Below are 57,671 nucleotides of genomic sequence, written 5' to 3'. Positions count from 1 at the left end.
CATGAGCGCCGATCCCGGCGTGTTCCTCGACGCCTCCGGAACCTCCCTCGACCCCGAGTCGGATGACGAGGCGAAGGCGGGGTCGTCGACTCCGGTCGAGTCGCCGTCCGCCGAATCCACGTCCACCCCGACGGAAGGCTCCTCAGAGGACGACTCCGACGAGATCTCGGCACCGCCGGAGTCCGCCCAGTGGATCTCCGAGTACGATCTCGTCGCCGACAGCACCTACGAACTCACCGCCACGGCCACGACGCCCGACGGGCAGGAGCACGAGTTCACCTCGGCGGTCAAGGTCACGGACACCGATGCCTCGGCGATGGCGGTGCGCACGGTCCTCTCCGACGATCAGACGGTCGGCGTGGCCGCTCCGATCATCCTCACGTTCGCCTCGACCGTGTCGAAGAAGTACCGCGACGACGTCGAGCGCCGCCTCTCGGTCGAGGTCGCGGACGAGGACGGGAAGGAACGCACGGTCGAGGGCTCGTGGGCGTGGCTGCCCGACGATCCGCAGTCGCGGCTGCACTTCCGCCCCAAGGAGTATTGGCCCGCCCACTCCAAGGTCTCCGTCGACGCTCCACTGAAGAACGTCCCGACGGCCAAGAGCCGGGTCGGCGGGAACGATCTGACGATCGACTTCGAGATCGGCCGCGAGCAGATCGTCGAGGCGAGCGCCAAGACCCATCGCATGGTCGTCACCCGCGAGGGCAAGGAGATCATGAACTTCCCGACCTCGCTCGGCTCGCCCCAGGCACCGTCGTACAACGGCATCCACGTCGTGATGTCGAAGCATCCGAACTACACGATGACCTCGGAGCGCTGGGACTACGAGACCCCGACCCAGTGGGCGGTGCGCATCCACAACAACGGCGAATTCGTCCATGCCGCTCCGTGGTCGACCGGTGCGCAGGGTTCGCGCAACGTCTCCCACGGCTGCATCAACCTGAGCACGGCGCGGGCCAAGGAGTACTACGACACCGCCATCTACGGGGATCCCGTCGTCATCAAGGGCTCCTCGGTGGACCTGTCGACCAAGGCCAGCGACATCTCCGACTGGGTCTACGACTGGGACGAGTGGAAGAAGCTGAGCGCGCTCGACTGAGCGTCGGAGCGCGCTCTGGCCGCTTCTACCCCTTCGCCTTCTTCACGGCCTCGTCGATCATCGGCACGTAGCGCTCGAGTGCCCACGGCACGGTCAGCGGGTTGATGATCGACGATCCGGTGACGAACGCCTGGTCCTCCGGGGCGACGACGGCCCCGGACTTGATGGCCGGGATGTTCGAGTAGACGCTCTGGGACTCGATCTTCTTCCTGCTCGCGGGATCGGAGTAGAAGGTGAAGATGAGGTCCGAGTTCTTCAGCTTGTCGGCGTTCTCCAGCCCGATGAGGGCGGAGTCGGTGCCCGGCGCGTCAAAGTCCTTCTTCAGGGTCTCGATGACCGGGTCCGGTTTCAGGCCGAGTGCGGAGACCATCGCGACACGCTGCTCGTCGGGGTAGAAGACGCCGAGGGTGCCGGGCCCGTTGTTGTAGATGTAGGAGAAGGTCAGGCCCTCGTATTCGGGACGCTTCGCCTCGGCGAACTGCTTCTTGATGTCCTGGACGAGCTCCTCGGATTCGGGCTCCTCGCCCAGCGCCTTCCCGATCGTCGTGATCTGCTGATCCCATTCGATCGTCCACGGCTGCTTGGGGTAGGCGACGGTCGGGGCGATCGCATCGAGCTGCTTGTACTGCTCGGGGGTGATGCCCGACCAGGGAGCGAGGATGACGTCGGGGTCGAGCTCCGCGATCTTCTCGACGTCGAGTTCGGTGGCGCCCTGGAACTGTTCGGGCAGCTTGTCCCCGGCCTTCGTCACGGCCTCGTGGATCCACGGCAGGTAGCCGGTGTCGTCGCTGCCCCACGGGTAGGACTCCATCCCGACCGGCGTCTTGCCCAGTGCGATGGCGGTCTCGGCCGAGCCCTGGCCGAGCGTGACGACCCGCTCGGGCTCCTTCTCGATGACTGCCTTGCCGAATGCGTGCTCGATCGTCACGGGGGTGAAGCCGGAATTCGCGGCCTTCTCGGTTGCGTGTTCGTTCTGACTGCACGCGCTCACGGAGAGGGCCAGCGCAAGGGCCGCGCCTGCTGCCGCGGCTCGGCGGATGAGTTGAACTGTCATTCTTGCCTTTCGTCGATGGGAACCGGGCCCATTCCCGGTTTACATAGGCAAGGCTAACTTAACTTTGCGGAGATGGGGAAACGCGGACGTCATGGTCGTCGCAGAATGACGACGGGATGCCCACTCGCCGAGGTGGGGCTCGGGTCCGTCTGCTCAGAGCAGAAAGCCTCGCCTCGCGGTGCCGCGGACCCTATGCTCGCTTCATGGACGTTCATCAGCCGCCACTGCTGCGCGAAGCACTGGGTCGGGTCCTGCGACTGCGCAGGACCGAGCTGGGCCTGACTCTCGCGCAGGTGTCCGAGCGATCCGGCGTCTCCACGCAGTACCTCTCCGAGGTCGAACGCGGACTCAAGGATCCCTCGTCCGAGGTCATCGAAGCGATCGCGGTCGTCCTCGGCCTCGTCCTCCCGCAGGTTCTCATGCTCGTGGCGGTCGGCATCCAGCGCGGTTCGCTGCAGCTGGAGCTGGCGAATCTCTCGAATCTCTCGTCGACGATGACGCCGACGCCGATGCCCGCCTCCGGCCAGGCCCGGCTGTCGCTCGCGGCGTGAGCGCCTGGAGCACGAAGCACCCGCCGTCTGAAGTCAGAGGACCTGGTCGACGAGGCCGAACTCCTTGGCCGCCCGGGCAGTCAGGACCAGATCACGGTCGAGGTCGGCGTGGATCTGCTCGACGGTTCGTCCGGTGTCGGCGGCGAGCATCTCCTCGACTTCACGTCGCTGCCGCACGATCTCGTCGGCGGCGACGATGAGGTCGGGGATTGTTCCGCGGGCCGCCTCGGCGTGGGGTTGGCGCAGCACCGCCCGAGCGTGTGCGAGCATCGAGCGCTGCCCGGGCTCACCCGCGGCAAGCAGCACCGCCGCATCGGCGGCCGCCTGGCCCACACACGTGGTCGCCACCGGCGCCCGGACGTGCTGCATCGCGTCGTAGACGGCGGTCATGGCCGTCAGGGATCCGCCCGGGGAATTGATGTACATGTGGATGGGCAGCTCCTGGCTCGTCGACTCACAGTGGAGAAGCTGCGCGATGACGGTGTTCGCGACGCCGTCATCGATCGGGACGCCGAGGTAGATGATCCGGTTCCCGAGCAGGTGGGAGTAGACGTCGACGATCTTCTCACTGTTGCCCGAACGGTCGACGACGTGCGGGATCGTGTACTGGCTCATGATGTCGCTCCGTTCGAGGCGGGGCGGATTTTGGTCCCTGTCCCCGGGGATGCGGCAGTGGTCGACGCCGGACCTGGATGGATGCCGCGACCGATCGAGCCGAACAGATCGGCGGGTGAGTTCACGATGCGATCGATGAGTCCATAGTCGAGTGCCTGACTCGCCGAGAACCATTTGTCGCGCAGGGAATCGGCGAAGATGCGGTCGTAGCTCTGCCCCGTCGCCTCGGCGATCCTGCGGAGGACCGAGTCCCGGACTTCGCGCAGGTCGTCACCCTGCAGTTCGATGTCGGCGGCCGCACCGCCGATCCCGGACGACCCCTGATGGAGGAGGATGCGTGCGTGGGGCAGCGCCACCCGCTTGCCAGGCGTTCCCATCGTGAGGACGAACTGCCCCGCCGAGGCGGCCCAACCGAAGGCAATGGTGACGACGTCGTTGGGGAGGGTGTCGATCACATCGGCGATCGCGTGCATCATCGGCACCGACCCGCCGGGTGAGTTGATCCAGAGGAAGATGTCGGCATGCGGGTCCTCGGCGCTGAGCAGGATGAGGCGGGAGACGATCTCCATGCCGTTCTCGTCGCGCAGCTCCCCGTTGAAGACCACGGAGCGGTAGGCGTAGAGCATCCGCTGGGATTCGGGGATGGGCGTCACCGTGGACTTCTCGTCGGTGTCGGTCCATGTCGGGAGGAGCGGCGGGGTGGTCGGTGGGGTTGCGGTCTGCGTATTCATGCCTCCACAGTGACAGTGAAGCCGGGGGCTCAGAAGCCCTTTCTGCCCTCAGCGGTCAGGTTCTGCCCTCAGCAGGATGACCTGGGCCGACCTCCATGATGGTGGACGTCAGCCCTGAGAGGGCCAGCCGTTGGGCTTGCAGCCGCCCAGGCCCTTCGTCTGCTGCTGCATGAGCGGGGCGAGCTCGCCCCGACCGGGGCATGACTTGTGGCCGTGGCCGAGTGCGTGCCCGACCTCGTGGTTGATGAGGTACTGGCGGTACTGCGTGAGGTCGTCGAACTCGTCGGTGGCGCTCACCCAGCGCTTCGCATTGAGGATGACATTGGAGCCGTTGCGGCAGGAGAGTTCGCCCATCGTCCGCAGCGGCAGGCACATGGCGTCGACGGTGTCGGGACTCGCGATGCTGATCATCGCATCCTGGCCCTTGTCCACGAGTTCGATCGAGACGTCGTCGATGTCCTGCCAGCCGCGTTCGTCCTGCAGGGTCTCCATGATGAATGCCGCCGCTTCGTCGGCATCGATGGGAAGGCTGTCCTCGACGCGGACGGCGACGGTGAACGTCCTGCCCTCGTCGCGATTGGGCCCGATCTCTCGCGACGGCCTGTCCCATTCGCCGCTTCCGCCGGTGGGGATGTCGTCCTCGGTCACTTCGACCGGTGCGGCCGTCGGAGTCTCCACCGTGGGAGCGGCGAGCGTCTCGACCGCCACCGGTGTCGGCCGGGTCTCCTGCTTCTGCTCGGCGGCCGGAGCGCATGCGCTCACCGCCACCAGCCCCGCGGCCGCCAGCATTGCAGCAGCGGCCGGTCTCACAGCAGGGCCGGGGAACGTCGAACTAGAAGGTGAAGGCACAGCACGAGTCTAGCGTTTGCGAGGCTCCCGCTCAGAGCTCGAGCTCACCGCCCGGTCCGCGCAGGCGCGCGTGCAGTCGATGCTCGGGACCGTCGACCACCTCGGCGTCACCGGCACCCAGGGTCTCGAGCGCTCGGCGAGTGGCTGCGACGTCCGGGGACTCGACCGAGAACTCGAGGAGTTCGACGCTCGGCAGATCGGCCTCGGCGGGATGGACCGAATCGAGCCAGTCGATGAGGAACGGTTGCGTGCCCTTGTCCGGCAGAGGCGTGCGACTGGTCAGACGCCATTCGAGCAGGATGCCGTCCATGGTCTCCCGCGACATGTCCATCACCTCACCGAAGTCGACGCCGTCGGTGTTGGCCCCGGCCACCTTCGCGGCGAAGGCCGGCGGGTGGATCGCCCACGTCTGCAGGGTCAGACCCTCGGCCAGGTGCGCGTCCAGGGGCAGGGTCCCGTCCTCCGGTCGCTCCTGCGCGGGATCCGGGCCGAGGATCTCGAGGTAGACGCGCGCCCCGGGAGCCCAGCCGACGGGCTTGAGGCCGACGAGGTGGTTCGCCGTCCCTCTGCCCGGGTGGCGACCGCCGGCGACGGCACGGACCCCGGTGCGTCGTTCGAACTCGGCAACGCCCTCCTCGAGCGCGGGCACCGTCACGATCAGATGATCGAGGTGCGCCGGGATGCGCGTCGGCCGCTGCGGGTTCGTGTCGTTCAGATCGTCCATGATCCACCAGGTCCTTTCAGAGTGGCGTGCAGGGACTCGGCGTCGCCGGTCTCCACCTCGATCGTAGCGTTCAGGGAGCTCAGAGCGCTGCGGGTCTCAGTGACGCGTGGCGTCGACGCCCAGAATGCTTCGAGGACCACCGTCGGCATCGTCCGCTCGGCGGGGTGCGGCGAGTCCTTCCAGTCGATGAGGAAGGGCTGAATCCCGCCGAGCGCCAGCGGGGTGCGCCGGGTCAGCCTCCATTCGAGGACTGCGCCGTCGGGAGTGCGCCGGGTCATGTCGTGGACCTCGCCGAGGTCGACGTGCGGTGCCGCCGCACCCGCTTCGGTGCCCGCCGCACGCGCCGCGGCGACCACGTCGTCGAAGTCGTGCGGCCGGATGGCCCATCTCTGCACGGTCGGCTCCGTGATCCCCGCTAGCCTGGCGGCGGCGAGTCGCGGGTCCTGCTTGGGGTCGGGGCCGATGATCTCGAGGTAGATGCGGCGAGGCGCCGAGCCCGGCACACCGCGCTCGCGCTCGAGGGTGAGGCCGAGAAGCGCATTGGCCGTCCCCAGACCCGGGTGGGAGCCGCCCGGGACGGCACGCACCCCGAGGTTCTCCGCGAATTGCTCAACACCTCGACCGAGATCCGGGACGGCGATGACAAGGTGATCGAAGTGCTCGGGTACCAACATGTCTCAATATTAAGCGCGCAGTTGACCGCAGCCCTCGGCGTGCGTTTAACTCAGTGCATGCAGAAGCACACGGGCACACGAATGTGGTGGCGCCGCCTCCACATCGACTTGAAGTTGGTCGCCAGCTCAGATTGTTGAGCTAAATTACCTCCAAGTCAGTCCGTTGAGGTGTGCGCTTCCCCACGCCTCTGACACTTCCGCCAACCGACTTCCCGGGAACACCTGCGTTCCCGCTGCCCCAAAGGACCACTCTCCATGACGGACCTCCGTCCCTCCGCCTCGGCGCGCACGATCGACCGCCGCAGCATTCTCAGTCTCGGACTGGGGCTGGGCACTCTCATCACCTTGAGCGCCTGCACCCCCACCGACGACGCCCCGCTGGCCGAGGGCGCACCGGTCCAGGGCGGGGTGCTCAAGTACTTCGAACCCCAGACCTGGACGCTGCTCTACCCGCCGTCGGTCGGGTTCTACCCCAACGGCGGCATCATGAACAACATCTCCGCCCGGCTGCTGTGGCAGGATCCCACGACGCTGGAGCTCCACCCGTGGCTGGCCACGGAGCTGCCGGAGGTGAATGCGAACGCCACCGAATACACCTTCACGATCCGCGGTGGCGTGACCTATTCCGACGGCTCACCGCTGACTCCTGCGAACGTCGCCAGGAACTTCGACCTCTTCGGCCTAGGCGACGAGGCGCGGACCCTGCCCGTGTCGGAGCAGATCTCGAACTACGAGCGCAGCGAGGTCCTCGACGGTTCGCGGGTCCGCTTCCACTTCAGCGCCCCCTCCCCCGGCTTCGCGCAGGCGACGTCGACGATGAATGCCGGTCTCCTCGCCGATTCGACCCTCGGCCTCGACGCCGAGGGCTTCGGACCCGGCGGCGCAACGGGCATCCACACCTGCGGACCATTCCACATCACCGCTGAGTCGATCGGCACGAAGCTCTCCGTCCGCGCCCGCGACGACTACGACTGGGCCCCGCCGCATCTGGCGCACCAGGGCCGGCCCTATCTCGACGGCATCGACTACCTCGTCAACAACGAGTACTCGGTGCGCATCGGGGCCGTCCTCTCCGGTCAGGCCGACGGCGTGCGCGACGTCCAGGCGCCCGACGAGGCCCGGGTCGAGGAGCAGGGACTGCGTCTCTACGCGAAGCCCACCAACGGCATCAACAACGGCATCAACTTCCGGTTCCGCCACCCCCTGCTCGCCGACATCCGCGTCCGCCGGGCCCTCATCGCAGCGATCGACCGGACCGAGATCGTCGACAAGCTCTTCACCCCCAACTTCCCGCTGGCAACAGGCGTGGTGGCGAAGGGGGCGATGGGCTACAAGGACCAGTCCGGGGCCTGGAAGCACAACCCGACCGAGGCCAACCGTCTCCTCGACGAGGCCGGCTGGGGCCAGCGCAATGCCGAGGGCTACCGGGTCAAGGACGGCCAGGTCCTGGCGCTCGTCGTCAACACCGCCCTGCCGCAGCCGCGCTCGAACGAGGTCCAGACGCTGATCCAGCAGCAGCTGCGCCACGTCGGGGTCCGCCTCTCGATCAACCCCGGTGACCAGAGCAAGCAGACCCTGGACTCGCTCAGCCTCGATGAGATCCAGATCTACCACTCGATGGTCGCCCGCGCCGAGTACGACAACCTCCGCAGCAACTACGCCTCGGTCAACCGTGACGTGTTCCTCAACGGAACCGGACGTGACGATGCCGAGGATTCCACCGTCGACCCCGAGATCGACCGACTCCTCGAGGAGCTCGCCACCGAACCGGTGAGAGCGAAGAGGCAGGAGGCCGCCGAGAGGTTCCAGGACTACCTCGTCGAGAAGGCATACGTGCTGCCGTTCTTCGAGGAGCCGCAGGTCTTCTCCTTCCGCCGCCGGGTCAACGGCTTCGAAACCGAACCGGTGGGCCGCCCGTCCTTCTACAACACATGGTTGGCAGACGAAAATGCTAGTTGACACCAAGTACCTCTTCCTGCGCCTGGGGCAGGCCATCCTGGTCCTGCTCCTCGCGTTCACCGCGGCGTTCGTGCTGCTCAGCCTCATCCCCGGCGACGGCGTCACCGCCCGCTTCGCCGATCCTGCGCTGGGGCTGTCGGCCGACCAGATCGCTGCGATCCGGGAGGAGACCGGCGCCGACTCTCCCGCCCTCAGCCGCTATCTGCTCACTCTCGCAGGATTCCTCGCCGGGAACTTCGGCTTCTCCGTGCAGACGGGCGCGGCGGTGTCGACGATCGTCGCGGCGGCCCTGCCCTCGACCGCGGTGCTGGCCCTGTCCGGGTTCGTCACCGCCCTCGTGCTCGCGGTGATCATCGCCGTGCTCGCCACCTACGGACCGACCTCGGGACCGCTGCGGTGGGTGCGCCGGGCCCTCGACGCGACGCCCAGTCTCTTCATCTCGATCCCCGTGTTCTGGCTGGGCATCCTCCTCATCCAGGTGTTCTCCTTCCAGCTCGGCCTCGTCTCCGTCGTCGAACCCGGATCCGCCGAGGCGCTGGTCCTGCCCACGCTGACCGTGGCTGTCCCGCTGTCCGCCCCGATCGCGCAGGTCCTCATCCGCTCCATCACCGAGGTGAAGACCTCCCCCTTCGTCAAGGTCACCCAGGCCAAGGGCGCCTCCGAACCATGGATCCTCGTCCATGCCGTCGCCCGCAACGCGATCCTGCCCGGACTGACGATCATCGGACTCATCTTCGGCGAGCTCGTCGCCGGCGCAGTCGTCACCGAGACGGTGTTCGGCCGCAACGGCATCGGCCAGATCACGGCCCAGGCGGTGACCCACCGCGACAACCCGATCCTGCTCGCCGTCGTCGTCATCGCCACCTTCGGCTACGTGCTCATCAACCTCATCGTCGACCTGCTCTACCCGGTCATCGATGTGCGACTGCGCGGCAACCGGACGTCCACCCTCGCTCAGGTCGGCACGGCCGAGGACACGGGACCGGCCGAACCGGTCAGCGGCAACTTCGCAGGAGGCAAGGAATCATGAGCACCATACCCGCACTGACGCCGAAGGCCCGTCGGGGCCGCGCCACCCGCGAACTGTTCGGCCCGGCCACGATCGTCTCCGGTCTGGTCATCCTCATCGCGGTCCTGTGGGCGCTCTTCCCCGCCCTGTTCACCCACCACGATCCCAATGACGGCGGGGACACCGCCGCGCTGCTCGCCCCCAGCCTCGAACACTGGTTCGGCACCGACCAGACCGGCCGTGACGTCTTCACCCGCGTCGTCTACGGGGCTTCCCAGTCCCTGCTCGCCGCCCTCGTGGCCGTGGGCGTCGGTCTCGTCGTCGGCTCCGCCATCGGTCTCATCGCGGGCTCCCGCCGCGGGTGGATCGACGATGTGCTCATGCGCTTCATCGACGTGCTGCTCTCGATCCCCGCGATCCTGCTCAGCCTCTCGATCGTCATCGTGCTCGGCTTCGGCACGATCAACGCGGCCATCGCCGTCGGTGTCACTGCGATCGCCCAGTTCGCCCGCCTGTCCCGCGCCGAGGCGGTGAGGATCAACACGAGCGACTTCGTGGCCGCGGCCTATGGCTCAGGCGGCTCATTCTTCTCCGTTCTGTACCGGCATGTGCTGCCGAACTCGATCTCCCCGGTGCTGTCCCTGGCCGTGCTCCAGATCGGCTCCGCGATCCTGCAGATCTCCACCCTCGGATTCCTCGGCTACGGCACCCCGCCACCGACCCCGGAATGGGGACTGATCATCGCCGAAGGCCGCAACTTCGTCGCCACCGCGTGGTGGCTGACGGTCCTGCCCGGCCTCATCGTCATGGCCATCGTCCTGGCCACTCATCAGATCGGCAACACTCTGCGAAAGGCCACGTCATGACCGCTTCCGCTCTGGCGACCTCCCGGTCGACGCAGTCGACCCCAGCGGGTTCCTCCGCATCCGCGCCCCTGCTCGCCGTGCGCGGTCTCCAGGTCGACTACTCCCACGGACGCCGTCACAGAGGGGACGATTCCTCTCCCGCCGTCGACGGGGTCGATCTCGAGGTCCGGCCCGGATCGATGACCGCCGTAGTCGGGGAATCGGGATCGGGCAAGTCGACGACCGCGAACGCGGTCATCGGCCTCCTCCCCGAGTCCGCGCGGGTCACGGCCGGGCGGATCCACCTCGGCGAGGTGTCGCTGACGGACCTGCAGGCCTCCGGGTGGCACGGGATCCGCGGCAGCCAGATCGGCTATGTGCCGCAGGACCCGGGCAACTCGCTCAATCCGCTGCAGACGATCGGGAAGTCCGTCGCCGAGGCGCTGCGCATCCATAAGCGGGCCGACGCGAAGAGCGCCCGCGCCCAGGTCATCGAACTGCTGGCGAAGGTCGGCATCGACCGACCGGAGCTGCGCGCCGACCAGTTCCCGCACGAGCTCTCGGGCGGGATGCGTCAGCGCGTCCTCATCGCCTCCGCGATCGCGCTGCGACCGCGCCTGCTCATCGCCGACGAACCGACTTCGGCGCTTGACGTGACCGTGCAGAAGCAGGTCCTCGACTTGCTCGACGACCTCCGTGCGGAAACCGGGATGGGCATCCTCTTCATCACCCATGACCTCGCCGTCGCCGGCGAGCGCGCCGACGAGGTCGTCGTCATGCAGGCCGGTCGCGTCGTCGAGGCGGGGCCCGCGGCCCAGGTCTTCGGCGCCCCTGCCACCGACTACGCCGCGCGGCTGCTCGCCGACGCACCCGCATTGATGACGAAGTCGCGGCGCACCGCTGTGACCTCCGCCTCGTCGCGGCCGTTCGTCTCCGTCGAGAACCTCACCCAGGTCTATGCGCGCAGCCAGAACCAGGTCATCGGCGTCGAGGAGGTCTCGTTCACCGTCGACCGCGGCACCACGCTGGGGATCGTCGGCGAATCGGGATCGGGCAAGACGACGACGGGCAAGGCCCTGACCGGGTTCCTCACCCCGCAGTCCGGCCACCTGCGCGTCGGCGACTTCGACGCCGCGAACCTCGGACAAGGATGGTCCGCGCGCCGGCACCGTCTCGACTTCCGCCGCACGGTCCAGCTGGTCCACCAGAACCCGTACTCGGCGCTCGATCCGAAGTTCTCCATCCGGCAGACGCTGCTCGAGCCGTTGCGCAACTTCGGCATCGGGTCGCGCGGAAGCCGACCCGAGCTGGTGGCGCAGATCCTCGACCGGGTCGCCCTGCCGAGCTCCTTCCTCGATCGTCGCCCTCGCGAGCTCTCCGGGGGACAGCTGCAGCGAGTCGCGATCGCCAGGGCGCTCATCGCCGGCCCCGAGCTGGTCGTCTTCGACGAGGCCGTCTCCGCCCTCGACGTCACCGTGCAGGCCCAGATCCTCGCGCTCCTCGACGATCTTCAGAAGGAGCTCGGGCTGACGTACGTCTTCATCTCCCACGACCTCGCCGTGGTCCGGCAGATCGCTGATACCGTGGCGGTCATGTCTCAAGGGCACCTGGTGGAGAGCGGACCGACCGAGGAGCTGTTCGCGCGGCCGCAGACCGGTTACACCCGAACGCTGTTGGACGCGATTCCGCGCCCGGTGGTGGGTGCATGACCCTGGTTCCACCGGGCCCCGGGCTCGGCTTCTTCACCCGCTTGCTCGAGGACGTTCCGGCCGACCAGCGCTACCGGTTCGCCGTCGAGCAGATCCAGCAGGCCGAGGCCCATGGCTTCGACTCCGCCTGGGTCGCCCAGCACCATTTCTCCGCCGCTGAAGGCGGCCTGCCCTCCCCGCTCGTCTTCCTCGCCCATGCCGCCGCCCGCACCTCGCGGATCCGCCTGGGCACGGCGATCATCACGTTGCCGATGGAGAATGCCGTGCGCCTGGCCGAGGACATCGCGGTCACCGACGTCCTTGCCGAGCATCGCCTCGAGATCGGCCTCGGATCCGGCGGAAACCCTCACTCGTTTCCGGCTTTCGGGACGAGCTTCGACGACCGCCGCGAGGTCTTCGCCGCCCATCTCTCGACGGTGAGGACCCTGCTCTCCGGCGGTTCCCTGCCGACCGGGCACCAGCTCTATCCGCGACCGTTCGACGGATTGGCCGCGCGCCTGTGGCAGGCCACGTTCTCCGCGGCCGGGGCGGCGGCTGCAGGCGCGGCCGGGGACGGTCTGATGCTCTCGCGAACGCAGCCGCGGCCGGAGGGACGCACCTCGGCGGCTCTCGACGAGGTGCAGCTGCCGATCATCGACGCATACCTGGAGAACCTCCCGGCGGGCGTCGAGCCGCGCATCCTCGCCTCGCGCACCGCGCTCGTCGCCGACGCGGACACCCTTCCGGAGCTGCGCGCCCTCACCGAGCCGGTCCTCCGGGCGGAGGCCGACCGCCTCGTCGGGTACGAGACGAAGGACCTCGCCCTCGACGAGCTCCTCGTCGCCACGGACACCTGCCTCGGCACTCCCGAGCAGGTCGTCGAACGCCTGGCCGCCGACCGGGTCCTCGGCCGGGTCTCCGACGTCAGCTTCCAGGTCCATTCCGTGCCCGCGACGAACTCCCACACGCTGCGCTCCATCGAACTCCTTGCCACCGAGGTGGCACCCGCCCTCGGAATCGCCGTTTCCGGGGCACGCCCGACAACCCAGAAGCAGGTGCACTGACATGACCGACATCATCAACACGCTGGCCGGAATCGCGGCCCAGGACCCACTCGACCTCCTGCGCGATCACCGCGCGCAGGCGAAGGAGAACGCCCAGCTCAGCTTCATCGCGCTGTTGGAACCCGGCGACCCGGGTTCCTTCAGCTACCGCGACCGCTACGCGGTGGCTGCCTTCACGGCCGGGCTGCTGGGGTCCGATGCCGCCGAGGTGTTCTATCGCGACCTCCTCCGTGACGAGGACGAGTCCGCCTCCCTGACGGTCGCGCAGCTCCTCGATCTGGCCCTGACGGAGTCCGCCCCGGCTGCGGGCGTCGCGCGCACCGCCGCCGTCGCGGAGCTCGACGCAGTGCGCGGACCGTACGGGATCCACGAATCCGAGAACCTCGCCGGCGAGAACGTGCCTGGTCCGTGGTTCCACGTCGACGAGAAGTCCGCCGAGGTGCTGGGGCCGCTGACCGCAGCGGGTCTGGAGTTCGCCCACCTGCTGGTCCTCCATCCCCGTGACTCCCGCCCCGATCATGTCGCCCGACTGCTCGCCGCCGGCTGGGACGAGGACGGAATCGTCACCTTGGCCCAGCTGGTGTCCTTCCTCAACTTCCAGATTCGGATCAGCACCGGGCTCGCCGCACTCGCCGGAGCGCCCGTGCCGTCAGCCGCCGACGCATCCGCGCCGGCCGCGGGTGACGCCGGCGCCGTGGCCGGGGGCTCCCCGGCCCTCACCGCTGTGGGCGATCGGATCAGCACCTACCCGAATCTCAACCGGCCGTTGAATTACCAGCAGGCAGGGCTCGGCTGGGTGCCGTGGATCGCGCCCGTCGCCGAAGCCGATCTCAGCGACGTCCAGCGCGACGCCCTGGTTGAGGCCGGTCGCGCGAAGAATGCGTACTTCCGCCTGCTCGCCCGCGATCCGGAGGCCCTGCGGGCCCGCACCCTGACGGACTTCGACATCTTCTTCAACACGAGCGACGGGCTGGGACGGGCCGAACGTGAGATCGCGGCCACCGCGGCCTCCCGGCTCAACGGGTGCCTGTTCTGCGCCTCGGTGCACTCGGATCGCGCCACCCAGGAATCCGGTCGACGCGACACCGTGCAGCAGCTGCTCGACGAAGGCATCGGCACCGACCTCGGGGATCCCGTGTGGAACGCCGTGGTCGAGGCTTCCGTGGCATTGACCCTGACCCCGCAGATCTTCGGTCCCGAGCATGTGTCGAGGCTGCGCGAGGTCGGGCTCGACGACGGCGACATCATCGACGCCCTCAACTGCGCTGCCTTCTTCAACTGGGCGAACCGGCTGATGCTCTCCCTCGGCGAGCCCGAGGTGCTTGCGCCCGGCCGCTAGACTCCCGGCCCGATCATCCGATGTCCATCAGTGTGGAGCGGATGATGAACCGGTTTCCGGTCGGGGATTCGACGCTGAACCCGCTGCCCCGACCGGGGACGACGTCGATGGTCAGGTGCGTGTGCTTCCAGTATTCGAACTGCTCGACCGACATCCAGAAGTCGATTCCCGAGGTGGTAGACTCGCCGCCTCCCTCGCCGCCGTCTCCTTCACCGTTGGCGCCGCCATCCGGCAGGGGCAGCTCGAAATGACCGAGCAGCACGTCGGCGTCCGAGGTGAGGAAGTCACCTTCCGGGAAGCACATCGGCGACGACCCGTCGCAGCAGCCGCCGGACTGGTGGAACATCAGCTGCCCGTGCTTCCTCACGAGCTCGACCAGGAGGTCGGCCGCCGCCTGGGTCATCGCCACCCGCGACTTCGTCTCCCCCGCGATCGTCGAGGCCGACTCGAGGGCCGGCGGCGCCGCGGGGGCAGCCGCCGCTGCGGGGGCTGCCGCCGCTGCGGCCTCACCCGCGGCGATCGACTGGCCCGGAGGCACCGAGCTCTCCGCAGTCTCCGGGTTCGCGGCCTCCGAGTTCACAGTGGTCTCCGAGTTCATGGCAGTTCCCCTCACTCGCGTCGTCTCCGGCACGGCCATCAGCGGCGTCCCACCGCTATGCTGGCCGAAGATGCGGCACCCGATGCTTGGCTTCGTCCCTTCACCATAGGTGGGGATGAGAGCCACGACAATAGGCCCGTGCCGATGCGCAGAGAGGGGAACCAGCCATGACGACACCGAATGACCCACAGGCGGCAGCCATCGACCGGACGCTCACCGACGGGAAGCGGGAGGGCTCACCGACCCGCGTCGCCACGGTCAGCCGCTCGTATCCGACCTCGCCGCAGGACCTGTGGGACGCCGTGACCGACCCCGACCGGATCGGCCGCTGGTTCACCTCGGTGACAGGGGATCTCAGTCTCGGCGGTCACTACCAGCTCAAGGACAACGCCGCGGGCACGATCACGGTCTGCGATCCGCCGCGGTCGTTCTCCGCGACGTGGGAGTTCGGCGGAGGGATCTCCTGGATCATGGTGACCGTCGAGCCCGAAGGCGCCGACGCCCGCCTCACCATCGAGCACAGTTCTCCTGTCTCCGCCGAGGCGGATGGCTTCTGGGACACCTATGGGCCGGGAGCCGTCGGCGTGGGCTAGGACCTCGGCCTGCTCGGGCTCTCCCTGCACCTGGCCGACCGCGACCGCGAACGGGTCATCGAGGACGAAGAGGAGTGGGCCAGGTCCGCCGACGGCACGGCGTTTATCACCGCCTCGAGCGCGGCCTGGGCCGAGGCCAGCATCGCCTGGGGCACGGAGCGCGGAAGCGCACTGGCCGCGGCGGAACGCACGACGCAGTTCTACCTCGGCGGCTGACAGCGGTCAGGCCCGGTCACCGCTTCGCCTGCGCGGGCACCACGACCTTCCGGATGACGATGAGCACCGAGGCGGCCACGGGCACAGCGACCACGGCGCCGAGCACACCACCCAGGGTGCCACCGGCGATGGCGGCGATGATGACGAGGGCACCGGGGACATCGACGGCGGCCTTCATGATGCGCGGGCTGAGCAGATAGGCCTCCACCTGCATGTACACGAGATAGTAGATGCCGGCCGCAATCCCGAGACCGGGCGAGACCATCAGGCAAGAGGCGGTGATGATGGTCGAGGCGGTGATCGGTCCGACGAGCGGGATGAGCGAGCCGAGGAACGCGACGAAGGCGAGCAGCGCCGGCAGCGGGGCACCGATGATGGTCAGGTAGATGGCGGAGAAGAACCCGTTGATGATGCCCAGGGACACCTGGCCGAGGACGTAGCGTCCGATGGACCGCGTGACCTCCTCGGTGACGGCGACGACGGTGGGACGGGCGGTGGCCGCGACCAGGGAGAACATGCCCGATTTGATCATCGGCATCGTCACTGCGAAGTAGATGGTGAGGATGACGACGATGATCACCCCGGTGACGAAGCTGATGATGCCCGCCCCGATCGACACGACTCCCCCGCCGAGCGAGAGCACATTCTGCGGGTCACCCACCCAGTCGGAGGCGGCGGCGAACAGTCCGTCGACGTCGACGGCGCCCCTGAATCTGGTCTCGAGGTCGGTCACCCAGCCGGTGTTCGCCAGATCGGCGACGATCGAGGGCAGATCCTCGACGAACTGCTGGATCTGCCGGATGACGGCCGGCGCGACGAGCAGGCCGGTGCCCGCGACGATGGCGAGGAAGGCCAGCACGACGGCGACGACCGACAGCGACCGGGAGATGCCGCGATCGACCAACCACAGCACGATCGGTTCGAGCCCGAGGGCGAGGAACAGGGCCAGCCCGGTGTAGATGAGCACGGTCGACAGTGACTGCAGCGCTGTCATCAGCCCATACGCCAGCCCCACGCCCAGGGTTCCGGTGAAGCCGACGCGAAACGCGCTCGTCAGTCTCGGGTACCCAGCCGCTCCTGTGCTCATGATGCCCAGTCTAACCAGCGGCCAGGCGCCGTCGGGGAGCCAGAACTTCGCCGTCGTCTCCACGAACCGCGCCGAGGTGAGACGGTACGATCGAGGGCGAGACCCGCTGCACTCGGCACAGAGGCCCGCAGCACAACCGTGAACCGTGAAGAAAGTGGTACGTCGACGATGAGTTCCGAACCGACCGGCATTGACGTCTGGGAAGCCTTCCTCGATCCGCAGGGCGAGTTCTCCCTCCCCGATTTCTCCGCCGTCACCGGCCCGGCTCTCCTCCACGCGACCGGTCAGGCCTGCGACTACGCACTCTCCGAGGTCGAGGCGATCATCGCCGACGAACACGACCCGACCTTCGTCACCTCCACCGTCCGGCTCGAAGCCGCCACCGTCCCGATGGCGCGCCTGTCCGCGCTGGTCCGGGTCATCGAGTCGAATCATCTCCGCCCCGAACTCACCGACGCCATCGCCGAGGTGTGGGCCAGGCTGTCGTCCACCGAAACCGAGATCCGCCTCAACGTCGACCTCTTCCACCGGATCGAGCAGGTCTCGATCACCGATCTCAACCCCGAGGACAAACGGCACCAGGAGCTCACGATCGAGGAGTTCGTCCGGGCGGGAGCCCGCCTCGGCGAGGAGGATCGGGCGCAGATGACGACGATCGTCGCTGAGCTCACCGCGCTCGGGACCTCCTTCTCCCGCGCTCTGCAGAAGGACACTCGGGACCTGGCCGTCCATGCCAAGGAGCCGGAGCAGCTGGCCGGGCTGAGCGAGGATCAGATCGCGGCGGCGGCGGACCGGGCGGCCGAACGCGGTGCGCCGGGATACATCCTGCCCCTCGACAACGTCACCCAGCAGCTGGTGCTCGGATCACTTGAGGATCCGGAGACCCGGCGGAAGGTGCTGCACAACTCGATGGTCCGCGGATCCCGCGGAGGCGAGGGCGACACCCGCACCCAGGTCGCGGACATCACCGCGCTGCGCGCACTGCAGGCCAGGCTCCTCGGATACTCCTCGTATTCGGCGTATGCGATCGACAACCAGACCGCCGGTGGGCCCGACGCCGCCGCGGACATCGTCACCTCCCTCATCTCGCCCGCGAACGCCCAGCTCGCCGCGGAGCTCGGGGCCGTGAAGGTCCGCTACGGCCTCGAGGAGATCGCCCGCGACGACGTCATGCACTACCTCGCGAGGTACCGGCGCGACGAGTTCGGGATCGACGCCGAGGAGGTCGCGAAGCACTTCGAGTTCGACGCCGTCCTCGTCGACGGCGTCTTCCGCGCGGCGACCGGACTCTACGGAATCACCTTCAGCCCGCGCGAGGGAGTCACCGCCTGGCACGAGGATGTGCGGGCCTTCGAGGTCACCGACACGAATGAACGCGCCCTCGGGCTCATCCTCATCGACCCCTACTCGCGGGAGACCAAGCAGGGTGGGGCGTGGATGGACCAATTGGTGACGAGCTCCCGGCTGACCGGCCACCTCCCCGTCGTCACCCTCTCGCTCAACCTGGCGAAGCCCGCCGAGGGCCGCCCGACTCTGCTCTCCCCGACGGAGCTGACGACGCTCTTCCACGAGTTCGGCCATGTCCTCCACGGGTTGTTCGCGAACTCCACCTACCCGTCGACGGCGGGCACCGCGGTCCCCCGCGACTACGTCGAGTTCCCCTCCCAGCTCAACGAGATGTGGCGATTCCACCCGCAGGTGCTGCCCCACTACGCCCGCCACGTCGAAACCGGTGAGCCGATGCCGAGCGACATGGTCTCCAAGCTCATCGCCTCCGAATCGTTCGGCCAGGGCTTCTCCACGATCGAGTACCTGGCAGCGGCGATGCTCGACCTGTCGTGGCACTCACTCGAGGCCGGCGAGCACATCGCCGACGTCCTGTCCTTCGAGTCGGAGGTCCTCGCCGCAGCAGGCTTCTCCCCCATCGTTCCCCCGCGCTACCGCAGCACCTACTTCGGCCACATCTTCGCCTCCGGGTACGCCGCCGGCTATTACTCCTACCTGTACTCCGAAGTCATCGCCGCGTGGGTCAGCGAATGGTTCGAGAACCAGGGCGGGCTCAACCGGGAGGCCGGCGACGGATTCCGCGAGGCGATCCTCGCACCCGGGCATTCGGTCGACCCGATGACGGCGATCGAGAAGTTCTTCGGCTCCCGCCCCGACGTCGCCCCGCTGCTGCGCAGGCGCGGCCTGGCCGAGCCGGAGGCGGAGGCCGGTCCGGAGGTGGAGGCGCCGGACAGTGCGGACGCGGAACCAGCCGCGGAACCGGCGACGGACGCGGAACCGGCGACTGCCGCGGGACCGACGACGGCCGCAGCTGCGGCGGGAACGCAGGACGACCTCGGCGAGGGTGAGGCGCAGACAGCCCTGCGCACGCACCGCAACCATGACGCCGTGGCGCAGGCGCTGCGCGAGAATGGGATCGAACCGCAGATCACCCTGTTCGATCAGCCGACCACGACGGCGGCCGCGGCAGCCGAGAAGCTCGGCATCGAGGTCGGTGCCATCGCCAACAGCCTGATCTTCCAGACGGCGGGCCGACCGGTGCTGATCATGACATCGGGCGCGCACCGGGTCGACACGGACCATGTCGCCGAGGTGATCAGCGTCGACTCGCTCGACCGCGCGGACAAGGACCTGGTGCGCTCGGCGACGGGACAGGTCATCGGCGGCGTCGCCCCCTGCGGCCATCCGCAGCCGATCCCCACTTATGTCGATGTGGCACTGCGGGACTACCCTGTTCTCTGGGCTGCCGCCGGTACGCCGAATTCGATGATGCCGCTGAGCTACGACCAGCTCCTGCGGATCACCGCCGGAAAGGAAATCACCGTTGTCAGAGAACACACCGCACGCCAAGAGTGAGAGCGCCGGAGCATCTGGGAAGCCGGATCCCGATCACGTGCCTGGGACGCCGGGTCGTGACGACGATCCGGCGGTAAACTCCCCCGACGCTCCTCCGGCCTCCTCAACGCCTTCCGTCACGGATGGACACCCCGAGGCCACAGCAGACCAGGCCGCGGGCGCGGGCCATCGCCTCGCTGCCTTCGCCTCCTCGCGCGGTCGCTACTACGCAGTCATCCTCGCGATCTTCTGCGCGGTCCTCATCATCTCCAACATCTCGGCCACCAAGGTCATCGGCTTCGGCCCGATCGTCACCGACGGCGGTGCGTTCCTCTTCCCCATCGCCTACATCCTCGGCGACGTGATCAGCGAAGTCTATGGTTTCAAAGCGGCCCGCAAGGCCGTGATCACTGGCTTCGCTCTGCAGATCCTCGCCACCTTCGTGTTCTGGCTCGTCCTCATCTCGCCCCCGGGGCCCGGCTATGAGAACCAGGACGCCTTCGAGGCCGTCCTCGGCTTCTATCCGCGGATCGTCGCTGCATCGTTGGTCGGATACTTCGTCGGCCAGCTCCTCAATTCCTACGTGCTCGTCGCGGTGAAGAAGCGCATGGGCGAGCAGAAGCTCTGGGTCCGCCTGCTGACCTCGACGGGCGTGGGCGAATTCGCGGACACCATCATCTTCTGCACCATCGCGTTCGCCGGAGTCATCCCCGGAATGAGCTTCGTCAACTACGTCATCGTCGGCTTCGTCTACAAGGTCGCCGTCGAGGTGATCCTGCTGCCGGTCACCTACCGCGTCATCACGCTGGTGAAGAAGCACGAACCGAGCTACGAGCTCGAAGCCGCGAGGTAGCCCTCGCCGGAATCGTCATCACAAATGGTGCTATACATCTGTTCCGGAACAGATGTACAGCACCATTTGTGATGGACCTTGCGTCCCGGCCGGGCTCAGACCTGCTTCGCGTAGTAGCGACCCAGCACCTCCGCTTCGAGCTCCTCGAAGCGGCCGTCCTCCATTGCCTGGCGGATATCTGCGACGAGGCCGACGATGAAGTGCTCGTTGTGGATCGTGCACAGGGTGGAGAACAGCATCTCCTTCGCCTTGTACAGATGCCGCAGGTACGCCCGCGAGTAGTTGCAGCAGGTGTAGCAGCTGCATTCGGGGTCGATCGGCGAGAAGTCGCGACGGTACTTCGCACCCGAGATGTTGTAGCGGCCGTCCTTCGAGTACACGGCGGCATTGCGGGCGACCCGCGACGGTGAGACGCAGTCGAAGGTGTCCGCACCCGTCCTGATCGCTTCGAACAGGTCGTCGGGCTCGGAGATGCCGAGCAGGTGACGCGGCTTGTTCTCCGGCAGCTCCTCACAGACCCAGGTGATGATCGTGCCGAGGTTCTCCTTCTCCAGCGCCCCGCCGATCCCGAACCCGTCGAAGTCCATCGCACCCAGATCCCGGGCGGCCTTGCGCCTCAGGTCCTCGTACTGCGCGCCCTGCAGCACCCCGAAGAGCGCCTGATAGGGGCGGTGGGAGCGCTCGGCGGTGAGGCGCCTGTGCTCCTCGATGCAGCGGATCGCCCACAGCCGGGTCCGCTCCAGGGACGTCTCCTGGTAGCCGCGGGTGTTGACGAGCGTCGTGAGCTCGTCGAAGGCGAACATGATGTCGGCGCCGAGCTCGTGCTGAACGCGCATCGAGACCTCCGGGGTGAACCGGTGCATGGTCCCGTCCAGGTGCGATTTGAACGTCACCCCGTCGTCGTCGACGCGGGAGAGACGGTCCTTGCCCGCGGCGATGAGGTCGTCGTTCTGCTCCCCCGTGGACTCCATCGAGATGACCTTCTTGAACCCGGCGCCGAGGCTCATCACCTGGAATCCGCCCGAGTCCGTGAAGGTCGGCCCCGGCCAGTTCATGAACTTCCCCAGTCCGCCGGCTTCGTCGATGAGGTCCGAACCGGGCTGGAGGTAGAGGTGGTAGGCGTTGGCGAGCACCGCCTGCCCGCCGAGCTCGGCCATCTCCTCGGGACGCACCGCCTTGACGGTGGCCTTCGTTCCGACCGGAATGAACGCCGGGGTCCGGATGTCCCCATGCGGGGTGTGGATGACACCGGTGCGACCACCCGTCTCGAGCCGGGTGCCGACCTCGAATCCGAACTGCGACCTGTCGTTGACGGGCGCCTCGGACGACGCTGCCGCCATCGACGCAGGTCCCGGGGATGAGGAGTCGAATGAAGACGGTGCGGAGGGTGAGGGCGCGGGTGCGCTCGTCTCAGATGGTGCGGGAGATTCGATTCGGGTCACCGGACAAGCTTAACTGGGACCGGACAGACCACCGCCGCAGAGGATGACGATGACAGTGACCTTCACCCAGATGCTCAACCGTGCGATCGCCACGGACGTGCCCCTCGTCATCGACGGGGCCCTGGGCACCGCGCTCGAGGCCCGTGGCGTCGAACTCAGCCATGAGCTGTGGTCGGCGGGTCTGTTGCGCGACGACCCCGACACCATCGCCGAAGTGCACCGCGACTACATCCGCGCCGGTGCCCGGATCATCACCACAGGAAGCTACCAGGCGACGCCGCTCGGGTTCGCGGCCCTGGGGATGTCCCCGGATGAGGGCCGCGCCCTCATCGTGCGCAGCGTCGAGGTGGCCGCCGAGGCGCGTGCGAGGTCCGAGTCCGAGGCGCACTCCGACGCCGAGGCAGGGTCCTCCACCGAAAACGCAGCGACGAATGTCCTCATCGCCGGTTCCGTCGGCCCCTACGGCGCAGCGCTGGGCGACGGAGCCGAATACACCGGCGCCTATTCACTGACACCCACCGAGTTCGCCGACTTCCACCGTCCCCGGATCGAGGCCCTCATGGCCGCCGGGGTCGATCTGCTGGCGATCGAGACCCAGCCGAATCTGGCCGAGATCGAGGTCCTGTGCACCCTGGCCGGCGAGCGCGGCATCCCGGCCTGGCTGAGTGTGACCCTCGCCGACGGTGAGCACCTCGCCGATGGCACTCCTCTGGGCACCCTCGCCGAGGCTGTCTCCGGGCATGATTCGATCCACGCGGTGGGCGTCAACTGCGTGTCGCCTTCCCTTGTCACTCCGGCCCTGCACGCGCTGGCGAGCGCCACCGATCTCCCGCTCATCGCCTACCCGAATTCCGGTGAGGTGTATGACGCCGAGGCCATGGAGTGGAGCGGCGGGTCGGCGGGCCACCTCGGCGACGGGACTGTGACGTTCCCGCTCGAGGACTGGGCTCAGTTGGGCGCACTGCTCATCGGCGGCTGCTGCCGGACCGGGCCGGGGGACATCGCCGGTATCGCCCGCCGGTTCACCTGGTGAGACATTCCCCGTCGGTTCGGTCGGTGACACGTTGCCGACGTCAGGCGAACACCTTGCCGGGGTTGAGGATCCCCAGCGGGTCGAGGGCTGCGCGGATGCGTTCGTGCATGAGCGAGGCGCCCTCGTCGAGCTCGCGTCGCAGCCATTCGCGCTTGAGGTAGCCGACGCCGTGCTCGCCCGTGATCGTGCCGCCGAGGTCGAGGCCCAGCTGCATGATCTCGGCGAACGCCGACTGCGCCTGGGCGACCATCGCCTCGTCGCGGGCGTCGAAGATCACCGTCGGGTGCATGTTCCCGTCCCCGGCGTGACCGGCGGTGAGGATCTCGACGTCGTATCTGGCGTCGATGACCGCGAGCTTCGCGAAGAACTCGCCGAGGCGGGAGCGGGGTACGCAGACGTCGTCGATGAGCTCTCCCCCGCCGATCGAGTGCGCGTGCCGCTCCAGCGCCGGAGACACGGCGCGGCGGGCCGCGACGAGCAGTTCGCTGTCGGCGGGGTCGTCGGAGAAGTGGACCTCGAGGCCGCCGTTGCGCTCAGCGATCTCCTGGAAGGCCTCGAGTTCGGCGACCGCCGACTGTCCCGGCGCATTCGATTGGACCAGCAGCAGCGCACCCGCGGCGTCGGGCAGCCCGAAGTCGCCGTAGCCGTTGATGGCACGGATTGTGGCCCCGTCGAGGAGCTCGAGCATCGAGGGTGCCGCGCCCGAGGCCATGTACTCGGCCACGGTGTGGCCGGCGGACTCCGTATCGGCGAAGATCCCGACCGCCGTGATCGCCGGTGGCATCGTCGCTCGCAGGGCGAGGGTGATCTCGACGATGACCCCGAGGGTCCCCTCCGAGCCGACGAAGAGGGACGCCAGATCGAGCCCCGCCACTCCCTTCGCCGTCGACCTGCCCAGCTTCGTCACCGTTCCATCGGCGAGCACCACGGTCATGCCGCGCACGTAGTCCTTGGTCACCCCGTACTTCACGCAGCACATACCGCCGGCGTTCGTCGCCACGTTCCCGCCGATCGTCGAGATCGCGACCGATCCCGGGTCCGGCGGGTAGGACAGGCCGTATTCGACCAACGCGTTCTTGAGCTCGAGGTTGATGACGCCCGGCTGCACCTGGCAGGTCTGCTCGACGGGGTCGATGGAGACGATCTCATTCATCTTCGCCACGTTGAGCAGCAGGCAGCCGTCGACGGCGTTGGCGGCACCCGACAGTCCGGTCCGCGTCCCCTGAGTGACGACGGGGATCCGATGCTCGGTGGCAAAGCGCATCGTCTCCACCACGTCATCGACCGACTGCGCGCGGATCAGGGCCAGGGCGGTGCCGACCGGGCAGAACAGCGCCTTGTCGAAGGAGTAGGAGGCGACGACGTCAGCCTCGGTGACAAGGGCGCCCGGGCTGAGCACCTCGGCGAGGGCGTCCAGGTCAACGAGGGGCAGTGCGGAGGAGCTCACCGGCCGACGTCCCCACCGGCGCCCAGGACACCGGCGTCACGCAGCTCGGCCGCCACAGCCTTCACTCGCTCGAGCGCCTCATCAGGGCCGATGCTGATGCGCACACCCCCGCTCAGCCTTCTGATCGCCACCGCCTGAGCGGCGCACGCGTCCTCGAAAGCCTCCGCCGCGTCCGCCTCGAGTGTCACCCACACATAGTTGCCCTGGGCATCGGGCACGGGGTACCCGAGGTCGCGCAGATCCTGAGCGAACTGGTCACGGGTGGCGGCGATCTCCTTCGCCCGCACGAGCACCTCGTCGACCCGGGCCAGGGATTCCCGTGCAGCCGCCTGAGCTCCAGCGGTGACGCTGAAGGGGGCGATGACCTGCCGCAGTCCACCCGCGATCTCGGGATCGGCGATCCCGTAGCCGACCCGCAGCCCGGCGAGGCCATGGGCCTTGGAGAAGGTGCGGACGACCACGAGGTTCGGGTGCCGACGGTACGCGGCCACTCCCTCGACCGCCTCGGCGTCGGTCGCGAACTCCCAGTACGCCTCGTCGAGGGCGACGATGACGTGGGGCGGGACCTCGGCCATGAATCCCTCGAACTCCTCGCGGCGGATCGAGGGACCAGTCGGGTTGTTCGGCGAGCACAGCAGGACCAACCGAGTCGTGTCGTCGATCTCCACCGCCATGCCCTGGAAGTCGTGACGACCGTCGGGCAGGAGCGGAACCGCGCGCTTCTCGGCACCCCGCGCCGAGGCGAGGATCGGGTACATCTCGAACGACGGCCAGGGGTAGACCACGGAGGTCCCGGCTTCGAGCGTGATGTTCGTCAGGGCCGAGAGCACTTCGGAGGCGCCGGCGCCGGGCACCACCTCGGAGACGTCGACGTCGGCGTAGGCGGCGATGTCGGCGACGAGCTTCGTCGACTTCGGGTCAGGATACGCAGCGGGAACCTGCGCGGCCTCGGCGACGACGTCGAGGATCCCGGACAGGGGTGGGAGGTGATGCTCGTTCGAGGAGAGCTTGTAGGGGGTCAGTCCCGGTGCGCCGGCCGGTGGTTTCCCGGGAACGTAGGCGGGGAACTCAGCCAATGCTGAACGGAGCGAGAAACGGTTCGACATGTGTCAATGGTTACACAGCGCCGCGCTCGGGCGCACGGTCCCTTGGCGGCTGCCGCCTCGGCGACGAACGCTGCCGTCGCGGAGCGCCCCACGGCCGCACAGTGATGCACCTCACTTCTCGCACCGCTCCGGCGAAGAACCATCTGTGATAATGGTCTCCAGTCCGCGAGGTCGCCCCTGCCCGGGTTCGGGTTCCCGGTTGCCGGAGAGTAGTGTTTGAGTCAGAACTTCAAGTCAGTGACGAGAAATGAGAGTCGAAATGCCCTCAGCGCAGGAAAAGGTCGACGTTGTCTTGATCGGCAGCGGCATCATGAGCTCCACTTTGGGGGCCATGCTGACCGAACTTCAGCCCGATTGGGAGATCCGGGTCTACGAAAAGCTCGACTACGTCGCCAAGGAGAGCTCGGATCCCTGGAACAACGCCGGCACCGGCCACGCCGCGCTGTGCGAACTCAACTACACCCCCGAGGACGAGAACGGTCACATCGACCTCGCCAAGGCCTCGGAGATCAACGAGCAGTTCCACCACTCCCGCCAGTACTGGTCGCACCTCGTCGACAACGGCGTCCTCGCGGACCCGCGGAACTTCATCCACCCGGTGCCCCACATCAGCTACGGCCGAGGTGAGAAGGGCCGCGCCTACATCAAGAACCGGCGCGAGCAGATGGTCCGCAACCCGCTCTTCTCCGACATGGAGTTCACCGACGACCCGGCGACCCAGGCCGAGTGGCTGCCCCTGATGTTCGACGGGCGCGGACCCGGCCAGGTCAACGGCATCTCCCGCATGCAGATCGGCACGGACGTCGACTTCGGCTCCCTCTCCCGCCAGCTGCTCAGCCACGTCGCCGACAAAGGCGCCTCCGTCCGCACCGGTCATCAGGTCACCGACCTCGAGCGCTCCTCCGACGGCTGGCTCGTCACGGTCAAGGACCTGCTCTCCCGCGAGACCCACAAGGTCAACGCCAAGTTCGTCTTCGTCGGCGCCGGCGGCGGAGCTCTGCCGCTGCTGCAGAAATCGGGCATTCCGGAGGGACGCGGCTACGGCGGCTTCCCCGTCTCGGGCATGTTCCTGCGGACCTCGAAGCAGGAGCTCGTCGACCGCCACCACGCCAAGGTCTACGGACAGGCCTCCTTCGGAGCCCCGGCGATGTCGGTGCCCCACCTCGACACCCGTGTCGTCGACGGGAAGAACTACCTGCTGTTCGGCCCCTACGCCGGGTTCTCCCCGAAGTTCCTCAAGGGCGGACGCTTCACCGACCTTCCGTTCTCGGTCCGCGGCAACAACCTGCCGACCATGCTCAACGTGGCCAAGGACAACGTCGACCTCGTCACCTACCTCCTCGGCGAGGTTGTGGCGTCGAAGTCCGCGCGCTACGCGGCCATGAATGAGTTCATCCCCGAGGTCAACCCGGCCGACTGGGAGCTCATCCACGCCGGGCAGCGCGTTCAGGTGATGAAGCGCGACCCCAAGAAGGGCGGCGTCCTCGGCTTCGGAACCGAGCTCGTATCCTCGGCCGACGGCTCGATCGCCGCTCTGCTCGGCGCCTCACCAGGTGCGTCGACGGCGGTGTCGATCATGCTCAACCTGCTCAAGACCTGCTTCCCGCGCCAGTACGAGACCTGGACGCCGACGCTCAAGGATATGATCCCCTCGCACGGCTACAGCCTGGCCGAGGACGAAGCCCTGCTCAAGGAGCTCTCCGAATACACGGCTCGCACGCTGCAGTTGATCTGATCTGGTCTGATCGGCAGACGGCCGGTCGGTCGGACCGGCGGCTGGCCGGTCGGTCGGACCGGCTACCGGTCGGCAGACCGACGAGAAGTGCACAGGCGCTGGATCTCCAGCACCTGGGCACTTCTCATCCGTGCTTCACTCCGAGCACTCGGAGTGCGGCCTCAGACTGCGGCGCTCACAACCGCAGCGCTCAGACCGCAGACCTCCTGCTCAGAGTTCGACCTGACGGTTGACGTCTTTGTAGAGCAGGTAGCGGAAGCGTCCCGGCCCACCGGCGTAGCAGGCCTGCGGGCAGAAGGCGCGCATCGAGATGAAATCACCCTCTTGGACCTCGACCCAGTCGCCGTTGACGCGGTAGACGGCCTTGCCCTCGAGCACGTAGAGGCCATGCTCCATCTCGTGGGTCTCGGCGAAGGGGATCACCGCTCCGGGCTCGAACGTGACGATGTTGACGTGCATGTCATAGGCCAGGTTCGCCGGGTCCAGCGGTCGGGTGGTGCGCCAGCGGCTTTCCGTGCCGGGCATCGGCGACGGCTCGACGTCGGCCTCGTTGCCGAATGCGGCTTCGGGAACCAGACCCGCGACGGGCTGGTAGCGCTTGCGGATCCAATGGAACCGAGCCGCCTCGTCGCCGGACGACTTCAGGCTCCAGTTCGAGCCGGCGGGCAGGAACGCGAATCCGCCCGGAGTCAGGTGGTGTGTCTGCCCCTCGTGGGTGATGTCGACCTCGCCTGCCATGAGGAAGATGAATCCCTCGACCTCGGGCTGCGGTTCAGGCTTGTCGGCACCGCCGCCGGGGGCGACTTCGAGGATGGTCTGCGAGAACGTCACCGCTCCCCCGGAGACCGGCTTGTTCAGCACCCACGAGCGGGTCTCGGTCCACTCGGGCAGTGCCGAGGTGACGATGTCGCGCAGCACGCCGCGCGGGATCACGGTGTAGGCCTCGGTGACGATCGCCCGGTCCGTGAGCAGATCCGACTGCGGCGGATGCCCGCCAGTGGGCGCCCAGTAGGTGTAGGGATCGGTTGTGATTGTCATGTGGTCACTTCTCCTTCGAATCGACGGTGGTTCTCACGTTCTCGGCAGGGCTCAGATCACTCGGGCTTGCCGGTGCGGGCAATGCTCTTGAGGACATCGACCGGGACGTTCGCGCGCTCGCAGACATCGTCCTCGACGTGGGCGCCGCAGGACAGCCCGCGGGTGAGGTAGCGGGCGAGTGCCTTCGCGGTCGCCGGCTCATCGAGGACGGACGAGTCCTCTTTGTGCACGTAGTTGCGCAGACGCTTCGCCGCGACCTCCAAGCCTTCCCGGTAGAAGCGGAAGGTGGCGAGGAAACGCGTCGGAAGCTGGTGCGGGTGCAGGTCCCAGCCCTGGTAGATGCCCTGGCGGAGGTGCCGGCGGACCAGTCCCGCATGCAGGCTCCAGGCGCGCTGGATCTCCTCGGGCTCACCCAGCGGCAGGATGTTCGTCGAGCCGTCGGAGAGGTGGACTCCGGTACCCGCGACGGCCAGCATCATCTGGTTCTTCGCGAAGTCGGCGACCGGATGGTCCATCGCCTGGTAGGCGGCGGCGACCCCGAGGGAGGCCGAGTAGTCGTAGGTGCCGTAGTGCAGGGAGGTGATCCGCCCGTCCCCGGCCTGGAGTGCGGAGGCCACCGGCACGGTGCCGTCGGCGCCGAGGATGATCTGCGGGGTCTCGACCTGGACCTCGAAGGTGATCGAACCGGTGGGCAGACCGTGTTCGGCCTCGAGCGCACGGCACGCGATGACCATCGCCTTGACCTGGTCGACCGTGCTCACCTTCGGCAGAGTCAGTACGAGCTGTGCAGGCAGTGAACCGTGCGCCTCGATGACCGCGGCCAGGAACAGGTCGAGAGTGCGCAGCCCACGTGCCCGGGTGTCCGCTTCGAGGCATTTGAAGCGGATTCCGATGAATGCCGGTGCCGTCGGCCCGGCCAGCGCGGCGATCGCGATGCGGCCGGCCTCGGAGGCCCACCTGTCCTCAGCCTCGTCACCCTGATGCCCGAAGCCGTCCTCGAAGTCCAGCCGCAGGTCCTCGATCGGTTCCGTCTTGAGCTTCTCCGTCACTGCCTGGGCCAGCAGCTCGGCCTCCCGGGCCACCTGGTGCAGGCTCAGGTGCGCCTGGCTCGCAGCCGACCCGGCTTCCTTGCGGGCGGCGACGATGACCCTCTCGGCCAACTGCACCATGCCGCCGTTCTCATCGACGAACGACAGTGCTCGCTCACCCCACTCCCGAGGCAGAGTCGGGCTCGACAGATGCGCCGGGGCGTACACGGTGTGCACGGGCTGGCGGACGTCGCGGTCACCTGGATAACGGCTGCTCAACATCTCATCCGTTGCTCCCAGGAGAGCATCGATTTCGTCGAGCGTTGACTGATTCAATTTCACATTCACTTTCGTAGCACGGACGGGCCACAGCACTCGAGTGGCGATTCATCGACGGTCTCTCGACCCATTGTCTCCCAACCCGTCGCGGCCTGGCCGGCGTCACACGACGAGCGTGACCCCGGCTGCGACGGCACGGGCGGTGTCCACCTACGGGCCGACCACCTCGGCGACGGGGATGGGAGAAGACAAAGGACCGGCCTCCGAAGGAGGCCGGCCAGCGTCTCAAGAGGAGGAGGAGACAGCTTTGACTGCTGCTGCGACCTTCGTGGCGACTTCGGGGTCGAACACAGACGGGACGACATATCCCGGGTGGAGGTCCTCCTCCGGGATGCAGGAGGCGATCGCGTCCGCGGCTGCGACCATGATGTCCTCGTTGATGTCCGTGGCTTCGGCGTCGAGGAGACCGCGGAAGATTCCCGGGAACGCGAGCACGTTGTTGATCTGGTTCGGGTAGTCGCTGCGTCCGGTCGCGACGACGGCGGCGTACTTGAGGGCCTCGGCGGGGTCGACCTCGGGGTCCGGGTTCGCCATCGCGAAGACCAGCGCGTCCTTGTTCATCGCCTTGATGTCGTCTCCGTCGAGGACATTGGGCGCCGAGACTCCGACGAACACGTCGGCGCCGACCATGGCTTCCTTGAGCGAGCCCTCGAAGCCTTCGGGGTTCGTGTTCTCCTGCAGCCACTTCTTCTGCTCGGTGTTCACGTTCGAATTCGGGCCGATGGCGCCGTCGCGGCCGCAGGCGACGATGTGCTTCGCGCCGGCGACCTGGAGGAGCTGGATGATCGCGTTGCCCGCGGCGCCGACGCCGGAGACGACGATGCGCACGTCCTCGATCTTCTTGTTGACGACCTTGAGCGCATTCTTCAGCGCAGCCAGGGTGACGATGCCGGTTCCGTGCTGGTCGTCGTGGAAGACGGGGATGTCGAGTTCGTCGCGGAGGCGACGTTCGATCTCGAAGCAGCGCGGTGCCGAGATGTCCTCGAGGTTGATGCCACCGTAAGCCGGGGCGATCGCCTTGCAGATGGCGATGATCTCCTCGGTGTCCTTGGTGTCGAGCGCGACCGGCCAGGCGTCGACGCCGGCGAACTGCTTGAACAGAACGGCCTTGCCCTCCATCACGGGCATGGCCGCTTCGGGACCGATGTCGCCGAGGCCGAGCACGGCGGTGCCGTCGGTGACGACGGCGACGGTGTTGCGCTTGATGGTGAGACGGCGGGCGTCGGCCTTGTTCTCCGCGATCGCGCGGCAGACACGGGCCACACCTGGAGTGTAGGCGCGGGAGAGGTCGTCCCGGTTGCGCAGAGGCACCTTCGGAGTCGACTCCAGCTTGCCGCCGAGGTGGAGGAGGAAGGTCCGGTCGGAGACCTTCTTGACCTCGACGCCTGAGAGCTTGCTCAGCTCAGAGGCAACCTCTTCGGCGTGGGCGACGTCGCGGGTGTCGGCGCTGACGTCGATTTCGACCGACTTGGGGGTTGATTCCACGACGTCGAGCGCGGTGACGACGGCACCGGTGGCAGCGACAGCGGCAACGAGGTCCGACGACGACGCCTGGCCGACCGCCGTGTCCACTCGAAGAGTGATTGAGTATCCGGGACTTGGAGCAGCCATGGAAGATATCCTCTCTGATAAGTCTTTTCCGTATGATGGATACTACCTTCTGTATAGTGGAAAATCCACACGGAAATCCGCCTCTACGGAAACTTTCTTCCATTTTTGCGACTAGACTTGTCGATAAGATTCGTCCGCCGAGGCCTTCAGTGCAAGACCCCGATCCGTGCGCCGCCGGTGCATGAGGACCGTGAGGTCCCCGTTTGACCAGCCGGCCCCGCACTGCCCGCCGTGGAGGGCGACGGAGGCTTTCCACACCGGCTCAGCGTTGAGACGGTCCAGATTTCACACCGATTGAGGAAGAGGAACTCGGATGTCCACCAAAGCAACGGTAACCCCAGCGATCCGTCAGACCAAGGGCGGTGTCCAGTCCGTGGAACGCGCCTTCGGCCTCCTCGACTGCATCGCCAACTCCTCCGGCAGCGCGACGCTGAGCCACATCGCCGCCGAGGCGAACCTTCCCCTTCCCACGATCCACCGGCTCCTCAACACCCTCGTCAACCTCGGCGTGGTCCGACAGCTGCCCAACCGCGGCTATGCGCTCGGACCCGGCCTGGTGAGACTCGGCAACCTCGCCGGGCAGCAGCTCGGCGCGATCGCCCGCCCCTACCTGCGCACCCTCGTGCAGGAACTGGGTGAGAGTGCGAACGTCGCGACCCTCGACGGCGACATGGTCGTCTACGTTGATCAGGTCTCCTCACAGCGGCAGATGCGGATGTTCACCGAGGTGGGCCGCCGCACCCATATGCACGACACGGGCGTCGGCAAGGCGATCCTCGCCCAGCTGGAACCCGAACAGGTCCGCAGCATCGTCACCACCGCGGGGATGCCCACGCCGACCGAATACAGCATCGGCACGATCGAGGAACTCGAAGCCGAACTCGAACGGATCCGCGAACGCGGCTACTCGATCGACGAGCAGGAGCAGGAGTTGGGCGTACGCTGCTTCGCCATGTCGATCCCGGATGCTCCCGCGCCCCTGGCGATCTCGGTATCGGGACCGATCAGCCGCGTCGATCAGGCATTCGCCGACCGCGCGATTCCCATGCTGCGCGAGGCCGCCGAGCAGATCTCACGCGAAATGAACGGCGGCGCCTAGGACCAGCGGGGAACGCCCGGACTTCGCCTCGGCGAGAGACAAACAGTGTGCACTTAGTTTCGATTCTCACGCTCATTTCGAACCGAAATGCACACAGGTTGCCGACCGCCGAAACGAAGTGCACACAACTCTGGCTGAGCGCTGGCCGAGCACGATTCCAGCCCTGAGCCAGACGCCCCCGAGTGCGACCGTCCGCACCGACGACTGAGGCCGGCCCACCGCGAACATCTCGCGGTGAGCCGGCCTCAGTCATGCCGAACGGCGCCTCAGCACCTCGGGAGCCCCCTCAGCACCTCGGCGCCTCAGTGGCTCAGGAGTCGCCTCCGGCGGCGCCCGAGGTTCCGGCGTTGACGTCGTTCAGACGGTAGCGCTTCGCCGCCTCGACGGGCACCCAGCGCTCGATCTCGCCACGGTCGGCGAGCAGCTGCAGGGTGCGGACCACCATGGAGTGCGCGTCGATCTTGAAGTGACGACGGGCAGCGGCACGGGTGTCGGAGAAACCGAATCCGTCGGCGCCGAGGGTCGCGAAGTCCTGCTTGAGGAACGGCCGCAGCAGATCCGGCTGAGTCGACTCGAAGTCGGAGGTCGCGACGATCGGCCCCGGCTCCGCCCCCAGACGCTGGCTCACGTAGGGAACCCGAGGCTCGGCCTCGAAGTTCTCCAACTTCTCCGCTTCGCAGGCCAGCGCATCGCGACGCAGCTCTGCCCACGAGGTCACCGACCACACAGCGGCGTCGATGCCCCATTCCTGGGCGAGGATGCTGCGGGCCTCGAGAGCCCACGGCACGGCAACCCCGGAGGCGAGCAGCTGCGCCTTCGGACCGGAGCCCAGAGTCGCCTCGGCGACCCGGTGGATGCCGCGGAGGATGCCGTCGACGTCGACGTCCTCGGGCTCGGGAGGCTGGAGCATCGGCTCGTTGTACACGGTGATGTAGTACATGACGTTGCGAGCGTCGTCGCCGAGGTCGTGCTCACCGTACATCCGGTGCAGACCGTCACGCATGATGTGGCCGATCTCGTAGCCGAAGGCCGGATCGTAGATGCGCATGGCGGGGTTGGTCGCGGCGAGCACCGGCGAGTGGCCGTCGGCGTGCTGGAGCCCCTCACCGGTCAGGGTGGTCCGACCTGCGGTGGCGCCGATGATGAAGCCGCGCGTCATCTGGTCGGCTGCCGCCCAGAAGGCGTCGCCGGTGCGCTGGAATCCGAACATCGAGTAGAACACGTAGATCGGGATCATCGGCTCGCCGTGGGTCGAGTACGCGGAACCGGCGGCGGTGAAGCCCGCCGCGGCGCCTGCCTCGTTGATGCCCACATGGAGCAGCTGACCCGAAGCGGCCTCCTTGTAGGAGAGGAACAGCTCGCGGTCGACGGCGAGGTAGTTCTGCCCATTCGGGTTGTAGATCTTCGCGGTCGGGAAGAACGCATCGATGCCGAAGGTCCGCGCCTCGTCGGGGATGATCGGCACGATGCGCTGACCGATCCCCTTCTCGCGCATGAGGTCCTTGAGCAGACGCACGAAGGCCATGGTGGTGGCGGCCTGCTGCTGCCCCGAGCCCTTCTTCGTCTGCGAGAACGCCTTGTCGCTGACCGCCGGGAGGGTGGCGCGCGAGCGCTCGGGCTTGCGGTTGGGCAGGAATCCGCCCAGCTCCCTGCGCTTCTCGAGCATGTACTCGATCTCTTCGGACTCGAACCCCGGGTGGTAGTAGGGAACGGCGTAGGGATCCTCGTCGATGACCTTGTCGGTGATCGGGATGTCCATCCGGTCGCGGAAGACCTTGATGTCCGCGGCGGTGAACTTCTTCATCTGGTGCGTCGCATTGCGCGATTCGAAGCTGGTGCCCAGTCCGTAGCCCTTGACTGTCTGGACCAGGACGACGGTGGGCTTGCCCGCCGTGTTCACCGCGTGCTGGTAGGCGGCGTAGACCTTGTGGTAGTCATGGCCGCCGCGCTTGAGGTTCCAGATCTGGTCGTCGGACAGGTGCTCGACGAGACCCTTCGTGACCGGGGAGCGGCCGAAGAAGTTGTCACGGATGAATCCGCCGGACTCCGCCTTGAAGGTCTGGTAGTCGCCGTCGAGAGTCTCATTCATGATCCGCACGAGCTCACCGGTGCGGTCCGCGGCCAGGAGCGAGTCCCATTCGCGTCCCCACAGCACCTTGATGACGTTCCATCCGGCGCCGGTGAACACGGCTTCGAGCTCCTGCACGATCTTGCCGTTGCCGCGCACCGGCCCGTCGAGACGCTGGAGGTTGCAGTTGACGACGAAGGTGAGGTTGTCGAGGCCTTCGTTGGCGGCCAGCTGGAGCGCACCGCGCGACTCCGGCTCATCCATCTCGCCGTCGCCGAGGAACGCCCACACGCGCTGGTCGGCGGTGTCCTTGATGCCGCGGTTGTGCAGGTAGCGGTTCATCTGCGCCTGGTAGATCGCGTTGATCGGGCCCAGACCCATCGAGACCGTCGGGAACTGCCAGAACTCCGGCATCAGCCGCGGGTGCGGGTAGGAGCTCAGTCCGTTGGGGGCCTTCGAGGCCTCCTGGCGGAAGCCGTCGAGCTGCTCGGCGCTGAGCCGGCCCTCGAGGAATGCGCGGGAGTACATGCCGGGAGAGGCATGGCCCTGGAAGAACACCTGGTCGCCGCCGCCGGGGTGATCCTGGCCGCGGAAGAAGTTGTTGAAGCCGATCTCGTAGAGTGTCGCGGCTCCCGCGTACGTGGAGATATGACCGCCCACGGAGATCTCGGGGCGCTGGGCCCGGTGGACGAGCATGGCTGCGTTCCAGCGCAGCCACTTGCGGTACTTGCGCTCGATCCGTTCGTCGCCGGGGTACTCCGGCTCCTGGTCGGCGGGAATCGTGTTGACGTAGTCGGTGGTCGTGACCTTGGGCTGCGACACCGAATGGGTCGAGGCCCGGCGCCGCAGCGCCTCCATGATCTCGCTCGCGCGCAGGGTGCCGCGCTCGTTGACGAGCCCTTCCCAGGACTCGAGCCACTCGTCGACCTCTTCGTCGGCAAGGTCCCTCGGGATCGCCGAGGTGGATCCGGCACCCGTTCGGGCGCCTGGCTGGGATGACAGTGCAGTCATTGTGTTCCCTCTCATACAAGTCGGGTCCACGGGAGGTGTTCCCGTGGACCCGTGATATTTCAGATCAGCAGAATCCGGAGATCCCGTTCCAGGCTTCCTTGTTCTCCTCCACATCATCGCGGGTGAAGGTGGCTTCGATCAAACCGTATGGCCGATCAGCGACAATGAACACTTCATTCGGGTTCTCCAGGCCGAAGCGCTCGATGTCGTAGAGGAAGTGGTGTTTGTTCGGGCAGGAGAAGCGGATCTCGTCGATCTCCGGGACCTGCTCGATGACCTTCTCGCCCATCTGGTAGAGCGTGTGCTGCAGAGCGTGCGAGTAGTGGTCGGTGAAGGAGTCGAGGATGATCTCCTTGACCTTGCGGTACACACCTTCGAAGTCGAGGTCGGTGGTGTTGTAGAGCCACCGCGTCGCGATGTCGGTGGCGAGGATGCGGTCCTCGGTCTCGGGCAGGGTGGTGTATTTGTCCTTCGGGTAGCCGACGAAGCCGGATTCCGTGGTCTTGAGGACGGTGAGTCCGTAGAACCCGGAGATCAGGGTGTCCTTGTCGCCGTCGCGGGTGAGGACAGAGGTGCGGACCTCGGGCGCCGACTTGTAGAAGGAGTGGTTGTGATCGTTGATGCGGTCCCAGCCGAACTCCTCGGCTGCCCAGCGGCCGCCGGTGACCCAGTCGAAGTTCGAGGTGTAGTGCTCGGCCAGGGTGAGCAGGAACTGCTCGGGCGAGGTCACGCCGACTTCCTTCGCCTTGGCGAAGATCGTGTTCTTCTGGGTGTCGGTGGCCACGACGTGCTCGTTGTTGCCCTCGGTGTGCGCGGTCTCGAAGTCGCCCCACAGCTGTGAGGTGACGTTGAGGTCGCGGATCTCGTGACGTTCGGAGTCACGGTAGACCCTCATCAAACGGTTCTCTGCCTTGCCGTACTGATTGTTGGTCAGCTTCACCTTGCTCATCTTCTTGCTCCTGTTCTCATTGCGGCGGACGCTGTCTTCGTCGACGATCGCGTCCGCTGCGAACCAATTGATTTGCGAGGTTGTCGAACAGCCCTGGGGCCTTCGGCGAACTTCGGCGGTTTGTTGAGGATGTGACTCCTGCAGGGGACCTGCTTCCCCTTGAATTCCTGGAACGGCGACGCCGTCGCCATCGGCTCAGTTGCCGCGGTAGGTGCTGTACGCGAACGGGCTGAGCAGCAGCGGGATGTGGTAGTGGGCTTCACCCGCCTTGACGGTGAAGTCGATGGTCACCTGCGGGTGGAAGTGATCCTGCCCGCGGGACTCGAAGTATTCGCCGGTCGCGAAGACGATGCGGTAGTCACCGGCGTCGAGGTGGTCCGGTCCGAACTCGACGACTCGGCCGTTCTCGTCGGTGCGGGCGCTGACGATCTCCTCTGAGCCGGAGTAGAGCGTGACCTGCAGATCGCGGGCCGGGGTGCCTGCGGTCGAGTCGAGGGCGTGGGCGGTGATGTAGCTCATGCGAAGATTCCTGTCAGTCGGGTCTCGGCGATCTGGTGCAGCTGCTCGCCGACCTCGGCGAGCTCAGCGGAGTCGGAGTTGTTCATGCGGCGCTCGAGCTCCGAGAGGATCTCCTCCGGGTTCCGGCCGGCGGCGCGGATGAGGAACACCCGGTCGAAGCGCTCTTCGTAGGCGGCGTTGCCGGCGGCGAGGCGCTCCTGCACGGAACCGTCCATCGCGCCGAGGCCGGCCTGTTCGGTCTTGGACAGCTTCGCCTCGGCGGAGTCGCCCTGGGCCCTCTCACCGATGCGGGGGTGATGGGACAGAGCTTGAGCGATCTCCTCGTCGCGGAGTGGATCGGCGCTGCGGCGGGCGGATTCGACGATAGACTCGACATCGGCGTAGGGTCGCCCGGCGACGACGCCGTCGATCCAGCGCTCGACGTCGAGGCACGGACGCAGCACCTCGTGTGCCTCGTCGGCCGGGAGCCGGTTGAACTCGTCCAGGTCCACTCTGACCTCCTCAGGGGATCGGTGCATCTTCCCCTGCGGAAGTCCCGGCGGCGGCGCTGCGACGGTGCTGCAGTCCCCAGGCGAAACTTTCACATCCTGGAAGATGTTTTCCATTCTTTAGGTTCGAGTGTGAGCGCGGTCTCGTGAGAAGTCAAATCGAGGGGGCGGCGATTCGGCCGGGAACTGCCACCTGTAGAGTCATTCGTAATTTGGAAAAGCTCTTCCGCATCATGGATACTCAGGGATATTGTGGAACCAACACTTCTCAGGAGTTTTTCGTCAGGAAAGGACACACAGCCATGAGCATCGAAATCACCCAGCCCTACGAGGTGGCTGGTTCGGAGACCATCCTCACCGCAGAGGCTCTGGCCTTTGTCGAAGAACTCCATCAGAAGTTCGCGCCCAAGCGCAATGAACTGCTCGCAGCCCGCAAGGACGCGCAGAAGGCTGCCTCGGAGACCGGCTCCCTCGACTTCCTCCCCGAGACCGCAGAGATCCGCTCGGGTGACTGGAAGGTCGCCGAGGCGCCTGCCGCCCTGACCGACCGCCGCGTCGAGATCACCGGTCCCCCGTCGCCGGCGAAGATGGCCATCAACGCCCTCAACTCGGGGGCCAAGGTGTGGCTGGCCTGCCTCGAGGACGCGACGTCGCCCACCTGGCACAACCTCGTCGACGGTCAGAAGAACCTCTACGACGCGCTGCGCGGTCAACTCGCATTCACCTCGCCCGAAGGCCGGGAGTACAAGGTCGACGACTACGCGAGCGCTCCGGTCGTCGTCGTCCGTCCCCGCGGCTGGCACCTGCCCGAGAAGCACATCCTCATCGACGGCGAACCGGGCGTCGGCGCGCTGGTCGACTTCGGCCTCCACTTCTTCCACAACGCGAAGCTCGGCCATGAGAAGGGCCTTGGTCCGTTCTACTACCTGCCGAAGCTCGAGTCGCATCTCGAAGCCCGCCTGTGGAACGACATCTTCACCTTCGCCGAGGAGAAGCTGGGCCTGCCGCACGGAATCGTGCGCGCGACGGTCCTCATCGAGACCATCCCCGCGGCGTTCCAGATGGACGAGATCCTCTACGAACTGCGCGAGCACGCCTCAGGCCTCAACGCCGGCCGCTGGGACTACCTGTTCTCCATCATCAAGTACTTCCGCAGCTCGGGAACGGACTTCGTGCTCCCCGACCGTGCCGCCGTGTCGATGAACCAGCCGTTCATGCGCGCCTACACCGAGCTGCTCGTGTCGACGTGCCACAAACGCGGAGCCTTCGCGATGGGCGGCATGGCCGCGTTCATCCCGAACCGCCGCGAACCCGAGATCACCGCACAGGCGTTCGCGAAGGTCCACGACGACAAGGCCCGTGAGGCCGACGACGGATTCGACGGCTCCTGGGTCGCCCACCCCGACCTCGTCGACATCTGCCGGGAGGAGTTCGACAAGGTCCTCAGGCACAAGCCCAACCAGCTCGACCGCCTCCGCGACGACGTCTCCGTGACCGCCGGCGACCTCATCGACCTGTCCACCGCCAGCGGCGACGTCACCGAGGAAGGTGTGCGCACCAACCTCTACGTCGCGATCTACTACACCGCGATCTGGCTCTCGGGCAACGGCGCCGTGGCGATCCACAACCTGATGGAGGACGCCGCCACCGCCGAGATCTCCCGGTCGCAGATCTGGCAGCAGATCCACAACAACGTCGTCACCGCTGACACCGGGCAGGAGATCACGGTGGAGTACGTCTCCGGTCTTCTCGACGAGGAGCTGGAGAAGCTGCGCGGAGACATCGGCAACGACGAGCAGTTCGAGAAGTTCTTCGTGCCGGCCGCCGAGCTCGTGCGCGACATGACCCTGCGCGGCGACAGCTACGACGACTTCCTCACGCTCTCCGCCTACGAGCAGCTGGCCTGAGAAGTCGTCAAACTCGAGAAGTCGACTGCCATGTCCGGCTGCGGGTCGCACGGCCGCGGGTCTCCGCTGCCGCACCCACCGCCGGACATGGCCGTTCTCGGCAGCGCCTCGACCGAGCGCCTGTCCGCTCTCTGACCGCACCGCCCGGTGATCACGACAATGATGTTGGATTCAACTATGAGCAAAGACGCCACGTCCCCCGCACTCCGCATCGTCTGCGCGCCGGACTCCTTCAAGGGGTCCGCCACTGCCGCAGAGGCCGCCGCCGCACTTGCCCGCGGCGCCCGGCAGGTGTTCCCCGATGCCCACATCACCGACCTTCCCTTCGCCGACGGCGGGGAGGGCACCCTCGACGCACTGTTGGCCGTGTGGAACACCCCGGCCCGGTCGGTCGAGGTCGTCGATGCACTCGGCCGGCCCACCACCGCCCTCTACGGCGTCTCCGCCGACGGGAGGACCGCCGTCATCGAGGCGGCCCAGGCCAACGGCCTGCCGCAGGTCTCGGATGTCCCGCTCGAGCCCGAACGCGCCGACACCTACGGCGTCGGCCTCATCGCCCGCCACATCCTCGATGAGGGTGTCGACGAGATCCTCCTGTGCATCGGCGGCTCCGCCAGCACCGACGGCGGCGCGGGCCTGGTCCGCGCCCTCGGCGCTGCCCTGCTCGACGACACCGGCGCCCCGATTCCCCCCGGCGGCGGCGGACTGGCCCACCTGTCCTCCGTCGACACCACCGGCCTCGACCAGCGCGCGCTCGACGTTCGCTGGCGCATCGCCGTCGACGTCGACAATCCCCTCACCGGGGAGCGCGGCGCGGCCGCGGTGTTCGGACCGCAGAAGGGCGCTGATCCGGCCACGGTCTCGCGCCTCGACGCCGGACTGGCCCACTTCGCCGAGGTGCTCGCCGAGTCCCCCGAAGCCGCGCGAACCCTGGCCGCCACCTCCGGCTTCGGGGCCGCCGGTGGCATTCCCCTGGCCCTGACGACGCTGCTCGGAGCCGAGGTGGTCCCCGGTTCCCGCATGGTCGCGGAGACCGTGGGGTTGGGCGAGGCGCTCGCAGACGCCGACCTCGTGCTCACGGGCGAAGGGTCGTTCGATTCGCAGTCCCTGGGCGGCAAGGTCGTCGCGGCCGTCCGGGACCACTCCCCCGCCTCGGCGAGCATCGTCGTCGTCGCCGGTCGGGTCGCGCTGACTCCGGCCGAAAGCCGGGAGGCCGGCATCACGGCAGCGCTGTCGATCGCTCCCGGGCCCGCGGACCTGGCGGAACTGTCGGCGCGGGCCGAAGAGCTGATCGAATCGACGGCGGCGCATGCCTGTGCCCTGCTCGCCACGCGCTGAGGCGGCCGCTCGACTCCGTTGCGGAAGCCCGTCGAAGCCGCTGCGACAATCACTCGACCACCAGCAGAACGATCCCCCATCGAGCACCGCAACCGGCGGGGCTCGCACTCTCGAAAGGAACACTCATGACACGTCACCTTGAAGTCGGACAGAGCGCCCCGGAATTCTCCCTCACCGATGCCACCGGAAAGACCTACTCGAAGTCGGACTTCGTCGGCCGGAAGGTCATCCTCTACTTCTACCCGAAGGCCGCGACCCCGGGCTGCACCACCGAAGCCTGCGACTTCCGCGACAACCTCGCCTCCCTGTCGGCTCTCGGCTACCAGGTCCTCGGGGTCTCCCCCGACGACGCCGAGGCGCTGCAGGCCTTCACCGAGTCCGAGCAGCTGACATTCCCGCTGCTCTCCGACCCGGGAGCCGAGGTCGCCAAGGCCTACGGCGCCTTCGGTGAGAAGACCGTCAATGGGAATACCTTCGACGGCACGCTGCGCTCGACCTTCGTCATCGACGAATCGGGCAACCTCTCCAGCGTCGAGTACGACGTCTCCGCCGAGGGCCACGTCCGCCGTCTGCGCGAGGAGCTCGAAGCAGCCTGACGGCGATCTCTCCGCCGGCGGCTCCAATTGTTCGGGTCGGTTTCCCTCGATCTGGGACGCCTCAGCGACTTGTGTGGACTTAGCTTCGATCTGGGCGGCCAAATCGAAGCAAAGTCCATACAAGTTGGGCCGATGCCCCTGCAACTCGACATCCGAGCCGAATCATGTGTTCGCCTCGAACGAGACGCGGTGGGTTCAGAGCACCCGCACTGCTGCACGACAGCGGCCCGGACTTCTCGAGAGAGATGTCCGGGCCGCTGTCGTATTGCCGGGCCGCTGTCGTATTGCCGGGCCGCTGTCGTATTGCCGGGCCCTAGCGCTGTGGCGCCCGAGCACAGAAGTGCCCGGGCGCCATGGCGTGCCTGATCAGCGGGCGCGCAGCAACTTGCCCTGAGGTTCGTCGAAGCTGACGGGAGTCCCGCGCAGGATCGTGCTCTTCACGGCTCCGCGCACCGTGCGGGTGTCGTAGGCGGTGATCTGATTGCGGTGGTGGAGTTCGGTGGCGACGACGGTCCACTCCTCCTCGGGCGCGAAGACCGCGAAATCGGCGTCGAAGCCGACCGCGATCGCTCCCTTGTTCTCGACCCGGGCCACCTCGGCCGGAGCCGACGACATCCAGCGCACCACCTCGGCGAGGTCGATGCCGCGCTTGGCGGCCTCGGTCCACACGAGTGACAGTCCGAGCTGCAGGGACGAGATGCCGCCCCAGGCGGCCCCGAAGTCGCCGGAGTCGAGGAGCTTGAGCTCCGCGGTCGAAGGCGAGTGGTCGGAGACGATGCAGTCGATCGTGCCGTCGATGAGTCCCTGCCACAGGGCCTCCCGGTTGGATTCCTCGCGGATCGGCGGGCAGCACTTATGAGTGGTCGCACCGTCGGGGATCTCCTCAGCGGAGAACACGAGATAGTGCGGGCAGGTCTCGACCGTGATCTTGACGCCCTCGGCCTTGGCTGCGGCGATGCTCGGCAGCGCGTCGGAGGACGACAGATGGAGGATGTGGGCGCGGGCGCCGGTCGCGCGGGCGGCATCGATCACGCGCTGGATGGCGACGTTCTCGGCCTCGCGAGGTCGAGTGGCGAGGAAGTCGGAGAACTTGGGCCCGGATCCGCTCGGCGCCGAGGCCATCACTTCGTGGTCCTCCGCATGGACGATGAGCAGACCGTCGAACTTGGCCAGCTCGGCCATGTCCGCCTGCATCTCCGCAGGCTCAAGCGGAGGGAACTCCTCGACACCCGAGTCCTCGAGGAAGCACTTGAAGCCGTAGACGCCGGCATCGTGGAGGGGCCCCAGGTCAGCGGTGTTGCCCGGGATCGCGCCGCCCCAGAAGCCGACGTCGACGAATGCCTTGGGGCCGGCCACCTCGCGCTTGATGTCGAGGGATTCGACGTTGACGGTCGGAGGCAGGGAGTTGAGTGGCATGTCGATGATCGTGGTCACACCTCCGGCGGCGGCGGCACGGGTGGCGCTGTCGAAGCCCTCCCATTCGCTGCGGCCGGGGTCGTTGACGTGCACGTGGGTGTCGACGAGGCCGGGCAGCAGGATCTGCGTCTCATCGACCTCGATGACGTTCGCGTCCTCGGCGACGGCGCCGGACAGTGTCGAATCGGCGGCGATCTCAACGATCCTGCCGTCTTTCACACCGATCTCCGCTGAGCTCACACCGTCGGGCAGCATCGCCTTCTTGGCCCTGATGACCAGGTCGAAACCCTGGCCGGAGGTCTGGTCGAGGACAGCTGCGCCTGCGGCTGTCGAACCGGCGTCTTCGACGATCATTCTTCACTCCTTCGTCTTCCGGCCGATTCCCGGCCGGGATGATTCGGCGGCCGGATGGACCGGCCGGGGTGTTTCGGGGGCCGGTTGAACCGGCAGGTTGGTTCGGTGGTCGTGACACCGGCCGCGGGTGGTCCTGACGGCACACGGGGGCCGAGGCGGTCCTCGGTGCGTCTCCGTGACAAGTGTAGCCACGCCCGAGGCCCCGAAGTGGTCACTGAGACCAACCGGGGACTCGGGCGCGGAGAGCGGCAGCGCTGACGCTGCCGCTCTCTCGATCAAATCGTGCTCAGCCGGTCACTTCGCGGCGACGAGCTCGCTCAGCGGAGTCAGCGCGGTCGGCGCATCGGCAGGGGTCTGCGCGAGGACGTCGAACTCGTTGATCTTGTCGAGCGAGGCGCCCATCGAGATGTTGGTGACGCGTTCGAGGATGACCTCGACGACGACGGGGACCTGGTGCTCGTCCATCAGGTCCTTGGCCACGCGCAGACCTTCGCCGATGAGCTCGGGATCATCGACGCGCAGCGCCTTGCAGCCCAGACCCTGGGCGACGGCGACGTGATCGACTCCGTATCCGGCGGACTCGCCGGTGGAGTTGATGTTGTCGAAGGCCAGCGACACTTCGTAGTCCATCTCGAACGGACGCTGCGACTGACGGATCAGACCCAGGTACGAGTTGTTGACGACGACGTGGACGTAGGGGATCTTGTGCTGCGCACCGACGGCCAGTTCCTCGATCATGAACTGGAAATCGTAGTCGCCGGAGAGCGCGACGACGGTCTCGCCCGGCTTGCCCTTGGCCACGCCGAGCGCTGCCGGCCCGGTCCAGCCCAGCGGACCGGCCTGCCCGGCGTTGATCCAGTGGCGCGGACGGTGGACGTGAAGCATCTGAGCACCGGCGATCTGGCTCAGCCCGATGGTCGACACGTAGGTGACGTCCTCGCCGAAGGCCGAGTTCATCTCCTGGTACACGCGCTGCGGCTTGATCGGCTTCTCGGTGTAGTTGGTCTTGCGGTGCTCGGTGCTCTTGCGCTGGGTGCACTCATCTGCCCACTGCGTGAAGTCGGGCAGGGCCGAGGCGTTCTTGCGTCCGCGAGCGGCCTCGAGCAGAGCGTCGAGGGCGAAGCCGGCGTCGGAGACGACGCTGTAGTCGGGCGAGAACACGCGACCGATCTGCGTCGGCTCGATGTCGATGTGGACGAACTTGCGGCCCTTGCGGTAGGTCTCGAGGTCACCGGTGTGGCGGTTGGCCCACCGGTTGCCGATGCCGATGACCAGGTCGGACTCGAGGAACGAGGCATTGCCGTAGCGGCGATGGGTCTGAATGCCGATCATGCCCGACTGCAGCGGGTGGTTGTCCGGGATCGCTCCCCAGCCCATCAGGGTGGGACCGACCGGGATCGAGGTCAGCTCGGCGAACTCGACGAGCTTGTCCGCGGCATCGGCGTTGAGGATTCCGCCGCCGGCGATGATGATCGGGTGCTTCGCCTCGGCGATGAGGTCGAGGACCTTCTCCGCCTGCGCCTTGGTGGCTGCCGGCTTCGAGGGCTGCAGCGGCTCGTAGGTCTCGATGTCGAAGTCGATCTCGGTCTGCTGCACATCGATCGGCAGGTCGATGAGGACCGGTCCGGGGCGGGCCGAGCGCATCAGCTGGAACGCGGCCTGGAACACTCCGGGGACCTGACCGGCCTCGAGCACGGTCTTGGCCATCTTCGTCACGGGCTTCGCGATAGAGGCGATGTCGACGGCCTGGAAGTCCTCCTTGTCGAGGACGGCGACGGGAGCCTGACCGGTGATGCACAGGATCGGCTGGGAGTCGGCGGCCGCGGCGTAGAGGCCGGTGATCATGTCGGTGCCGGCGGGGCCGGAGGTGCCGAGGCACACGCCGATGTTGCCGGCGGCCGCGCGGGTGTACCCGTCAGCCATGTGCGAGGCCCCCTCGACGTGGCGGGCCAGGGTGTGACGGATCCCGCCGTGGGCCTTCATCGCCGAGTACAGGGGGTTGATGGCTGCTCCGGGCAGACCGAAAGTCTCGGTGGCGCCTTCCTTCTCCAGGATGAGCACCACTGCGTCTACTGCGCGCATACGTGTCATAGTTCTTAAGTCCTTCGTGTCCGGGCGAACCGCGACGTCTGCGTCGCTGAGTTCGTCCTGCGGGGGCCAGGTGGACCCTGGCGGTATGTGGTTGGTGGGGGCGAGGCCGGCCGTCGTTTCACAGTCGGCCCCGCCCCTGTTCGTGGGGAGGGCTCAGGCCTGGCCGTCACCGTTCTGGCCGGTCTTGCCCGAGAGCTGCTCGACGACGGTGAAGAGACCGGAGTGATCGAGTCCGCCGTTGCCCTGCTGCACGGTCGAGGCCACGAGTTGCGCGACGGTCGAGCCGAGCGGGATCGCGACGCCGGCCTCGCGGGCGGCGGAGGTGACGATGCCCATGTCCTTGTGGTGCAGCGCCAGGCGGAAGCCGGGGTCGAACTCACGCTCGAGCATCTTCTGGCCCTTCTGCTCGAGGACCTTGGACCCGGCGAGACCGCCGCCGAGGACCTGCAGCGCCGAGGTGGTCTCGACCCCGTAGGCCTCGAGGAACACGACGGCTTCGGCGAGGAGGCCGATGTTGCCGGCGACGATGAGCTGGTTGGCGGCCTTGACCGTCTGGCCCGAGCCGGAGGGTCCGACGAGGACGATGGTCTTGCCGACTGCGTCGAAGACGTCGGAGACGGCGTCGAAGTCGGCCTGCTCGCCGCCGACCATGACGGAGAGCACGCCATCGATCGCGCCGGGCTCGCCGCCGGAGACGGGAGCGTCGAGGGGCTTGAGGCCCTTCTCCTTCGCCTGGGCGGCAAGGTCCTGGGCGACATCGGGACGGATGGTCGAGAAGTCGATCCAGTAGGCGCCGGACTTGGCGTTGGCGAGGACGCCGTCCTCACCGGTGAGCACGGCCTCGACGTCGGGAGAGTCCGGAACCATCGTGATGATGACGTCGGCACCGCCGACCGCCTCGGCGATGGTGGAAGCGGCCTGACCGCCGGCGGCGGCGAGGTCCTGGGCCTTCTGCGGGGAGCGGTTGTAGCCGCGAACGGTGAAGCCGGCCTTGACGAGGTTCTTGGCCATCGGCAGGCCCATGATTCCGAGTCCGATGAAAGCGATTGTCTTGCTCATGTGCATGTCCTTCTTCGTTGAAAGTTCAGTTCGGGATGCGGGTCTCCCCCGCCGAGGTGGTGGCGGTCTCCCCCGCCGAGGTGGTCGGTCAGGCCGGCTGCTCGACCGAGGCGTTCAGCCAGGCGAAGGCCGTTTCGCGGTCCTGCTTGTACTCGAGGGCGATCTGACCTGCGTAGCCGAGCTCGAAGGCACGGTTGATCCAGTCCTCGAGCGGGAGTTCGCCGGTGCCGGGGGCTCCGCGGCCGGCGGCGTCGGCGATCTGGATGTGGCCGAAGTTCGCTGCCTCCGACTCGATGACGGCGGCGACGTCGTCGCCGTTGACAGCCATGTGGAAGAAGTCGGCGAGGACGGCGATGTTCTCGACGTCGTGCGCACGCACCTTGGCGACCACCTCGGCGGCGTCGGTGTACTTCTTCAGGGGGTAGGCGTCGGCGCCGGAGACGGGTTCGACGAGGACGGTGCCGCCGATCTCGGCGACCGCGTCAGCGGCGAGCCTGAGGTTGGCGATGGCCACCTCGTCCTGCTCCTGCGGCGTCTGGCCCTCGGTGCGCAGGCCGTAGAGGGCGTTGAAGGCCTTGCAGCCGGTGCGCTTGCCGATCTCCTTGACGATCTCGACATTGGCGGCGAAGTCGGCTTCGGCACCCTTGATCGAGACCATGCCGCGGTCACCGCCGGCCATGTTGCCGGCCCAGAAGTTCAGTCCCTTGAGCTCCACTCCGGCGCGCTCAAGGGAGGCGACGAATTCGTCGACCTCGTCCTGGGACGGGGTGGGGTTGCCGTCGAAGGGCCACCAGAATTCGACCTGGCTGAAGCCGGCGTCCTTGGCGGCCTGAGCGCGCTCCATCACCGGCAGTTCGGTGAGCAGGGTGGAGCAGTTGAGGATGTAGCTGTCTGCAGTGGTGAAGTCGAAAGTCGAAGTCATGAAGACCCTCCTTCATAGAGCTGGATCTGCGAACCACTTTCCGAATCGTGGAAATGTGTTTCCGTTGGATGAAATCCAGCATAGGCCTCTTCGCGAGGCGGGGTCAACCTGCGAACCTGAAAATCTTCCGGTCGCCCTCCGTCCAGGGGCGGCCCCCTCACCGGCCGGTGCCCCTGCGTCGATTTGACTTGGAGCGCGAATGGGCGGATTGTGGTCGGGATCATAATTTTCGGAAACTGTGATCCACGATACGGAAAATAGCGAGTCTGGCCCCGGCTCACACCGCTGTGTGCGCGAGTGAGCCCACGACCAGAGAACGCTCATCTGGAAGGTTCTATCGACGATGAAGAACACCAAACGGACATCCCCTACATCCCCCACCGCGGACGAGGCCAAGGCCGACAAGCCGGCCGCGATCCCCCCGGGCTCCACCCGCCCCGAGGACGCCTGGCTTCCCGTTCCCCAGCTCTTCGCCTACGGGCTCCAGCACGTGCTGACGATGTACGGCGGGATCATCGCGGTCCCCATGATCATCGGCACCGCGGCCGGGGTCGACAGCCAGCAGCTCGTCACCCTCGTCACCGCCAGCCTGTTCATCGGCGGAATCGCCACCCTGATCCAGAGCATCGGCATCGGGTTCATCGGATCGAAGCTGCCCCTCATCCAGGGTGTGTCCTTCGCCGGGGTCGCGACCATGCTCTCGATCCTCACCGGCGGTGGGAACCTCAGCAGCATCTTCGGCGCGGTGATCGTGGCAAGCATCATCGGCTTCTTCATCGCCCCGTTCTTCGCCCGGATCATCCGCTTCTTCCCACCGGTCGTCACCGGTGTCGTCATCACCTCGATCGGTCTCACCCTGATCCCGACCGCGGGCAACTGGGCGATGGGCGGCGACGACTCGGCTGCCGACTACGGCTCGGTGCAGAACATCGCTCTGGCCTTCATCACCTTCGCCTCGATCCTGCTGCTGAGCAAGGTCGGGTCCGCGACGATCTCCCGGCTGTCGATCCTGCTCGGGCTCGTCATCGGCACCGCCGCCGGTGCGGCGATGGGAATGACCGACTTCTCCGAGGTGGGCACGGGTGCCCCGATCGCGATCCCGGCTCTGCTGCCCTTCGGCGCCCCCACCTTCGACGTCGCCGCGATCGTCTCGATGCTCATCGTCATCCTCGTGATCAAGACCGAGACCGCCGCAGACGTCATCGCCGTGGGAGAGATCATCAACACCCCGGTCGATGCGAAGCGAGTGGCCAACGGTCTGCGCGCCGACATGCTGTCCTCGGCGATCGCACCGCTCTTCGGCTCGTTCACCCAGTCCGCGTTCGCCCAGAACGTCGGCCTCGTGGCGCTGACCGGCGTCCGCTCGCGCTTCGTCGTCTCCGCCGGCGGCGTGATCCTCATCCTGCTCGGCCTCACGCCTGTCCTCGGCCAGGTCATCGCGGCCGTGCCGATGCCCGTGCTCGGCGGCGCGGGGTTCATCCTCTTCGGCACCGTCACCGGCTCCGGCATCCGCAACCTCAAGTCCGTCGACTATGAGGGCAACATGAACCTCATCATCGTCTCCGCGTCACTGGCCTTCGCGATGGTCCCCGTCGTCAAGGGCGACTTCTACGATCAGTTCCCGTCCTGGGTGCAGACGATCTTCCACTCCGGGATCTCGTCGGCCGCGATCATGGCGGTGATCCTCAACCTGCTCTTCAACGAGCTCAAGGCCGGCAACTCGAAGAATCCCTCCGTCTTCGCCGCCAACCCCGTCCGCTACCTCACCCCGTCCAATCTCAAGGACCTGCGCGAAGGTGACATGTTCATCGACGGCAAGTTCGTCGACTGCGACGGGGAGGAGATCCCGGTGATCCCCGACGAGAAGGTCGAGGAGATCCGCGCGAAGATCGACTGCGGCGACATCGTCGACACGGCTCAGCTCAAGCAGGTCGTCGAGGCTGACGTCCGGCAGGACTGACGGCTCCAGGTGGTCGGCGGCGGATCAGCCCTTGATGGGTTCGCCGTCGACCCACACCCGGGCGATGTCGCCGGGGGTGCCCATGGCGAAGATCTTCGCCAGGGCATCCTCGTCGCTGGTGGCGTGCCGGTTCCCCACCTCCAACGGCTCGCCGGCAGTGGGCCGGATGTGGACGGCGTCGAATCGCTTGCCCACGGACAGGTCCCCCACCTCGGCGTCGAGCCCGAGCGCTGCGGCGCCGGCGGCGGTCGCCAGGTGGAGCAGGTGCGCCGACGTCAGCGCCACTCCCCCGGACGGGTCGAGCTGCTGCATGAAGTACGACTGCACTCCCTCCTTGAGGAGACAGAATCCGGTGCCCGCGCCGACGTCGGAGCCGAGAGCCACACGCACTCCGTGCTCGATGTGCCGGCGCAGGGGGAAGAAGCCGCTCGCCAGGGTCGAGTTCGAGGTCGGGCAGTGCGCCGCGGCCGCCCCCGTCTCCGCCATCCGGGTCAGCTCCCGGTCGCTGGGGTGGACGTTGTGGGCGAGGATCGTCCGCCGCCCCAGCAGACCCGCCCGATCATAGGTGTCGAGATAGTCGAGGGCTTCGGGGAACAGCGCGGCCACACCGGCGATCTCGTCGCGGTTCTCGTTGAGGTGGGAGGTCACCCAGATCCCGGGATTGTCGACGACCAGCTGACCGCCCGCCGCCAGGAGCTCCTGACTCGCGGAGTAGGAGAAGCGCGGGGTCACGGCGAACCGCAGCCGCCCCAACCCGTGCCACCGGTCGATGAGGTCCTGACTCTCCGCGACCGATCGCTCCACCGTGGTCAGCAGCGCCTCCGGCAGGTTCCGGTCGCTCGTGACCAGTCCGGAGGTGATCCGCAGCCCCACCTCGGCGGCCTCGGTGAACAGGGCGTCCATCGCGGTGGCGAAGTGCGAACCGAACACCATCGCCGAGGTGGTCCCCGCCGCGGTCAGTCCGCGCAGGAACTCGGTGGCCAGGGCCCGCGCATAGGCCTCGTCGCCGAGTTTGGACTCCTCGGGCAGGGCACAGCGGTCCAGCCATTCGAGGAGCGGCTTGCCGAGGTAGCCGATCGCCCGCACCTGCGGGTAATGGACGTGGGTGTCGACGAGACCCGGGATGAGCACACCCTCGCGCAGGTCGACCACCTCGGCGTCGGGATGGGCTGACCTGGCGGTGGCGAAGTCGGTGCGGTCGGCGATGAGACCGTCGTCGACGACGAGCGCGACGTCCGCGTCGGCGCGCAGCTCTCCTCCGGTGAAGGGGTTGGTCGGGGTGTCGAAGATCCGGGCGCGGTAGATGATCATGGGTGGGTTCCTCACGGTCGTGGTCTGACGCGCGAGCGTCAGCGGGCAGTCGGTGGCCGGGGCGATGTGGTCCGGGGTCGGACGGTCGGCCGGGGCTCAGCTCATCCGGGACAGAAGGTCGGCCGCGACGCTCAGGGCGATCGTCGCGGGCTGCTTCCCCGGAAGGTCGGGCAGGCCGATCGGACACTGGATGGTGTCGACGGCCTCGGGGGTGTGACCGTCGGCGATGAGCTTCTTGCGGAAACGCTGCCACTTGGCGCTCGATCCGATCAGTCCGATGGATCCGAGGCTCCCGTGGCGCAGCGCCGCGTCGCAGAGGTGGAGGTCCTCGGCATGGTCGTGGGTCACGATGAGCACGTGGGTGCCCGCGGGCAGCGTGGACAGGACCTCCTCGCCCACGACGGCGAACTCCCGGTGGATCGCCGCGACCGGCTCGTCGAGTCGGTCGAGTGCGGCAAGCTGCTCCGGGCGGGAATCGCTGAGGTGGAGGTCGATGTCATGGCGGGACAGGATCCGGGCCAGCTCGAACCCGATGTTCCCGATTCCGAACACGGCGATCGTCGGTGGCACGGTGAGTGGTTCGAGCAGGACGGTCACTTCCCCTCCGCAGCATTGGCGGCCGTACTTGGCCGGTGCCCTGTCGTTGAGTCGCAGCGTGAGCATCTCGGGCCCGGGCGCCGAGGCGGTCGCCGGGGCGGCGATCTCGGCGAGGATCTCGCGGGCACGGGTGACGACGGTCATCTCGAGATTGCCTCCGCCGATGGTCCCATAGAGCTCATCGGCGGAGACGATCATCTTCGCTCCGGCCTCGCGCGGGGCGTGCCCGCGGACGGCGGCCAGAGTGATGAGGACGGCCGGCACCCGAGCTGCTCGGAGCTCGACTGCTGTGTCCATCCAGATCATGACGGTACGGTGACGCCTTCCTCGGAGTCGGCGGTACCGGGAGTCTCGGCCCGCGCGCCTTCCTCCTCGGCATCGGCGGCCGCGGTCAGCGGATCGGCGTCGGGCTGCCCCGGGGTGTCTCGGACCGATTCCACCGCCCAGAACACGGCCTCCGGCGTCGCCGGGGAGGCCAGCTCGACTGACGTTCCCGGCGCACCGAAGGCGGCCACGGCCTCTCGCAGCGCCTCCCGGACGGAGAACGCGAGCATCAGCGGTGGCTCGCCCACCGCCTTCGACCCGTAGATCGCGCCTTCCTCGTGCGCTTTGTCGAGCAGGGAGACGTTGAAGACGTCGGGGACCTCGGAGAAGCTCGGGATCTTGTAGGTGCTCGCCGCCTGGGTCGCCAGACGTCCACGGCTGGGCCGGTCGCTGTCGTCCCAGCGCAGGTCCTCGAGCGTCATCCAGCCGGCACCCTGGACGAATCCGCCTTCGATCTGGCCGAGGTCGATGAGCGGGGACAGCGAGTCGCCGACGTCATGGACGATGTCGACCCTCCGCAGCCGGTAGGAGCCGTCGAAGCGGTTGACTTCGACCTCGCTCACGGCGGCTCCGTAGGCGAAGTACTTGAAGGGCTCGCCCCGCATCGCCGACAGGTTCCAGTGCAGGCCCTCGGTTCGGTAGAACCCGGAGGCGGAGAGCTGGATCCGCTGGAAGTAGGCCGCGTTGACCAGCTCCTCCCAGGTCACGGTCTTCGTCGAGCTCAGCGCGCTGACCACTCCCCGCTTGATCCGCACTTCGTGAGCAGGTGCTCCGAGGAGGCTCGCGGCCACGTGGACCAGCCGGTCGATGATCTGCTCGCAGGCGTCCTTGACGGCGCCGCCGTTGAGGTCGGACCCGGAGCTCGCCGCCGTCGCCGAGGTGTTGGGCACTTTGTCCGTGCGCGTGGGCGCCAGGCGCACGGTCGACAGCGGCACCCCGAGCGTCGTCGCCGCGACCTGCATCATCTTCATGTGCAGGCCCTGGCCCATCTCCGTGCCGCCATGGGTGATGAGGACGGAGCCGTCCTTGTAGACGAGCACGAGTGCGCCGCCCTGATTGAACGCGGTGAGGTTGAAGGAGATCCCGAACTTCACGGGAGTGATCGCAATCCCGCGCTTGATGTGATCGTGGCGGGCGTTGAACTCCGCGATCTCGGCCTCTCGGCGCTCCACCTCGGCGGAACTGAGGAGCTGATCCCAGCTCGCTTCCATCCGCTCGGGATGCCGGACCGGCTGATAGTAGGGCGTGTCCTGGCCGGCCGGGTAGAAGTTGCGGCGGCGCAGCTCGCGCGCGCTGAGTCCGAGCTGCGGGGCGACGCGACCGAGGATGTCCTCCATCACGAGCATCCCCTGTGGACCGCCGAAGCCGCGGAAGGCCGTCTGGGAGGTCTTGTGGCACTTGGCGATGCGACCGTGCACGCGGATGTTGGGCACCCAGTACGCATTGTCGATGTGGCACATCGCGCGAGTGAGGACCGGTTCGGACAGGTCGAGGCTCCAGCCGCCGTCCGCGGTCAGGGTCGCGTCGAGAGCGAGGATCGACCCATCCTCCGTGAACCCGATCCGCCAGGACGAATGGAAGCCGTGACGCTTGCCGGTCATCGTGATGTCACACGTGCGATCGAGGCGCACCCGCACGGGCCGGTTCGTCAGTTTGGCGCCGAGAGCGGCGAGCGCGGCATAGCCGTGGGGCTGCATCTCCTTGCCGCCGAATCCGCCGCCCATGCGCAGGCACTGGACGGTCACCTCGTGGGCGGGCACTCCGAGGACGTGGGACACGATGTCCTGGGTCTCGGTGGGGTGCTGGGTCGAGCACTGGATGAAGATCTGCCCGTTCTCGTCGATGTGGGCCAGAGACGCCTGGGTCTCGAGGTAGAAGTGCTCCTGCCCGGAGAACTCGAACTCGCCCTCGAACACGTGTGCGGCGTCGGCGAAGGCGCCGTCGACGTCACCCTTGTCGATGACGGGTTGGATGCCGTGGAAGCTCTGCGCCTCGATTGCATCGCCGATCGTGACGAGCGAGGGCAGGGGGTCGGCATCGACGACGACGGCTGCGGCTCCCGCCTTCGCGGCTTCGAGGTTCTCGCCGAGCACCCAGGCCACGGGCTGGCCGTAGAACATGATCTCGCCCGTGGGCAGCATCGGCTCGTCGTGCTTGGCGCCCTGATCGTTGACGCCGGGGATGTCGGCGGCGGTGATGACGCGGACTACCCCGGGCACCTCGTCGGCCGGTGCGGTGTCGACGGAGTTGATTCTCGCGTGGGCCTGGGTGGACTGGACCGGGTAGGCGTGGAGCACCCCGGTCAGCCTGCCGACCAGGTCATCGGTGTACAGAGCTGTGCCAGTGACGTGGCCGAAGGCGCTTTCATGGTGGTGGGTCTCGCCGACGACCGCGTCGGCCGGGCGCTGGGACAAGTGGCTCATCGGGCCACCTCCTCGTTGTGGTTCTGTCCTCCGAGGGCGCCCACCTGCTCGGCGTAGAAGCGCTCCAGGGATGACCGCAGCATCGCGGTCCGGTATTTCGCACTCGCCCGGTGGTCGTCCATCGGGGTGCCTTCGTTCGCCAGCGTCTCGGCGGCGGCGTGCATGGTCTCCACCGACCACGGCTTGCCTTCGAGTTCGGCTTCGGTGGCCTCTGCTCGCAGCGGAGTGGCGGCGACGCCGCCAAGCCCCAGCCGTGCCTTCGCGATGATCCCGTCCTCGACGGTCACCGCGTAGCCGATCGCGACCGAGGAGATGTCGTCGAAGCGGCGCTTCGCGATCTTCTGGAACGAGGTCAGGGGTGCCAGCGGCAGCGGGATGCGGATGGCGGTGATGAGTTCGCCGGCGCTTCGCACGGTCTGCCGGTAGCCGGTGAAGTAGTCGGCCAGCGGCACGACGCGGGAACCGTCGACCGAGGTGAGCACGAGCTCGGCCTCGAGCGCCAGGAGCGCCGGCGGGGTGTCGCCGATGGGTGAACCGGTGCCCAGGTTGCCGCCGATCGTGGCGCCGTTGCGGATCAGGCGGGAGGCGAACTGCGGGAACAGCTTGCCCAGCAGCGGGATCCGGCCCGCGAGCTCACGGTCGAGTTCACTCAGGGTGTGGGCGGCGCCGAGTTCGACGTGGTCGTCGGCCCAGCGGATGCCGCGCAGCTCGTGCAGACGGTCGATGGCGACGATCGACTTCGCGCGGGCGCCCTTGATGTTGACCTCCACACCCCAGTCGGTGGCTCCGGCGACGACGAGCGAGTCGGGTTCGTCGTGCAGGATCGCCAGCGCTTCGGCGAGGGTGGCGGGCCTGCGGTACCGTCCGACCTCACCCGTGGGGGTGTCGACCGTGGTCAGGTCGGTGGCAGGCGGAACCGGGGCCGGCCGTTCGCGGCGAGCGGCGAGAGCGTCATTGGCGTCGGGCGCAGGGAGCGCGTAGGCGGCATCGCGGATGGGGCGGTACCCGGTGCAGCGACACAGGTTGCCCGAGAGGGAATGGATGTCGAATCCGTTGGGACCGCAGTGATGGCCGTCCTCGCTCGCCGAGGCGGTGGCTGCGGCTTCCGCGGCGGCTGCGACTTCCGCGGCGGTTGCGGCTTCCGAGGCGGCTGCGGCGTCGGCCACGCGTTCGGGTCGGTAGTACTCGGCGGCCATCGAGCAGATGAAGCCGGGGGTGCAGAACCCGCATTGGGATCCCCCGCGCACGGCCATCTCCTCCTGGACCGGGTGGAGTTCGCCGCCGTCGGCGAGGCCCTCTGCGGTGACGACCTCTTGACCGTCGAGGGCGGCGGCCGGCAGCAGGCACGAGTTGATCGAGGTCCATCTGGTGCCGTCATCGCCGTCGGGCCGGGCGACGAGGATCGCGCAGGCCCCGCATTCGCCTTCGGCGCAGCCTTCCTTCGCCGCGATGAGCCCTTCTCCGCGAAGGAAATCCAGGGCGTTGGTGTGTGGTGGACCGACGAAGTCGTGCTCGGTGCCATTCACCGAGATCCGACAGCCGGTCTGTTGCGTCGTTGCCGCTGACATTCCATCAACCTCCTGCGTCTCGTCACTGAGACGCACAGTGCATGGTTGGAACAATTGCATCGTACTTCGCGGTCTTCTGGTTATCCATGCGAACAGAAGGGAAGCACTGAAGATCGAAGGCTTCTCGGCACCTGCCGACAAGCCGAGCTCTCACGTTGTCAGCTGCCGTGAGCGATCTGGCCCTTCGGCCAGGCAAATGTTCCCGTCATTGCGATCATGCTCCCAAGATAGCCGAAATCGGTCCGCGAACGAAGTAGAGGACGAATCCTGCCGAGACGACCCACAGCAGCCAGTGGACGTCGCGGCCGCGCTTGCTCATCGCGTGGATGAGCGACCAGGAGATGAATCCGACGCCGATGCCGTTGGCGATCGAGTAGGTCAGCGGCATCGTCACCATCGTCAGGAACACCGGCAGCGAGGTCCGGAAATCGCTCATGTCGATCTCCCGGATCTGGGTCACCATCATCGCTCCCACGACGACCAGTGCTGCGGCTCCGGCCTCCATCGGGATGACTCCGATGAGCGGGGCGAAGAACATGGACACGAGGAACAGTCCCCCGGTGATGCAGGCGGCGAGTCCCGTCCGGGCGCCTTCCGCGATGCCTGCGGCCGCGTCGACGAACACCGTGTTCGACGAGGCGGAGGCTCCGCCGCCGGCGACGGCTCCGAGTCCTTCGACGATGAACGCGCCGCGGATGCGGGGGAACATTCCGTCCGAGGTCTGCAGCCCGGCACTGCGGGCGAGTCCTGTCATCGTGCCCATGGCGTCGAAGAAGTTGGTGAAGACCAGGGTGAAGACGAGCATCGTCGCCGCCAGGACGCCGATGCGTTCGAATGCCCCGAAGAGATCGAAGGCGCCGATGAGCGAGAAGTCCGGCAAAGCGACGATCTGGGACGGGATCTCAGGTGCGCTGAGGTTCCAGCCCAAGGGGTCCGGATTGACGGGGTCGCCCACGGTGCCCAGCTTCGCGAAGGCCTGGATGATGATCGCCGCGATGGTCGCGACGACCATCCCGATGAGGATTCCGCCCGGGATCTTCCGGGCGACGAGGATCCCGATGAGGATGAGTGCGAGCACGAACACGAGCGTCGGCAGGGACCCGATCGATCCGTTCTGCCCCAACTGAACGGGCGGTCCGGCCGGGGTGCGAGTGACGAATCCCGAATTGACGAAGCCGATGAACGCGATGAACAGGCCGATGCCCACGGTGATCGCGATCTTCAGCGCATGGGGCACCGCGTTGAAGATGGCCGTCCGGATGCCGGTGGCTCCGAGGACGACGATGATGACGCCGTTGATGATGACCAGCCCCATGGCTTCGGCCCAGGTGACCTCCTGGACGACGGAGACAGCGAGGAAGCTGTTCATGCCGAGGCCGGCGGCCAGGGCGAAGGGCAGCCGCGCGACGACTCCGAAGAGGATGGTGATGAGTCCCGCGATCAGGCCCGTGACCGCGGTCAGCTGGGCGAAGTCGAGGGTTCCCTCCGTGACGTCGGCGGACCCGCCGAGGATGAGGGGGTTGAGGACGACGATGTAGGCCATCGCGACGAAGGCGACGATGCCTCCGCGGATCTCCTGCTTGATGTTCGAGCCCCGGGCGGTGATCTCGAAGAATCTGTCGAGCGCTCCCGGTCTGGCTCCGGCCGCCTGCGCGGCCTGGTGTTGGTCTCTGTCTGTCTTTGCCATTGGACACCTCAGTCTGTCGCTTGTGCGAATCGATTCAACGCCGAACACAGAGACTCGGGGACTGGAGCCTGCGCCGGCACCAGGCGCCCGATGGTGTTCGAACGTGGCGCGGTGAACCTGCGCCTTTGAGTATTGCGCGAAGTACCTGCGCAGTGAAATTTCACATCACGGAAAGATGTTTCTGTTTCACCAGGACAGTGTTGCCTGCTTCGCAGAATGTGTCAACGATCACACCTGCCAGGTTGTCGAAATGCCGGTGTCGCGTTGTCGAACACACTTGTCACGTTGTCGATTCGCCGGTGAAGTGAAACGGGCAGCACCGCCCACCCCTCCCAATCCGGACGAATGAAGCTCCGGCCCGTGAAGAACTACTTGAAATCTCGCACGATGGAGACTTCGGATCGATTCTGCCGGAGCTTTCGAGCCGGAGTCGGTGCCCCGCGCGATTTCAACTACTTTCCGGCAGCTTATGCGGCGCACGCGGGCTGCACGCACATTCTGAATCACCGCCCGAAGAGACGCTCAGCATCGACCGGCGAACCGCACCGCAGTGGCGATCAGCGGGCGGCCAACGGTTCGTCGGCGCCTGCATGAGGGCGGCGGGAAATGAGAAATGTGCCGCGACATCGAGTGAACGATGTCGCGACACATTCCCCCGCAAGCGGGAGGTACCCCCACAATGGCGGTGGCGGTGGTGTCTGGTTTCACGACATCGTTCACTGATGTCTCTCGACATCGATCACCTCATGTGTCACGACATCATTCACTGCCTGTGTCGAGACATCCTTCACCACATGTCTCACGACATCGTTCACT

General features: G+C 67.2%; 45 protein-coding genes (1 of these 45 running past the window's edge). 18 read left to right on the top strand and 27 right to left on the bottom strand.

The genetic code is table 11. The annotated features are described in order from the left end of the window. Positions 1-1,099 carry the 3' portion of an Ig-like domain-containing protein gene (locus RIT73_RS11275; RefSeq protein ID WP_309132176.1) on the top strand. Its footprint begins 362 nt before the window's first position, so only the last 1,099 of its 1,461 coding nucleotides appear in the window; its start codon lies beyond the left edge, outside the window; it ends in the stop codon at positions 1,097-1,099. Between the two features lie 25 nt (positions 1,100-1,124). On the opposite strand, the gene RIT73_RS11270 is transcribed toward RIT73_RS11275, so the two are convergent. Then, complete coding sequence (locus RIT73_RS11270) at positions 1,125-2,153, bottom strand: iron-siderophore ABC transporter substrate-binding protein (protein ID WP_309132175.1); 1,029 nt, start codon at positions 2,151-2,153, stop codon at positions 1,125-1,127. Between the two features lie 203 nt (positions 2,154-2,356). Here RIT73_RS11270 and RIT73_RS11265 point away from each other — a divergent pair, with 203 nt between their 5' ends. Beyond that, entirely contained in the window at positions 2,357-2,704 is a 348-nt protein-coding gene (locus RIT73_RS11265) for a helix-turn-helix transcriptional regulator (protein ID WP_309132174.1), read from the top strand. 33 nt (positions 2,705-2,737) lie between these two features. Here the strand turns inward: RIT73_RS11265 and RIT73_RS11260 are convergent, their stop codons facing one another. The 5 genes from RIT73_RS11260 to RIT73_RS11240 form a co-directional block, all read right to left on the bottom strand. Further along, on the bottom strand, positions 2,738-3,319 hold the full coding sequence (locus RIT73_RS11260) for an ATP-dependent Clp protease proteolytic subunit (RefSeq protein WP_309132173.1): 582 nt from the start codon (positions 3,317-3,319) through the stop codon (positions 2,738-2,740). Beyond that, positions 3,316-4,050, bottom strand: coding sequence for an ATP-dependent Clp protease proteolytic subunit (locus tag RIT73_RS11255; RefSeq protein WP_309132172.1), 735 nt, complete (start codon positions 4,048-4,050; stop codon positions 3,316-3,318). The genes RIT73_RS11260 and RIT73_RS11255 overlap by 4 nt, the downstream gene beginning before the upstream one ends. A 108-nt stretch (positions 4,051-4,158) precedes the next feature. Beyond that, positions 4,159-4,899, bottom strand: coding sequence for a DUF3152 domain-containing protein (locus tag RIT73_RS11250; protein ID WP_309132171.1), 741 nt, complete (start codon positions 4,897-4,899; stop codon positions 4,159-4,161). A gap of 31 nt (positions 4,900-4,930) precedes the next feature. Beyond that, positions 4,931-5,623, bottom strand: coding sequence for a VOC family protein (locus RIT73_RS11245; protein WP_309132170.1), 693 nt, complete (start codon positions 5,621-5,623; stop codon positions 4,931-4,933). Next, on the bottom strand, positions 5,611-6,297 hold the full coding sequence (locus RIT73_RS11240; protein ID WP_309132169.1) for a VOC family protein: 687 nt from the start codon (positions 6,295-6,297) through the stop codon (positions 5,611-5,613). The genes RIT73_RS11245 and RIT73_RS11240 overlap by 13 nt, the downstream gene beginning before the upstream one ends. A gap of 255 nt (positions 6,298-6,552) precedes the next feature. Here RIT73_RS11240 and RIT73_RS11235 point away from each other — a divergent pair, with 255 nt between their 5' ends. Genes RIT73_RS11235 through RIT73_RS11210 form a run of 6 tightly spaced genes read left to right on the top strand, consistent with a single transcriptional unit; the run spans position 6,553 to position 14,201 of the window. After that, positions 6,553-8,256, top strand: coding sequence for a TIGR04028 family ABC transporter substrate-binding protein (locus tag RIT73_RS11235; RefSeq protein ID WP_309132168.1), 1,704 nt, complete (start codon positions 6,553-6,555; stop codon positions 8,254-8,256). Next, complete coding sequence (locus tag RIT73_RS11230; RefSeq protein ID WP_309132167.1) at positions 8,246-9,286, top strand: ABC transporter permease; 1,041 nt, start codon at positions 8,246-8,248, stop codon at positions 9,284-9,286. Before RIT73_RS11235 ends, RIT73_RS11230 begins: the two co-directional genes overlap by 11 nt. Then, positions 9,283-10,131: an ABC transporter permease gene (locus RIT73_RS11225; protein ID WP_309132166.1), complete on the top strand. Its 849-nt coding sequence runs from the start codon at positions 9,283-9,285 to the stop codon at positions 10,129-10,131. Before RIT73_RS11230 ends, RIT73_RS11225 begins: the two co-directional genes overlap by 4 nt. After that, on the top strand, positions 10,128-11,819 hold the full coding sequence (locus RIT73_RS11220) for an ABC transporter ATP-binding protein (protein ID WP_309132165.1): 1,692 nt from the start codon (positions 10,128-10,130) through the stop codon (positions 11,817-11,819). The genes RIT73_RS11225 and RIT73_RS11220 overlap by 4 nt, the downstream gene beginning before the upstream one ends. Then, the gene (locus RIT73_RS11215; RefSeq protein WP_309132164.1) at positions 11,816-12,862 is read left to right on the top strand and encodes a putative FMN-dependent luciferase-like monooxygenase; all 1,047 of its coding nucleotides are present in this window, start codon (positions 11,816-11,818) and stop codon (positions 12,860-12,862) included. The genes RIT73_RS11220 and RIT73_RS11215 overlap by 4 nt, the downstream gene beginning before the upstream one ends. A 1-nt stretch (position 12,863) precedes the next feature. After that, positions 12,864-14,201, top strand: coding sequence for an alkylhydroperoxidase domain protein (locus tag RIT73_RS11210; RefSeq protein ID WP_309132163.1), 1,338 nt, complete (start codon positions 12,864-12,866; stop codon positions 14,199-14,201). Between the two features lie 13 nt (positions 14,202-14,214). Here the strand turns inward: RIT73_RS11210 and RIT73_RS11205 are convergent, their stop codons facing one another. After that, complete coding sequence (locus RIT73_RS11205; RefSeq protein ID WP_309132232.1) at positions 14,215-14,604, bottom strand: DUF779 domain-containing protein; 390 nt, start codon at positions 14,602-14,604, stop codon at positions 14,215-14,217. A 362-nt stretch (positions 14,605-14,966) separates the two neighbouring features. On the opposite strand from RIT73_RS11205, the gene RIT73_RS11200 reads away from it, so the two are divergent. Continuing rightward, positions 14,967-15,392, top strand: a complete 426-nt coding sequence (locus tag RIT73_RS11200; RefSeq protein WP_309132162.1) for an SRPBCC family protein — start codon at positions 14,967-14,969, stop codon at positions 15,390-15,392. A gap of 232 nt (positions 15,393-15,624) precedes the next feature. Here the strand turns inward: RIT73_RS11200 and RIT73_RS11195 are convergent, their stop codons facing one another. Beyond that, the gene (locus RIT73_RS11195) at positions 15,625-16,695 is read right to left on the bottom strand and encodes an AI-2E family transporter (RefSeq protein WP_309132161.1); all 1,071 of its coding nucleotides are present in this window, start codon (positions 16,693-16,695) and stop codon (positions 15,625-15,627) included. Positions 16,696-16,863: 168 nt separating this feature from the next. On the opposite strand from RIT73_RS11195, the gene RIT73_RS11190 reads away from it, so the two are divergent. Together RIT73_RS11190 and RIT73_RS11185 are read left to right on the top strand one after the other, a co-directional pair. After that, entirely contained in the window at positions 16,864-19,557 is a 2,694-nt protein-coding gene (locus RIT73_RS11190; RefSeq protein ID WP_309132160.1) for a M3 family metallopeptidase, read from the top strand. Between the two features lie 37 nt (positions 19,558-19,594). Beyond that, positions 19,595-20,389 carry a queuosine precursor transporter gene (locus RIT73_RS11185; protein ID WP_375295004.1) on the top strand — a complete coding sequence of 265 codons (795 nt, stop codon included), beginning with the start codon at positions 19,595-19,597 and terminating at the stop codon, positions 20,387-20,389. Between the two features lie 95 nt (positions 20,390-20,484). On the opposite strand, the gene tgt is transcribed toward RIT73_RS11185, so the two are convergent. Further along, entirely contained in the window at positions 20,485-21,729 is a 1,245-nt protein-coding gene (gene tgt / locus RIT73_RS11180; RefSeq protein ID WP_309132158.1) for a tRNA guanosine(34) transglycosylase Tgt, read from the bottom strand. Between the two features lie 151 nt (positions 21,730-21,880). Between tgt and mmuM the strand changes: the two genes are divergently transcribed. After that, complete coding sequence (mmuM, locus tag RIT73_RS11175; RefSeq protein ID WP_309132157.1) at positions 21,881-22,864, top strand: homocysteine S-methyltransferase; 984 nt, start codon at positions 21,881-21,883, stop codon at positions 22,862-22,864. A 40-nt stretch (positions 22,865-22,904) separates the two neighbouring features. Here mmuM and RIT73_RS11170 read toward each other — a convergent pair whose 3' ends face one another. Then, complete coding sequence (locus RIT73_RS11170; protein WP_309132156.1) at positions 22,905-24,311, bottom strand: FAD-linked oxidase C-terminal domain-containing protein; 1,407 nt, start codon at positions 24,309-24,311, stop codon at positions 22,905-22,907. After that, positions 24,308-25,417, bottom strand: coding sequence for an aminotransferase class I/II-fold pyridoxal phosphate-dependent enzyme (locus RIT73_RS11165; protein ID WP_309132155.1), 1,110 nt, complete (start codon positions 25,415-25,417; stop codon positions 24,308-24,310). Before RIT73_RS11165 ends, RIT73_RS11170 begins: the two co-directional genes overlap by 4 nt. 259 nt (positions 25,418-25,676) lie before the next feature. Here RIT73_RS11165 and mqo point away from each other — a divergent pair, with 259 nt between their 5' ends. After that, positions 25,677-27,152 (top strand): malate dehydrogenase (quinone), encoded by a 1,476-nt coding sequence (gene mqo, locus RIT73_RS11160; RefSeq protein ID WP_309132154.1) that lies wholly within the window; start codon positions 25,677-25,679, stop codon positions 27,150-27,152. Positions 27,153-27,362: 210 nt separating this feature from the next. On the opposite strand, the gene RIT73_RS11155 is transcribed toward mqo, so the two are convergent. The 3 genes from RIT73_RS11155 to RIT73_RS11145 form a co-directional block, all read right to left on the bottom strand. Further along, on the bottom strand, positions 27,363-28,190 hold the full coding sequence (locus RIT73_RS11155) for a bifunctional allantoicase/(S)-ureidoglycine aminohydrolase (RefSeq protein ID WP_309132153.1): 828 nt from the start codon (positions 28,188-28,190) through the stop codon (positions 27,363-27,365). A gap of 56 nt (positions 28,191-28,246) precedes the next feature. Next, on the bottom strand, positions 28,247-29,500 hold the full coding sequence (locus RIT73_RS11150; RefSeq protein ID WP_309132152.1) for a DUF6986 family protein: 1,254 nt from the start codon (positions 29,498-29,500) through the stop codon (positions 28,247-28,249). Between the two features lie 282 nt (positions 29,501-29,782). Further along, positions 29,783-31,168: an NAD-dependent malic enzyme gene (locus tag RIT73_RS11145; protein WP_309132151.1), complete on the bottom strand. Its 1,386-nt coding sequence runs from the start codon at positions 31,166-31,168 to the stop codon at positions 29,783-29,785. A gap of 313 nt (positions 31,169-31,481) precedes the next feature. On the opposite strand from RIT73_RS11145, the gene RIT73_RS11140 reads away from it, so the two are divergent. After that, complete coding sequence (locus RIT73_RS11140; RefSeq protein WP_309132150.1) at positions 31,482-32,267, top strand: IclR family transcriptional regulator; 786 nt, start codon at positions 31,482-31,484, stop codon at positions 32,265-32,267. A gap of 310 nt (positions 32,268-32,577) precedes the next feature. Here the strand turns inward: RIT73_RS11140 and aceE are convergent, their stop codons facing one another. The 4 genes from aceE to uraD form a co-directional block, all read right to left on the bottom strand. Beyond that, positions 32,578-35,346 carry a pyruvate dehydrogenase (acetyl-transferring), homodimeric type gene (aceE, locus tag RIT73_RS11135; RefSeq protein WP_309132149.1) on the bottom strand — a complete coding sequence of 923 codons (2,769 nt, stop codon included), beginning with the start codon at positions 35,344-35,346 and terminating at the stop codon, positions 32,578-32,580. A 64-nt stretch (positions 35,347-35,410) separates the two neighbouring features. Beyond that, the gene (gene pucL, locus RIT73_RS11130; protein WP_309132148.1) at positions 35,411-36,295 is read right to left on the bottom strand and encodes a factor-independent urate hydroxylase; all 885 of its coding nucleotides are present in this window, start codon (positions 36,293-36,295) and stop codon (positions 35,411-35,413) included. Between the two features lie 195 nt (positions 36,296-36,490). Then, a complete protein-coding gene (gene uraH, locus RIT73_RS11125; RefSeq protein WP_309132147.1) occupies positions 36,491-36,814 on the bottom strand; it encodes a hydroxyisourate hydrolase in 324 nt (107 codons plus the stop codon). Then, on the bottom strand, positions 36,811-37,305 hold the full coding sequence (gene uraD, locus RIT73_RS11120; RefSeq protein ID WP_309132146.1) for a 2-oxo-4-hydroxy-4-carboxy-5-ureidoimidazoline decarboxylase: 495 nt from the start codon (positions 37,303-37,305) through the stop codon (positions 36,811-36,813). Before uraD ends, uraH begins: the two co-directional genes overlap by 4 nt. Before the next feature lie 299 nt (positions 37,306-37,604). Between uraD and aceB the strand changes: the two genes are divergently transcribed. The 3 genes from aceB to bcp all read left to right on the top strand — a co-directional run bounded on the left by aceB (position 37,605) and on the right by bcp (position 41,143). Continuing rightward, the gene (gene aceB / locus RIT73_RS11115; RefSeq protein WP_309132145.1) at positions 37,605-39,209 is read left to right on the top strand and encodes a malate synthase A; all 1,605 of its coding nucleotides are present in this window, start codon (positions 37,605-37,607) and stop codon (positions 39,207-39,209) included. A 177-nt stretch (positions 39,210-39,386) separates the two neighbouring features. Further along, positions 39,387-40,547, top strand: a complete 1,161-nt coding sequence (locus tag RIT73_RS11110) for a glycerate kinase (protein ID WP_309132144.1) — start codon at positions 39,387-39,389, stop codon at positions 40,545-40,547. Positions 40,548-40,672: 125 nt separating this feature from the next. Continuing rightward, on the top strand, positions 40,673-41,143 hold the full coding sequence (gene bcp / locus RIT73_RS11105) for a thioredoxin-dependent thiol peroxidase (RefSeq protein WP_309132143.1): 471 nt from the start codon (positions 40,673-40,675) through the stop codon (positions 41,141-41,143). Between the two features lie 366 nt (positions 41,144-41,509). On the opposite strand, the gene allB is transcribed toward bcp, so the two are convergent. The 4 genes from allB to RIT73_RS11085 all read right to left on the bottom strand — a co-directional run bounded on the left by allB (position 41,510) and on the right by RIT73_RS11085 (position 46,985). Continuing rightward, complete coding sequence (gene allB / locus RIT73_RS11100) at positions 41,510-42,913, bottom strand: allantoinase AllB (RefSeq protein WP_309132142.1); 1,404 nt, start codon at positions 42,911-42,913, stop codon at positions 41,510-41,512. Between the two features lie 294 nt (positions 42,914-43,207). After that, a complete protein-coding gene (gene gcl / locus RIT73_RS11095; RefSeq protein WP_309132141.1) occupies positions 43,208-45,004 on the bottom strand; it encodes a glyoxylate carboligase in 1,797 nt (598 codons plus the stop codon). A 153-nt stretch (positions 45,005-45,157) separates the two neighbouring features. Then, the gene (locus RIT73_RS11090; RefSeq protein ID WP_309132140.1) at positions 45,158-46,063 is read right to left on the bottom strand and encodes a 2-hydroxy-3-oxopropionate reductase; all 906 of its coding nucleotides are present in this window, start codon (positions 46,061-46,063) and stop codon (positions 45,158-45,160) included. An 88-nt stretch (positions 46,064-46,151) separates the two neighbouring features. Beyond that, a complete protein-coding gene (locus tag RIT73_RS11085; RefSeq protein WP_309132139.1) occupies positions 46,152-46,985 on the bottom strand; it encodes a TIM barrel protein in 834 nt (277 codons plus the stop codon). Between the two features lie 343 nt (positions 46,986-47,328). Here RIT73_RS11085 and RIT73_RS11080 point away from each other — a divergent pair, with 343 nt between their 5' ends. Then, positions 47,329-48,945 carry a nucleobase:cation symporter-2 family protein gene (locus RIT73_RS11080; protein ID WP_309132138.1) on the top strand — a complete coding sequence of 539 codons (1,617 nt, stop codon included), beginning with the start codon at positions 47,329-47,331 and terminating at the stop codon, positions 48,943-48,945. A 24-nt stretch (positions 48,946-48,969) separates the two neighbouring features. Here RIT73_RS11080 and guaD read toward each other — a convergent pair whose 3' ends face one another. The 5 genes from guaD to RIT73_RS11055 all read right to left on the bottom strand — a co-directional run bounded on the left by guaD (position 48,970) and on the right by RIT73_RS11055 (position 56,855). Further along, entirely contained in the window at positions 48,970-50,256 is a 1,287-nt protein-coding gene (guaD, locus tag RIT73_RS11075) for a guanine deaminase (RefSeq protein ID WP_309132137.1), read from the bottom strand. Between the two features lie 96 nt (positions 50,257-50,352). Beyond that, positions 50,353-51,150: a xanthine dehydrogenase accessory protein XdhC gene (xdhC, locus tag RIT73_RS11070; RefSeq protein ID WP_309132136.1), complete on the bottom strand. Its 798-nt coding sequence runs from the start codon at positions 51,148-51,150 to the stop codon at positions 50,353-50,355. Positions 51,151-51,155: 5 nt separating this feature from the next. After that, the gene (gene xdhB / locus RIT73_RS11065) at positions 51,156-53,600 is read right to left on the bottom strand and encodes a xanthine dehydrogenase molybdopterin binding subunit (RefSeq protein WP_309132135.1); all 2,445 of its coding nucleotides are present in this window, start codon (positions 53,598-53,600) and stop codon (positions 51,156-51,158) included. Then, entirely contained in the window at positions 53,597-55,168 is a 1,572-nt protein-coding gene (locus RIT73_RS11060) for an FAD binding domain-containing protein (protein ID WP_309132134.1), read from the bottom strand. The genes xdhB and RIT73_RS11060 overlap by 4 nt, the downstream gene beginning before the upstream one ends. Positions 55,169-55,382: 214 nt before the next feature. Further along, positions 55,383-56,855, bottom strand: coding sequence for an NCS2 family permease (locus RIT73_RS11055; protein ID WP_309132133.1), 1,473 nt, complete (start codon positions 56,853-56,855; stop codon positions 55,383-55,385). Positions 56,856-57,671: the final 816 nt, after the last annotated feature.

It is taken from the genome of Brevibacterium sp. (genome assembly GCF_031179145.1).
Lineage (GTDB): Bacteria > Actinomycetota > Actinomycetes > Actinomycetales > Brevibacteriaceae > Brevibacterium.
The sequence above is the reverse complement of the archived record's forward strand: the minus strand, read 5'-3'. Positions and strand labels throughout refer to the sequence as shown.

Coding starts and splice junctions, on each gene's coding strand:
- RIT73_RS11270 (WP_309132175.1), bottom strand. CDS start 2,153: ATGACAGTTCAACTCATCCGCCGAGCCGCGGCAGCAGGCGCGGCCCTT.
- RIT73_RS11265 (WP_309132174.1), top strand. CDS start 2,357: ATGGACGTTCATCAGCCGCCACTGCTGCGCGAAGCACTGGGTCGGGTC.
- RIT73_RS11260 (WP_309132173.1), bottom strand. CDS start 3,319: ATGAGCCAGTACACGATCCCGCACGTCGTCGACCGTTCGGGCAACAGT.
- RIT73_RS11255 (WP_309132172.1), bottom strand. CDS start 4,050: ATGAATACGCAGACCGCAACCCCACCGACCACCCCGCCGCTCCTCCCG.
- RIT73_RS11245 (WP_309132170.1), bottom strand. CDS start 5,623: ATGGACGATCTGAACGACACGAACCCGCAGCGGCCGACGCGCATCCCG.
- RIT73_RS11240 (WP_309132169.1), bottom strand. CDS start 6,297: ATGTTGGTACCCGAGCACTTCGATCACCTTGTCATCGCCGTCCCGGAT.
- RIT73_RS11235 (WP_309132168.1), top strand. CDS start 6,553: ATGACGGACCTCCGTCCCTCCGCCTCGGCGCGCACGATCGACCGCCGC.
- RIT73_RS11230 (WP_309132167.1), top strand. CDS start 8,246: ATGCTAGTTGACACCAAGTACCTCTTCCTGCGCCTGGGGCAGGCCATC.
- RIT73_RS11225 (WP_309132166.1), top strand. CDS start 9,283: ATGAGCACCATACCCGCACTGACGCCGAAGGCCCGTCGGGGCCGCGCC.
- RIT73_RS11220 (WP_309132165.1), top strand. CDS start 10,128: ATGACCGCTTCCGCTCTGGCGACCTCCCGGTCGACGCAGTCGACCCCA.
- RIT73_RS11215 (WP_309132164.1), top strand. CDS start 11,816: ATGACCCTGGTTCCACCGGGCCCCGGGCTCGGCTTCTTCACCCGCTTG.
- RIT73_RS11210 (WP_309132163.1), top strand. CDS start 12,864: ATGACCGACATCATCAACACGCTGGCCGGAATCGCGGCCCAGGACCCA.
- RIT73_RS11205 (WP_309132232.1), bottom strand. CDS start 14,604: ATGACCCAGGCGGCGGCCGACCTCCTGGTCGAGCTCGTGAGGAAGCAC.
- RIT73_RS11200 (WP_309132162.1), top strand. CDS start 14,967: ATGACGACACCGAATGACCCACAGGCGGCAGCCATCGACCGGACGCTC.
- RIT73_RS11195 (WP_309132161.1), bottom strand. CDS start 16,695: ATGAGCACAGGAGCGGCTGGGTACCCGAGACTGACGAGCGCGTTTCGC.
- RIT73_RS11190 (WP_309132160.1), top strand. CDS start 16,864: ATGAGTTCCGAACCGACCGGCATTGACGTCTGGGAAGCCTTCCTCGAT.
- tgt (WP_309132158.1), bottom strand. CDS start 21,729: ATGGCGGCAGCGTCGTCCGAGGCGCCCGTCAACGACAGGTCGCAGTTC.
- mmuM (WP_309132157.1), top strand. CDS start 21,881: ATGACAGTGACCTTCACCCAGATGCTCAACCGTGCGATCGCCACGGAC.
- RIT73_RS11165 (WP_309132155.1), bottom strand. CDS start 25,417: ATGTCGAACCGTTTCTCGCTCCGTTCAGCATTGGCTGAGTTCCCCGCC.
- mqo (WP_309132154.1), top strand. CDS start 25,677: ATGCCCTCAGCGCAGGAAAAGGTCGACGTTGTCTTGATCGGCAGCGGC.
- RIT73_RS11155 (WP_309132153.1), bottom strand. CDS start 28,190: ATGACAATCACAACCGATCCCTACACCTACTGGGCGCCCACTGGCGGG.
- RIT73_RS11150 (WP_309132152.1), bottom strand. CDS start 29,500: ATGTTGAGCAGCCGTTATCCAGGTGACCGCGACGTCCGCCAGCCCGTG.
- RIT73_RS11145 (WP_309132151.1), bottom strand. CDS start 31,168: ATGGCTGCTCCAAGTCCCGGATACTCAATCACTCTTCGAGTGGACACG.
- RIT73_RS11140 (WP_309132150.1), top strand. CDS start 31,482: ATGTCCACCAAAGCAACGGTAACCCCAGCGATCCGTCAGACCAAGGGC.
- aceE (WP_309132149.1), bottom strand. CDS start 35,346: ATGACTGCACTGTCATCCCAGCCAGGCGCCCGAACGGGTGCCGGATCC.
- pucL (WP_309132148.1), bottom strand. CDS start 36,295: ATGAGCAAGGTGAAGCTGACCAACAATCAGTACGGCAAGGCAGAGAAC.
- uraH (WP_309132147.1), bottom strand. CDS start 36,814: ATGAGCTACATCACCGCCCACGCCCTCGACTCGACCGCAGGCACCCCG.
- aceB (WP_309132145.1), top strand. CDS start 37,605: ATGAGCATCGAAATCACCCAGCCCTACGAGGTGGCTGGTTCGGAGACC.
- RIT73_RS11110 (WP_309132144.1), top strand. CDS start 39,387: ATGAGCAAAGACGCCACGTCCCCCGCACTCCGCATCGTCTGCGCGCCG.
- bcp (WP_309132143.1), top strand. CDS start 40,673: ATGACACGTCACCTTGAAGTCGGACAGAGCGCCCCGGAATTCTCCCTC.
- allB (WP_309132142.1), bottom strand. CDS start 42,913: ATGATCGTCGAAGACGCCGGTTCGACAGCCGCAGGCGCAGCTGTCCTC.
- gcl (WP_309132141.1), bottom strand. CDS start 45,004: ATGACACGTATGCGCGCAGTAGACGCAGTGGTGCTCATCCTGGAGAAG.
- RIT73_RS11090 (WP_309132140.1), bottom strand. CDS start 46,063: ATGAGCAAGACAATCGCTTTCATCGGACTCGGAATCATGGGCCTGCCG.
- RIT73_RS11085 (WP_309132139.1), bottom strand. CDS start 46,985: ATGACTTCGACTTTCGACTTCACCACTGCAGACAGCTACATCCTCAAC.
- RIT73_RS11080 (WP_309132138.1), top strand. CDS start 47,329: ATGAAGAACACCAAACGGACATCCCCTACATCCCCCACCGCGGACGAG.
- guaD (WP_309132137.1), bottom strand. CDS start 50,256: ATGATCATCTACCGCGCCCGGATCTTCGACACCCCGACCAACCCCTTC.
- xdhC (WP_309132136.1), bottom strand. CDS start 51,150: ATGGACACAGCAGTCGAGCTCCGAGCAGCTCGGGTGCCGGCCGTCCTC.
- xdhB (WP_309132135.1), bottom strand. CDS start 53,600: ATGAGCCACTTGTCCCAGCGCCCGGCCGACGCGGTCGTCGGCGAGACC.
- RIT73_RS11060 (WP_309132134.1), bottom strand. CDS start 55,168: ATGTCAGCGGCAACGACGCAACAGACCGGCTGTCGGATCTCGGTGAAT.
- RIT73_RS11055 (WP_309132133.1), bottom strand. CDS start 56,855: ATGGCAAAGACAGACAGAGACCAACACCAGGCCGCGCAGGCGGCCGGA.